Genomic DNA, 56577 nt, shown 5'->3' on the forward strand with positions numbered 1-56577 from the left:
TCTGGCGCTGTTGGCAGCGCTGTTTTCGGCGGCCTATTCTTTTCGCTTTGTCGGCCACGTCTTCCTGGGTCCGCAGCGCAGTGATTACCCCGCGCATCCGCATGACCCACCTGTCGGTTTGTGGCTTGCCCCCGCGTTCCTTGTGGTTTTGGTGGTGCTGATTGGCCTGTATTCCAATGCGATTGTCGGCCCCTTGGTCGCCGTTGTGTCCAGTGCTGTGATTGGCGGGGAAAAGCTGCCTTACTATTCCCTCAAGCTGTGGCATGGCTTTACGCCTGCGCTTTATATGTCCGCCGTGGCCACGCTGGGCGGCTTGTTCCTGCTGTCAATGCACCGCAAAGGTGAACAGCTGTGGAACGCCCTGCCCCGACCCGAGGCCAAGACGATCTTTGACGCGGTGATCGGCGCGCTGACCGCAATCAGCCGCCGGGTAACGGACACGCTGCACAATGGGGTCATCAGCCGCTATGCGATCATCATGATCACCTTTACTGTCGGGCTGGGCTATTACGCCTATTCCACCGGCACCATCGGACCGCAGACGCGCGACCCCCTGCCACCCCAGATTATTCCGGTCATCGGCTGGATTTGCCTGATTGGCGCGACGCTGGCGATCATGTGGTTCCACCGCAATCGCCTGCTGTCACTGGTTCTGATTGGCGTTGTCGGGCTGATCGTGTCGATGGCGTTCAACTATCTCTCGGCCCCAGACCTTGCGCTAACGCAGATCTCGGTCGAGGTGGTGACGATGATCCTGTTGCTGCTGTCGCTGAATTTCCTGCCCACGGATACGCCGTGGGACAGCAGCGCGGTACGACGTTGGCGCGATGCGGCGATCTCGGTCGTGGCGGGTATCGGCTCGGGCGCGCTGGTCTATGCGCTGATGTTGCGGGATTTTGCCTTTCCGACAATCTCGGATTTCCATCTGGCGAATTCGTACAAAGGCGGCGGCGGCACCAATGTGGTCAACGTGATCCTGGTGGACTTCCGGGGGTTTGATACTTTCGGTGAAATTATCGTGCTGGGTATCGCCGCGCTGATCATCTTTGCCCTGACGGAATCGGTTCTGGCCACAAACGTGCGCGGCTATCTGCTGAACCGTAAACCGCACTGGCCGCAATCGGGGGACTCGCACCCACTGATGATGGTCGTCGTGACGCGCATGATGATGCCGATTGCGCTGATGGTGGGTGCCTATATCTTTTTCCGCGGACACAACCAGCCGGGCGGTGGTTTCATCGCCGGTCTGATCGTCGCCATCGCCTATCTGATGCAGTACATGGCCAGCGGCTATACCTGGGCGATTGAACGTCAGCGGTTCTATTACCACGGCACCATCGGCTGGGGTGTCCTGATCGCCGCCGCAACCGGCCTGGGCGCGTGGTTCAATGAACGCCCGTTCCTGACCAGCGACTTTGGCTATATCAACTGGCCACCGCTGGAGGAGTTCGAGTGGGCCACCGCGATGTTGTTCGATACCGGTGTGTTCCTGGCGGTTCTGGGGGCGGTGATGCTGGCGCTGGACAGCCTGTCGCGGTTCGCCTGGCAGCCGGGAATGGCGCAGGAATTCCCGATGGACATCAATCCGCTGCGGGATGATCCGCCGGAAGACGAAGAACCACAGAAGGAGCAGGTCTGATGGAAGTGCTTGTCGCCTCTGCCGTCGGCGTATTGACCGCCGCCGGGATCTTTCTGATCCTGCGCCGCCGGACATTTCCGGTCATTCTGGGGCTGTCCCTGCTGACCTATGCAGTCAACGTGTTCCTGTTCGCAACCGGACGGCTGGCGCTGAACGCACCGGCTGTTCTGAACAAATACAAGGATGTGCCATACACCGATCCGCTGCCGCAGGCACTGGTGCTGACGGCCATCGTGATTTCCTTCGGGATGACGGCGGTGATCGTGATGATCGCGCTAAGCGCTTATCTGTCATCCAAGGATGATCATATCGACATGACCGCGCAGGACAGCGTGGACGCGCCGGGAGAAGACGCATGAACCACTGGATCGTTGCGCCGATCGTCCTGCCCGCGATTTTGGCCCCCTTCATCATCATGGTCCTGCGATATCATCTGGACCTGCAGCGTATCTTCTCGGTCGCGGGTGTGGTGGCACTGTTGGGCATTGCGCTGACAATCACCGCACAGGCCGCCGGAGGGGACATTCTGGTCTATGAACTGGGCGACTGGCCCGCGCCCTTTGGCATCGTACTGGTGCTGGACCGGATGTCGGCCATGATGGTGCTGCTGACCGCGCTTTTGGCCTTGCCCATTGTGCTATACGCCATCGCGTCCGGTTGGGATGACCGGGGCAAGCATTTCCACGCCCTGTTCCATTTCCAGCTTATGGGCGTGTGCGGGGCCTTCCTGACCGGCGACGCCTTTAACCTGTTCGTGTTCTTCGAGGTCCTTCTGATCGCCTCATACGGTCTGATGACCCATGGCGGCGGCTCTGTAAGACTGAAAGCCGGTGTTCAATATGTGGCCTATAACCTGCTGGGGTCGACCCTGTTCCTGTTTGCACTGGGTACGCTTTATGCGGTGACCGGTACGCTGAACATGGCGGATATGGCGGTGCGCGTGGCGGAATTGCCGGCCGAGGATACCGCATTGCTGCGCGTCGGCGCGGTACTGCTGTTGCTGGTGTTCTGCATCAAGGCCGCGGTGCTGCCGTTGCATTTCTGGCTGCCCGCCAGCTATGCCAACGCGCCCCTGCCCGTGGCGGCGCTGTTTGCGATCATGACCAAGGTCGGGGCCTATTCGATCCTGCGGATGTACACTCTTGGCTTCGGCCCCGAGGTTGAGGCGACGCAAGGTCTTGTTGGCGCATGGCTGCAACCCGCCGCGCTGTTGACATTGGCCGTTGGCGCGATCGGTATTCTTGGGGCACAGCACATCGCGCGGATGGTGGCCTTTTGCGCCATCGCCTCGATGGGCACATTGTTGATTGCGATTTCCCTGTTCACCGAGACCGCCACCGCCGCCGCGCTGTACTATATCTATCATTCGACACTTGCGACGGCCTTGCTGTTCCTGGTGGCCGACCTGGTGATGCAGCGACGCGGAGGGGCCATCACCCCGATGCCACCGATACCCCAAGGCGGGCTGATTGCCGCCCTGTTCTTTGTCGGTGCCATCGGGCTGGCGGGAATGCCGCCGCTGTCGGGGTTCATCGGCAAGCTGCTGGTTCTGGATACCGCACGGGATGCGCCCGATGCCAACGTGATCTGGGCGGTTATTCTGATCGGGTCCTTCGTGACCATCGTGGCGCTGGCGCGTGCAGGTTCCCTGATCTTCTGGAAAAGCCACGACGCCCAGCACAATACGGAAATGGACCCGGAGAATGACGAGGATATCATCCGGGCCCCTGCCCCGGAACCATGGCCGGGTCTTGCCTTCACTGCGGTATTCGGCATCGTTCTGGGCCTTGTCATGCTGACGTTGTTTGCCGGACCGGCGCTGGAATACGCCAACAAAACGGCTGAACAGCTGTTCACGCCCGAAGACTACATCACAGCGGTATTGGGAGGCGAAGAATGATACGACTTCTGCACCGGATTTTCCCGCACCCCCATTTGACTTTCCTGCTGACGATCGTCTGGATCTTGCTGGCAAATAAACCATCCCTGAATTCAGTCGTGTTCGGCCTGATCCTTGGGATCATTATCCCCTTCATCACCCAACCCTATTGGCCCGACCGCCCCAAACTGCGCAATTGGCCGATGGTGGTGGAATACATCCTGGTTGTGCTGTGGGACATCGTCATAGCCAACATCACGGTCGCCCGGATCATCCTGTTCAAACGTGACGCCGACCGGCAACCCAACTGGGTCTGCATCCCTTTGGAACTGCGCACGCCCGAGGCAATCACGGTCCTGGCTGGAACCATCACCATGACACCCGGAACGGTCAGCTGCGATCTGTCCGCTCAGGGTCACAACCTTTTGGTCCACTGCCTTGATGCGCCCGACCCCGGCGCGGTGCGTGACCAGATCAAACATCGTTATGAGCGTCGCCTGAAGGAGATTTTCGAATGATATACTATGCGATCTGGTTTGCATTCGCCTGTTTCGGAGCCGCCATCATGATGTGCCTGTGGCGGATCATTACAGCTGATGGCGTCGGCACCCGTGTTCTGGCGCTGGATACTATGGTCATCAACACGATTGCTCTGTTGATTCTTTATGGTCTGAATCTGGGGACCGAGGTCTTCTTTGAATCCGCGATGATCATCGCCATGCTGGGTTTTGTCTCAACCGTTGCCTACGCGCGCTTCATGCTGCGCGGCAATATTATCGAGTGAGGGCGACATGGGTTTCATCTTCGAATTTCTGATCGCCTTTTTCCTGGTCATCTCGGGCATATTCGGCCTTGTCGGCTCTTACGGGATGATCAAGCTGAAAGACCCCATGTCCCGCTTGCACGCCCCGACAAAGGCGACAACGCTGGGCGTTGGCGGCGTTCTGCTGGCGTCTATCTGCCATTCGGTTCTGATCGAACATCACCTTTCGCTGCATGAACTGTTGATCACCCTGTTCCTGTTCCTGACCGCCCCGATCACGGCGCTGTTCATTGCCAAATGGCACATTCACCGTCATGAAAAGCCCGAAGACCTGCCGGATGCGGGCGAGGATGAGCTTTGGGCCACCCACGCCGTCGAACAGGTCGAAGACGTCCCTGACCACAGCAAGACCTGAGTTCCATGCACACACCTCTGCTGCCCCTGACCCGCGATCTGGTTCTGATTGGCGGGGGACACACACATGCACTGGTGTTGCGCAAGTGGGGCATGAACCCCTTGCCCGGTGCCAGGCTGACCGTGATCAGCCCCGGCCCCACCGCGCCTTATTCCGGGATGTTGCCCGGGTTTGTCGCCGGTCATTATCAACGCGCAGAACTGGATATTGATCTGGTGCGGCTGGCCCGTTTTGCCGACGCACGCATTATCATTGGTTCGGTCCAGGGGATCGACGCAGACCGGCACGAGGTGCATGTGCCGGATCGCCCGCCGATTGCATTCGATGTTGCCTCGGTCAATGTGGGAATTACCTCGGATATGCCCGCCCTGTCGGGGTTTGCCGAACATGCGATCCCCGCCAAACCGCTGGGCGCTTTTGCGGCGCGGTGGGCCGAATATCTGGATGGCAGCGGGCCCGCGTCAGTTGCCGTGATCGGCGCCGGTGTCGCCGGGGCCGAGCTGGCCATGGCCATGGCTCATGCCCTGCGCGCCAAGGCGCGGGCGGCGCAGGTTACACTGATCGACAGCGCCGCCGCCCTGTCGGCGACGGGGGACAAGGCGGCAGCCACCATTCGCCGGGCGATGGGGGATCTGGGCGTCGATGTGATCGAACACGCCGCTATTTCGTACATCGCAAGCGATCATGTCGCGCTTGAGGATGGCCGCCAGATACCGGCGGAATTCGTCACCGGTGCCGCCGGGGCCCGCCCTTATGGCTGGATGGCCCAGACCGGGCTGGACCTGCATCAGGGCTACATCCGCGTGAACGGGCACTTGCAATCCAGCGACCCGGCGATCTTTGCTGCCGGGGATTGCGCCCATTTGACGGAAGACCCAAGGCCCAAGGCCGGGGTCTATGCCGTGCGCGAAGCTCCGGTTCTGTTTGACAACCTGCAGGCCGCTTTGGGGGCAGGAACAATGCGTCGCTATGTGCCGCAAAAGGATTACCTCAAGCTGATCTCGCTGGGTGGTAAATCCGCGTTGGCCGAACGTTTCGGAACCTCGTTCAGCGGCGCGTTGATGTGGAGTTGGAAAAACCACATTGACCAAACGTTCATGAACAAATTCCGCGACTTGCCTCAGATGCCGCCTCCTGCGTTGCCCCGTCATCATGCGGCGGGTCTGGATGAGGCGCTTGGCGATAAACCGATGTGTGGCGGGTGTGGCGCAAAGATAGGGCGCGGCGCGTTGCAAAGCGTCCTGAACGGCCTGCCCGCACCACTGCGCGCCGACGTGACGCCCCTGCCCGGAGACGACGCCGCCCTGCTGACAACCGGCGGCGTGCGGCAGGTTCTGACCTCGGACCATCTGCGCGGGTTCACCAACGATCCCCTGTTGATGGCCCGTGTCGCCGCCGTTCATGCCCTGGGCGATATCTGGGCGATGGGGGCTAGCCCCCAGGCTGCGACCGCCACGGTCATCCTGCCCCGCATGACACCGGAATTGCAGCATCGCACCATGGCTGAGATCATGACCACCGCCAGCAACGTGATCCGCGATGCAGGTGCTGAAATCGTCGGTGGCCACAGTTCGATGGGTGATGAATTGACCATCGGATTTACCCTGACCGGCCTGTGCCCGAACGCCCCGATCACCCTGTCCGGCGCGCAGGCTGGCGACGCGCTGATCCTGACCAAACCCTTGGGCAGCGGCATCTTGATGGCGGCTGAGATGGCGGGTCAGGCCAATGGTGCATGGGTTATGGATGCCTTTCGACAGATGGTGCAGCCGCAAGGAGAGGCCGCGCGCCTTTTGACAAACGCCCACGCGATGACTGACGTAACTGGCTTTGGTCTGGCGGGGCACCTGCTGGGGATGTGCACAGCTTCAAAATGCGGAGCGACCCTGGATCTGGACGCCGTGCCCGTAATGGCTGGCGCGCAGGAGTTGAGCGCGATGGGCGTGCGATCCACAATCTTCGACGACAATCGCGCGCTCGTGCCCGAACTGCCCTTGGGGGGCAAGGCCGATCTGTTATTCGATCCGCAAACCGCCGGAGGGTTACTGGCCGCAGTGTCCCCGGATCAGGCAATGGACCTGTGCAATGACCTAAGGACGGCGGGCTATCCGGCCGTCATTATCGGCCGCTTGTCCGACGCCCCGGGGCTGCGCCTTCAAAGCTGATCCAGAACCTGTTGAATGCGTGTGGCAGTGGCGTGCAGACCTGCCCCATCCAGTGCCGTCGCATCAATCCGGGCGATGATTTCAGCGGTCCGTACGCGGCTGGATTTGGCATAGGCCGGATCATAATGCTGTTCCATCAAGGCCCGGGTCATCCCCTGTTTGTCGCCTGCTTCAATAAGGGTCAGCCAGCCATCCACCACCTCATGCCCCCGGTGTGCCCTCAGCGGAGACAGGCGTTCGCGCAGCCGATCTGCGTTGGATAAGATGTCGTCATAGGCTGTCACCAGATAATCTGTACGCGCCTCAATCGGGGCGCTGACCTGAATGCGCGGCGCAGCCCGCAGCGCGGCCCAAAGGCTCGGCGGCAGGATCAACGCGCCAATCTTGGACGATTCCGCCTCGACCACCACCGGGCGCGCGGGGTCCAGTCTGCACAGGTCAGCGGCCAGATCCGATTCGAACGCTTTCTGACTGGGTTGACCGCCGGGCATTTCACCCAACAAAGATCCGCGATGATTGGCCAGCCCTTCAAGATCCAGAACCTGCACGCCGCGCTGTTTCAGATGCTCCAGAAGATCGGTTTTGGCCGTGCCTGTATAGCCATCCAACGCAATCAGCCGGTGCGGCAAGGGATCGTTATACAGAAATCGGTTCACCAGACGACGATAGGTGCGATAGCCGCCTTCGATCACCTCGGCCCGCCATCCGATCTGTTGCAGCATCCAGGTGAATGACCCAGACCGCTGCCCCCCGCGCCAGCAATAGACCAGCGGCTTCCACCCGCCTTCGTGATGCGACAGGCTGTGTTCTATGTGGTTTGCAGCGTTGCGAAACACCAGTGCCGCGCCCAGCTTGCGCGCCAGAAACGGACTTTGCTGCACATAGATCGTCCCGACCCGCGCGCGTTCGTCATTGTCCAGAACCGGAAGACTGATGGCGCCGGGTAGATGATCTTCTGCGTATTCGGCAGGGCTGCGCACGTCGATCACAGTGTCGAAGTCGTGCGCGTATAGCTGTGGCAGGTCAGAAAATTTCAACACCATATCAGTGGTCTATCTTGAGGAGCCGGGAATGAAAAGGCGGGCGTTCAGATTGCGACACGTTCGATCAGATCAGACCCGCTGGCCCGGTTTGAATTCACCGCCGTATCCACCCGAAAGTAATCCAGCATACCTTCGGGGCCGGGTCGCATCAGACGCGCCGCCCCTTTCCCCGCCTCACCCAGCCAGAGCGGCCAGTCACCGGCATCCAGGATCAACGGCATACGGTGGTGGATCGCGCTCAGGTGGCGGTTGGCAGGTGTTGTCACGATGGCGCAGGTGCCCTGCCGGACGTCTTCGGCACCCCAATTCTGCCAGACCCCAGCAAAGGCAATCGGCGCGTTGTCCCTGCGATGAATGTACCAGGGCAGCCTGTCGCCTGTTTCCGTCTTGGTCCATTCGTAGAACCCCGTTGCCACGATCAGGCATCGCCGCTCGCGGCAGGCGGTGCGAAAAGCGGGCTTTTCAGCCAGCGTCTCGGCGCGTGCGTTGATCAACAGCGGCCCGGCGGTTTCGGATTTGTACCAATGCGGCAGGAACCCCCAGCGCAGCGGGTCCAGACTGCGGCCGTCGTTGGTGGCGCGGACCACATGCACCTGATTTGTCGGGCAAACATTAAAGTTCGGCACAAACGGTAAAGAATTCGACGGTCGAGCGGCAAACAGCTGCGCCATCGCATCATTGGGAAGAGTTACTGCAAACCGTCCGCACATGGGAAATAAACCATCAATATTTGTGTCACCCAGGCGCAGTACCTCACCGGATCAGAATTCAAATCAAACAGCTAAACCCCTCAAAAGCAAGGTCGTGGATATCTGTGGCGGTGCGTGGAATGAAAAGGTGATGCGGCCAGAGGAAAACATCAAGCCTTTGGCCAGAATACGACTTTGATTGAAACAGCACAAAAAAAGACCGCATCCAAGAATGCGGTCTTTTACGTCATGACGCAGGTTTACTTTTGCTTGATACGACCGTCCAGATAGGGCTGGTATGGTGCGTTCTTGGCCAGGAACTCTGCCGTCACATCCGCCAGATCAGGGCCAAAGTCATAGGCGTTCTTGTCGTCACCTTCGAACATGTTGTACCCGTCGCCGCCATTGCGAACATAGTTGTTCGTGACAACAAGGTAGGTGGCTGATGGGTCAATTGGCACAAATCCATCTCCGTCCGCGACCATAACCTCTGCGACACGCCCTTCGTTCGGGGCAACCGCCGGATCCCAGGTAAAGATCATGCCTGCCACTTGCGGGAACCGTCCTTTGGCCTCTTCCACCTGACTGACACCGTTTTCCAATGCGTCGATGACGCCCTGGCCGCTGATCTCAAAGGTCGAAAGGGTGTTCTGGAACGGCAGCACCGTCAGCACCTCGCCCATGGTCACTTCGCCGGGATCAATCGAGGCCCGCAGACCGCCCGAGTTTGCAATCGCAATCTGTACACCCTGATCCGCCACACGTTCCAGCATGGCATCGGCCACCAGATTGCCCATCTCGCATTCCTGCACACGACAGACCGAGCGGTCGCCTTCGATGGCGTCAGCGGCGTTCGCAACAACTTTGTTGCGGATTTCCTCCAACGGTTCGGCCAGTTCCGCGATGCGATCCAGGGCTGCCTGATCCTCGGTCACGGTGTTGTCCATGATCAGTGGCTCGCCCGCTGCCTGAACCACATTGCCGTCATCGTCAAAGGTTACGTTCAACTCACCCAGGAACTTGCCATAGGCATAGGCCTGCACGATCTGAACACCGTTGACCACGGTCGGATAAGGACCAGCCGCCTTGTCGGATACGTTCGACAAATAGGTGTTCGAATGGCCGCCCACGATGACATCCACGCCGGTTGTTTCCTGCGCCACGCGCTGATCGACACCATACCCTGAGTGACTGAGCACGACGATCTTGTTCACGCCCTCACCGGTCAGCCTGTCGACCTCGGCCTGCACCGCCGGAACCGGATCGGAAAAGGTGACATTCGGACCGGGCGAGGCCAGATCATGCGTATCTTCGGGTGTCAGACCGATCAGGCCGATCTTCTCTCCTCCGACCTCGATCACGGTTGATTTCTTGATCTTGTCCGCCAGCAGCTCTTCGTCCGCGACATCCGCGTTCGACATCAGCACCGGAAAATCCACCGTGTCGATGAAGCCGCGCAAAACTTCGGGGCCATCGTCGAATTCGTGGTTGCCCACGGTCATCGCGTCATAGCCCAGCTTGTTCATGAACTCGGCCGCGACCTTACCCTTGTAGTAAGTATAAAACAGTGTGCCCTGGAACTGGTCACCACCGTCCACCAGAATCGAGTTTTCGACCCGCCCGCGGGCCTCTTCAACCGCTGTGACCAACCGGGCAGAGCCGCCAAAACACTTGCCTTCAGCGTTGTCCTCGGCATCGCAGCCGCTGTCGTATTTGTTGATCGGTTCGAAACGCGCATGGAAATCGTTGGTGTGCAAAATCGTCAGCTTGTACTCGGCGGCAGCCATGCCGGCGGTCAGGCCCAGAACGGCCGCTGAAGCTAGAAACCGGGTGAACATATTCAAACTCCCTGTTGATATTTGCAGGGATCGTGCGTCGTCCGGGACAAAGAGTCAAAGGGGGAAATCCGCCTTGATTCTACCCGCCGCGCGGGGCATCACCACCACATGCTGATTTACAAGATTTTCCGGGCCGACGAATGGGCCACGTTGCAGGATCAGGGTGCCACGGATGGTGCGCCGATTGATGTATCGGACGGCTATGTCCATTTCTCGACCGCCGGACAGGCCACTGAAACCGCCGCGAAACATTTTGCCGGGGCCGAGGGGCTGACCCTGCTGGCCTGCGACGCCGACGCCATGGGCGACGATCTGAAATGGGAAGTTTCGCGCGGGGGTGCCCTGTTCCCGCATCTCTATCGTCAGATTCACATGGCGGATGTCGTGTGGGCGCGGCCCCTGCCCTTTGATGGCCAATCACATCAATTCCCCAAGGAGATGAAATGACCACCTTCATCGACCCTGACCGCACGCAGTTTGAGGCGTTCAAAGCGTTGAACCGCGACCATCCGATCGAAATGCTCAATCTGGTAAAGTTTCGCGCAAAGGCTGCCTATCCCACCGGGCACGACATGGCGGATGCCGGACTGACCGGCGCGCAGGCCTATCGCAATTACGGGGCCGAAACCGGCCCGATTCTGGCGCGTCTGGGGGCGTCGATCCTGTGGCGCGGCGCGTATCAGACTACGCTGATCGGCCCGCAGGATGAGGCATGGGATGAGATCTTCATCGCCCGATATCCAACCGCCCACGCGTTTCTTGAGATGGTGACAGACCCGGATTATCAGGCAGCCGTCATTCACCGGCAGGCCGCCGTCGAAACCTCGCGGCTGATCCGCTGCGCACCAGCCAATGGCGGAGAGGCATTCGGATGAAACTGACCGAAAAACTGGGGCTTGCCGTCCTACACAAGATGGATCCCGAGGCCGCCCATGGGATGTCGATCAAGGCGCTTAAGGCCGGGCTGGCCCCGATGCCGGGGCCGGTGACGTCGCCCCGTCTGAAAACCCGCGTTGCGAGTCTGGACCTGCCGAACCCTGTGGGTCTGGCGGCAGGTTTCGACAAGAACGGAGAGGTCCTGACACCCCTGTCACGCACTGGGTTTGGCTTTATCGAAGTTGGGGCCGTCACCCCGCGCCCGCAACCCGGCAACGCCCAGCCCCGTTTGTTTCGTCTGACCGAGGACAAGGCGGCGATCAACCGGTTTGGCTTTAACAACGAAGGTATGGAGGTCATGGCCCGCCGTCTGGCCAAGCGGCCCACAGATGCGGTGATCGGGCTGAATCTGGGCGCAAACAAGGACAGCGACGACCGGCCCGGTGATTTTGCCAAAGTGCTTGCCCATTGCGCCGCGCATCTGGATTTCGCCACGGTCAACGTGTCGTCACCCAACACCGAAAAACTGCGGGATTTGCAGGGTAAGGCCGCGCTTGGTGCCTTGTTGGGCGGAGTGATCGAAACCCGCAATGCGCTGCCCCGCCCCCTGCCGATTTTCCTGAAAATCGCCCCCGACCTGACCGAGGCTGAATTGCACGACATCGCCGAAGTGGCCACCGAGACCGGCGTCGATGCGGTGATCGCCACCAACACCACCCTGTCCCGCGACGGGCTGCGCAGCGCCCATAAAGGCGAAACCGGCGGACTGTCCGGCGCGCCCCTGTTTGACAAATCAACGCGCGTTCTGGCCCGCCTTAGCCAGTTGACCGAAGGTAAAATCCCCTTGATCGGTGTCGGTGGCATCAGCAACGCCGAACAGGCCTATGCCAAAATCTGTGCCGGTGCTTCGGCTGTGCAACTGTATACGGCGCTGGTTTATGGCGGGATTTCACTGGCGGCTGACGTCGCCCGGGGATTGGATGATTTGCTGGCGCGGGACGGGTTCAACTCGGTCGCGCAAGCCGTTGGAAGCAAACGAGAGGACTGGCTGTGATCGAATATTGGCACAACCCGCGTTGTTCGAAATCCCGTGCAGGGTTGGCTCTCTTGCAGGAAAGCGGCGCACAGGTTGAAACGCGTAAGTATCTTGAGGACAGCCCTTCGGCAGAAGAACTGCGCTCTGTGCTGGAACGGCTGGGCGTCAATGCCATCGACATAATGCGCAGCGGCGAGGCACGGTTCAAGGAACTGGGCCTGACCAAAATCACTGACGACGACACGTTGATCAGCGCCATGGCAGAAAACCCGATCCTGATCGAGCGCCCCCTGGCCATTGCAGGCGACAAGGCCGCGATCGGGCGACCGCCGGAAAACCTGTTGACGCTGGTCTAAGCCACCTGCGCCTCAAGCCTGGAGTAACGCCAGCCCATGGTAACGCCGCGCGCGGTGTTCAGCACCATCAGCGCGGCCCACAACCCGTGATTACCCAGCAGCGGCACCAGAATGAACAGCGCAGCCACATAGATGGCCACCGACTGGATCATTGCCTGCCGCATCGCGCGGGTCCACGTGGCCCCGATATAAATGCCGTCGAACATCCAGCTGGCCACACCGATAATCGGTGCCAGTGCGGCCCAGAACAGGAACTCCCGCGCGGCCACACGGACCTCGGGCGAGGTTGCCATCAGGTCAATCAGGGCTGGACCGGAAAGATAGAAAACGGCCGCCAGGACAAATGCGCCGCCCACACCCCATTGTGAGGCCATGATCGACGCGCGCCGCACCTGATACCGGTCGCGCGCGCCAACGGCGCTGCCGACAAGCGCCTCGGCGGAAAAGGCGAAACCATCCAGGGCAAAGGCGGTGATCTCAAGGAATTGCAGCAGCACCTGATTGGCGGCCAGGTTCACATCGCCCAGATCCGAGCCGATGAACAGGAATGTGGTGAAAGACCCGGTCAGCAGGACAGACCGAACCATGATGTCCCCGTTCACCTGCGTCATTCTGCGCAGTCGGGCCACGTCGAATATCCGCGGCCAGTCGCGCCACTGGTTCCCGGAAAAAGCATCCCGGCACAACCAAAGGCCCAGCGCCAACCCGGTCCATTCTGCGATCAGCGTCGCAATGGCCACCCCTTCGACACCCCAGTCAAGTCCCAGAACAAACCACAGGTCCAACAGGATGTTCAGCCCGTTCATCCAGACCTGTAAAAGAAACACCCCGCGCGTCCGTTCTACAGCGATCAGCCAGCCCGTCACCGCAAACAGCGCAATCGTCGCCGGAGCCCCCCAGATGCGAATTTGCAGGTAATCGCGCGTCAGCGCCTCGACCTCGGGGGTGGCGGGCGACAGGGCAAAGGCCCCCAAAAACAGCCAGACCTGGATCAGGACAAAGAACAGCCCCGCCGCACTGCCCAGCAATAGACCGCGCATCAGCAAAGCACCGGTTTCCGCCGTATCCCCCGCCCCGCGCGCCTGCGCGACAAGGCCTGTGGTGCCCATGCGCAGGAACCCGAATATCCAATAGATCGACGCCAGAATGACCGCGCCCATCCCCACGGCCCCGATCGGCGCGGCCAGCCCCATTTGCCCCACAACGCCAGTGTCCACGGCCCCCAAAATGGGTACCGTGGCATTGGACAGCACGATGGGCGTCGCAATTTTCAGCACCCTTTTATGCGTGATGGGCACTGATCCTTGTTGCATCGTAGGTTACTCGTTTTCCGACTTGGGCTGCGGCATCAGGAAATGCCCCGACGCCTGGGCAAATAGGCGCGCGTGATTGTCTTGCCAGGCCTCGACCCGAACCGAGGCATAGCGCCGCCCGGCCCGGCTGATAAAGGCGCGCGCATACGCGTCGCGCGGCAGGCCCGAGCGCAGATAATCAACCGTAAAATCAACCGTCTTCGGAAACCGCACGGATTCATCACCGAAAATATCATCAGCATCCAATTCACCAGCTTCGATTCTGGGAAAGAAGTACTCCCAACTCAGGGTGATGACGGCCGTGACCTCAAGAAACGCGGCGGTCACACCACCGTGCAACGCAGGCAACAGCGGGTTGCCGATCAACTTGTCATCAAAGTTCAGCACGCCGGTCAGCTCATCGCCGCGCCGGTCGAACCCGATGTTGAGGAACCGGATATAAGGCACGCCGTCGACAATTGCGTTCAACGCCGCATCGCGGCGCTGCTTGACCACCTGCATGGGTTCGGGACGGGGGCGCGCCATCACAGACTCTCCACCGTGAATGATCCTGATGCGGTGGCCACGGGCCGATCTTTGTCTTCGTCCATCGCAGTCGCCCGGACAAAGGCCACATTGCGGGTCATGTGATAGCAGGTCGCATGCGTCGTGATGCTCTGCCCTGGCGTGGCGGCGCGCATATAGTCAATTCTCAGGTCGATTGTGGCCGTGCCGCCGGGGGCGGATGGGTGGCTCATGACTGCCGCGCCGCAGCAGGTATCCAATACGGCGGAAACCGCGCCTCCGTGGATTACCCCCGTCCGGGGGTCCCCGGCCAGATCCTTGTTGTAAGGCATAGTGATTCCAGCTTCACCATTGCCAATTGTGGTCAGTTTCATACCCAGTGCGTTGGCGTGCGGAATCGCCTCGATGAACTGGCGCGCAATTGCTGCTTTATCGACCATGTACTTGTGTCCCTTCGATTTATCCCTTTATGAGCGTGGGGCCAGCAAAAGAGCAAGCCCGCCTGTTGCGCTTGCTGCTGACAAACCATAGGCTATTTCAGAGGAGATCAGGAATGTCCGACGACCGTTTGTCATTCAAAGAGATGTGCGCTGAGTATGACGTGACTCCGCGCACCCTGCGCTACTACGAATATATCGAACTGCTGCAACCCGAACGGGAAGGCAGATCACGGTATTATGGCCCTCGGGAATGCGCGCGTATGACCTTGATAATGCGGGGCCGCAAATACGGCTTCCCCCTGGAAGACATTCGCCAGTGGCTGCTGATTTACGAAGATCGGGGCAATCAGGCACAGATGACCACATTTGTGGAAATGGCCGACCTGCAGATGATTGAACTGAACAAGCAAAAACAGCAACTGGATGAGGCGATTGACGCGCTGAAGCAGATGCGGGATCAAACAGCCAAATCCCTGGGCTGATCCTCAGACGGGTGTCAGCGTCGGCTTTTTATGTAAATTGAGTAAGCCCTGTAGGGCACGAAATAGCCGCTGCGGCCCGGTCATGATGTTTCGCATAAGGGCGTCAAAAAGTTCATATCCGAAAATTCCGTTACGTTACGTCCGCAATTGCCTGCGTGCTGAACCTTGACGCAAACGGAAGTTACGTCAACTTATTTGTGACGTGGCGTTCACATTACGTGAACGTCATCCCCGTGTTGTATGTGGCGCATCGACTGCGCACCTGACCTAGATAGACGCCAGTGACAAGAGTACCGAAACCATGACCGAAGATCTGATAACCATACGTGAAATGTGCGAGACATATGATGTCACGCCGCGCACATTGCGTTTTTACGAGGCCAAGGAACTTTTGTTTCCGATCCGTGAGGGGCAAAAACGCCTGTTCACCAAACGAGATCGGGCACGCCTGAAGTTGATCCTGCGCGGCAAGCGCTTTGGATTCAGCCTCGAAGAAATACGGCAATTGCTGGATCTGTACCACGTGGGCGATCAGCAGATGACCCAGATGACCCGCACGTTCGAAATCGCGCGGGAACGTTTGGCGGATATGGAATCCCGTCGCGAAGAGCTGACACAAGCCATTGACGATCTGAAAGAACAGCTGCGATGGGGTGAAAAAGTCATCGCCTCAATGAATCATGAGAAAAAGGCCGCTGAATAACTCTGGCGGTCCTTCTCCGGACATCTGAATTTAAGGGAGCTTCAAATGCCCGTTTACAACGCGCCGACCAATGACACGCAGTTCATTCTGCACGAAGTACTTAACGTTTCCGGGTCGGACATCCCCGGCTACAACGAGCTTGAGCCGGATTTCACCGGAGCAATTCTGGAAGAAGCCGGCAAGATCGCAACAAATGTTCTGCATCCGCTGAACGTGGTTGGCGACACCGAAGGCTGCCGTTTGGAAAATGGCGTGGTCTACACCCCCACCGGGTTCAAAGACGCCTTCGAGCAGGTCAAAGAAGGCGGCTGGACCGGCCTGGATATGCCCGAAGCATATGGCGGTCAGAACATGCCCGCCGTTGTCGGTACCGCTGTTGGCGAGATGTTCTCGGCGGCCAATATTGCGTTCACCATGTATCAGGGCCTGACCCACGGTGCGGCTTCGGCCATTCTGGCGCATGGCTCTGACGAGCAGAAAGAAAAATACCTGCCGAACATGGTCAGCTGCGAATGGACCGGCACCATGAACCTGACGGAACCGCATTGCGGCACCGATCTGGGCCTGATGCGCACCAAGGCGGAACCGCAGGGCGACGGCAGCTACAAGATTTCCGGCCAGAAGATTTTCATCTCGGCTGGCGAACATGACATGGCCGACAACATCATCCATCTGGTGCTGGCCAAGATCCCCGGCGGCCCCGAAGGCATCAAGGGTGTGTCGCTGTTCATCGTGCCCAAGTTCATCGTGAACGAAGACGGCAGCCTGGGTGAACGCAACGGCGCCACCGTCGGCAACATCGAAGAGAAAATGGGCATCCACGGCAATTCGACCTGTGTGATGAACTATGACGAAGCCACCGGCTGGCTGCTGGGTGACGAGCATAAAGGCATGCGCGCCATGTTCACCATGATGAACGAAGCGCGTCTGGGTGTTGGTATGCAGGGCCTGTGTCAGGCGGACGCGGCCTATCAGAACGCGTTGGAGTACGCCAAGGACCGCCTGCAGGGCCGCGCCGTTACCGGTGCCGAGAACCCCGATGGCCCGGCCGATCCGCTGATCGTGCATCCCGATATCCGCCGCAGCCTGATGGACCAGAAAAGCTTTGTCGAAGGTGCGCGCGCGTTCATCCTGTGGGGCGCGACCCTGCTGGATCAATCGCACCGCTCGGGCGACAAGGACGCCGACGGCCTGATCTCGCTGCTGACGCCGGTCATCAAAGGGTTCCTGACCGACGAAGGCTATGACATGACCGTGAAGGCCCAGCAGGTCTATGGCGGCCATGGCTACATCGAAGAATGGGGTATGTCGCAATATACCCGCGACGCCCGCATCGCGATGATCTACGAAGGTGCTAACGGCGTGCAGGCGCTGGATCTGGTCGGCCGCAAGCTGGCCGTTGATGGCGGCAAGCACGTCATGGCGTTCTTTGAAATCGTCAAGAATTTCTGCAAGGATAATAGCGGCAAGAACGAAGCCTATGACAAGGCCTTTATCGAACCGCTCAAGGCGGCGTCCAAGGACCTGCAGGCGGCGGGCATGTACTTTATGCAGCAAGGCATGAAGAACCCCAACAACGCTTTGGCCGGATCGAATGACTTCATGCACATGTTCGGACATGTCTGCCTGGGTCTGATGTGGGCGCAGATGGCCAAGGCGGCCTATGGCGCTCTTGAAGGTGGCACCTCGAATACCGAATTTTACGAGACCAAGATTGCCACCGGCCAGTTCTATATGGCGCGTCGACTGCCTGCGACTGGTTTGCACCTTGCCCGCATCCAAACCGGCGCGGATACGGTCATGGCGCTGGAGGCGGCAAACTTCTGAACTCAGTCTGGTTCCGGGCGATGGTGCCCGGAGCCAGAACTTCCGGAGGGAAAGACATGCCGAAACGATTTCGCCTGACCCGCCGCTTTCCGGTCGCCATGACCGAAGACGGGTATCGCAAGCTACGGGGGTTCGCCCGCGAGGCTGGCTTGGATGAAGGTGAGGCATTGTCTTTTTTGTTCGAAAACTTCAACAGCGTCATCGACGAGGAAAATCTGACTCACCGGCTTCGAATCTTCAATTCCGAACTTGAAGCGCGTAAGCGCTGAGTACAAAACACAAGCTTTAACAAAGACGTAAAACCGGACACCCCGGCCGGAGTATTTTCGAAAAGATGACGCAGTGAGACGCCCCTGCCCCTTCGTCTTTTCCGAACTACTCAGTTTCGACCGAACTACGCACGCCTTGGGAGGGGCAGTTGCATGACCATCAGACTTCATTGCTTTGGAGAAAGCGGGAACTCTTACAAAGCCGCCCTGGCGTTGGAACTGTCAGGGCTGGAGTGGGAGCCGGTATTCGTTGATTTCTTTAACGGTGCAACCCGGACCCCCGACTATCGCGCCCAGGTCAACGAAATGGGCGAGGCGCCTGTATTGATCGACGGTGATTTCCGCACCAGCCAGTCCGGGGCCATTCAGGCCTATGTGACCGAAAAATCCGGCAAGTTCGGCGGCAAAACCCGGGAAGAGAACTATGACATCCTCCGCTGGGTCCTGTGGGACAACCACAAGCTCAGCTCAATGGCGGGCATGACCCGGTTCCTGATGAACTTTCTGCCCGAAGAACACCGCAACGCGGATGTGATCGCCTTTAATCAAGGGCGTTTGAAAGCCGCGTATCAGGTGTTGAACGACCACCTGAAAGGCCGCAACTGGATTGTTGGCGACGGCGTGACCAACGCCGACCTCAGCTGCTGCGGCTATTTGTATTACCCGGAACCATTCGGCTTTGACCGCGCCGACTGGCCCCATATCGACGCCTGGATGACTCGGCTATCCGAGCAGCCCGGCTGGAAAGCCCCATACGACCTGATGCCCGGCACAGCGCCGGATCGAGCTTAAGGAGAAGACCCATGACCGAAGCTTATATCTATGACGCCCTGCGCACCCCGCGCGGTAAGGGCCGCAAGGATGGCAGCCTGCACGAGGTAACCTCGGTGCGGCTGTCAGCCCAAACCCTGAACGCGATGAAAGAGCGTAATAATCTGGAAGGCCACGCCGTCGAAGACGTGATCTGGGGCAACGTCACGCAAGTGATGGAACAGGGCGGCTGTCTGGCACGCTCGGCGGTTCTGGCCTCGGATCTGGATCAGTCGATCCCGGGCCTGGCAATCAACCGTTTCTGCGCGTCGGGGATGGAGGCCGTGAACCTGGCAGCAAACCAGGTCAAGGGCGGCGCAGGCGACGCCTATATCGCGGGCGGCGTTGAAATGATGGGCCGCGTGGCCATGGGCAGCGACGGCGCGGCGATTGCCGTTGACCCCACGCTGGCGATGGAGACGTATTTTGTACCGCAGGGTATCTCGGCCGATATCATCGCAACCGAGTACGGGTTCGACCGTGATCAGGCCGACGCGCTGGCGATGGAATCGCAAAGACGCGCGGCAAAAGCGTGGGAAGAGAACCGTTTTGACAAGTCGGTGATCACCGTCAAGGACCAGAACGGCCTGACCATCCTGGACCGCGACGAATACATGCGCCCCGGCACCGACATGCAAAGCCTTGGCGCGCTGAACCCCGCATTCCAGATGATGGGTGAGCAGATGCCCGGCTTCGACAAGGTGGCAATGCTGAAATACCCGCATCTTGAGCGGATCAACCACATCCACCACGCGGGCAACAGCTCGGGCATCGTGGACGGTGCAGCTGCGGTTCTGATCGGCAACAAGGAATTCGGCGAGAAATACGGCCTGAAGCCACGTGCCCGCATCAAGGCAACCGCCAAGATCGGTACCGACCCGACCATCATGCTGACCGGCCCGGTTCCGGTGACCGAAAAGATTCTGGCGGACAACGGCATGAAGATCGGCGATCTGGACTTGTTCGAAGTGAACGAAGCCTTTGCCTCGGTCGTGCTGCGGTTCCAGCAAGCGTTTGACGTCGATCCGGCACTGGTGAACGTGAACGGCGGCTCGATCGCGATGGGTCACCCGCTGGGCGCGACCGGCGCCATCATCATCGGCACCCTGCTGGACGAGCTTGAGCGTCAGGATAAAGAAACCGGTCTGGCGACGTTGTGCATTGCATCCGGTATGGGAGCGGCAACAATCATCGAGCGGGTCTGATGCCCAAGCTGAATCTCTCTCAGATCCCGTTTCAGGGTGGCTCGGACTATCCCGGTAAGCTGGCCAGGGCGGGCGATGGCCGCTTTGTTCAGCGCGTTGGCGATGCGGGCGGGCTGACCCAATACGGCGTCAACATCGTGCGGCTGGAACCGCAGGGGCTGTCCTCATTGCGGCACTACCATATGCAGCAGGATGAGTTTGCCATTGTTCTCAGTGGCACCTGCACCCTGATCGACGACGATGGCGAGCATGAGATGCAGCCCGGCGACTGCGCCGCCTTCCCGGCAGGTGAGGCCAACGGCCATCACCTGATGAACAAGACCGATGCGCCCGCAACCTTTTTGGTAGTGGGCACACGGACCCCGACCGAGACCGGCTTTTACAGCGATATAGACATGATGGTGAAGGATGATGAGAACGGATTCTCCTTCACCCGCAAGGATGGCAGCCCGCTGACGGCTGACCAGATTGGAGACGACGGATGACCGAGTTTACCCTGACCAAAGACGCAGATGGCGTCGGAACCATCACCTGGGATGTTCCCGGCAAGTCAATGAACGTGATGTCCTTTGACGGGCTGAAGCAGTTGAGCGAGTGCATTGATCAGGCGCTGGCCGACGATGAGATCAAAGGCGTCATCCTGACCAGCGGCAAAGAGGGCTCCTTTGCCGGCGGCATGGACCTGAACCTGCTGGCCGCGATGAAAGACGAGGCCGGAGACAACCCCGCCAAAGGTCTGTTTGACGGCACGATGGATATCCACGCCCTGCTGCGCAAGATCGAACTGGCAGGCATGGATGCCAAGACCAAAAAGGGCGGCAAACCCATCGCCGCCGTTCTGCCCGGCACCGCCGCCGGTATCGGCATGGAACTGCCGCTGTCGACGCATCGCATCTTTGCGGGCGAAAACCCCAAGGCCAAGTATGGCCTGCCTGAAATTCTGGTGGGTATCTTCCCCGGCGCAGGTGGCACCACGCGTATGGTCCGCAAGGTCGGCGCAATTGCAGCCGCACCGCTGTTGCTGGAAGGCAAGATGCTGGACGTCAACAAAGCCAAGGCAGCAGGTTACATCGACGAGGTTGCCGCTGACCCGATGGCCGCAGCCAAAGAATGGGTTCTGAACGCCAAGGACACTGATATTGTCAAACCCTGGGACGCCAAGGGGTACAAGATGCCCGGCGGTGCGCCCTATCACCCTGCCGGTTTCATGAACTTTGTCGGCGCATCCGCCATGGTGCACGGCAAGACCCAAGGTGCCTTCCCCGCCGCCAAAGCCCTGCTGAGCGCGGTCTACGAAGGCGCGCTGGTTGATTTCGACACCGCCCTGCGGATCGAGGCCCGCTGGTTCACCACCGTTCTGATGAACCCGTCCTCGGGCGCGATGATCCAGTCGCTGTTCCTGAACAAGGAAGCGCTGGACAAAGGGGCTGTGCGCCCTGCTGGTATCTCCGATCAGTCGGTCAAGAAAATCGGCGTTCTGGGTGCGGGCATGATGGGCGCGGGTATCGCGCTGGTTTCAGCTCAGGCCGGAATGGAAGTGGTTCTGATCGACCGTGATCAAGTCGCCGCCGACAAAGGCAAGGCCTATACCGAGACGTATCTGGACAAAGGTATGAAACGCGGCAAGGTCACGGCCGAAAAGAAAGAGGCCATGCTGGGCCGCATCACCGCGACCCCGGATCTGGATCAGCTGAAAGGTTGCGACCTGATCATCGAAGCGGTGTTCGAGGACCCCTCTGTCAAGGCCGAGATGACCAAAAAGGTCGAGGCGATCATCCCCGAGGATTGCATCTTTGCGTCCAACACTTCGACCCTGCCGATCACCGATCTGGCCCAGGCAAGCGTGCGCCCCGAGCAGTTTATCGGCATCCACTTCTTCTCGCCGGTCGAGAAGATGCTTTTGGTCGAAATCATCAAGGGCAAGGAAACCGGTGATCGCGCGGTCGCCAAGGCGCTGGATTATGTGCGTCAGATCCGCAAGACGCCGATCGTGGTCAACGATGCACGCTTCTTCTACTGCAACCGCTGCATCATCCCGTACCTGAACGAAGGCGCGCGGATGGTGACCGAGGGCATCAGCCCCGTGTTGATCGACAACGCCGCGCGTCAGCTGGGCTTCCCGGTTGGACCGATCACCCTGACCGACGAAACCTCGATTGATCTGGCCGCCAAGATTGCCCGCGCGACCAAAGCCGCGATGGGCGATGCCTATCCCGAAAGCGGCGCGGACGATCTGATCTTCTGGATGGAGGAACAGGGGCGTCTGGGACGCAAATCCAAGGCTGGGTTCTTTGACTACGACGAAAAGGGCAAGCGTCAGGGTTATTGGAAGGGGATGCAGGACAAGTATCCGCTGGCCGCAGAACAACCCGACCTGATCGAAGTGCAGGAACGTCTGATGTTCTCGCAGGTTCTGGAAGCGGTCCGCGCGCTGGAAGAGGGCGTTGTGGAAGACATCCGCGAGGCCGACGTGGGCGCGATCCTGGCGTGGGGTTTTGCCCCATGGTCGGGCGGACCGCTAAGCTGGCTGGATATCATCGGCGCACCCTACGCGGCCGAGCGTTGTGACCAACTGTCAGAAAAATACGGCGACCGCTTTACCTGCCCGCCGCTGTTGCGTGAGATGGCCGAGAAAGGCCAGACGTTCTATGGGCGTTTCGACCCCGAGGCAAAAGCAGCCTGAAAAAACAACGCTGGCGCAGAAACACTGCGCCAGCGTTTTCCCACCGTCCAAGGTTCGGGCCGCTGTTTAGACCATTGAGGCCGGACGACCCGGGCGACCGGGGCGACGTGCGCCCAGGACCGGTCTTATCGGCATAATGGAATCTTGCAGGATCGGTGCCGGAAGCGCCCCCAGCGAACTTGCAATGACAGATATGTCACCCCGGTCACCGATCCGTCTAGCCCAGTTTGCCGCAGCATCAGAATCTGCGACATTGTAAGAGGCGCCGCCCGAAGATCCAAAGCGGCCCGATGGACAAAAGGCGCGCAATCCGCCTTCGATATAGATCACCTCGTCGTCGCCAAAGAACAGTGTGGTGACATCAAAATACGAGGCCGGCGTATCCGACTTGATGCGGAACAACCCACTTAGAACCCGGGCAGGAACAACATGAAAGCTGACCGGCAGGGTGATCGGATCACTCTCTAATCTGGTGCTGCCCAACGCCACGCCCTGTTCTGGCATAAGCCACACCGGACGTCCGTTATACGCCACGTTCGATGGTAGCCGGACTGGCAGGTTTTCAATATTGGCCTCATCCGTGGGAACCGATATGCAATCCGAAGACACCCGTGACACCGTTTTGAACCCGTTTTCCAACGTCCGCACATGATCCCCTGCCCGGATCAGTTCAACCGGCTTCCAACCACGGGATGTGGCGACCTTAGTTCCGTGAACAAGTCCCCCCCTGCGCGCATTCAACGAAAGGCGCGGCTCATTCTGGTCCAGACTTTCTGGACAGTTTGCAATACCCATAACACTCATTACTTTCTGCACTTGCCCCACCACTTTTAGGCACACTCAAACAACGTATTAAAACTAGCATGGGATAGCAGGATGCGTCTTATTTCTGACATACTTGGGCCAGATTTGCGCCCCGAACGCTGAATTTTACGCCCAATCAGTTAACAGAATACCCGTTAGATTTAGTATTGAGCGTTTTTTGGAAACGATTTTACCCTAAGTGTCAAAGTCATACCCGAATCTGGCAATATCCTCGGCACAGGCCTTTGCAACGGCATCAGATGCCTGGGGCGTACAGTAGGCCCGGTAATCTTCCGAACGGTCCGACCGGTTGATCCGGGGTAAGGAAAACCTGAAACCCAAATGTTCAAACAAGGGGGCCGCATCCTGTTCGAAATGTTCCAGCCGGATAAAAAACTGGCACTGTTCAACACCATCCGCGCGGGTCATGTAACGCCGGGCCGGGTTGTCAGTGAGTGAGCGCAACATGGCCGGATGCAGGACGAAATCTTCGAAAGAATGTGTTTTGGCCAATGGAACAGCTGGGTGGTCAAAGCTTTGCGCCCTGAGCCAGTGGTAATAGCTGACGACCCTGTCCCACGGGTTTCGGACCAGCGTAAACGCCGTCAACTGGTCCAATTCTTCGACCGACAGCACCCCGTCGATATCCGCAAGGGTCGAATGCTTCCACAACCGCCCCCTTGCCGTCAGTGATTTCGCACGACGTCGGCGTTTGATGGCTTTGGGCGTGTCGCCCAGCAAAATGTCATCCTTCATCGCGCGCTGTTCCAGCGCCAGCGACAGCGAGGTTCCCCCTGTCTTTGGGATGTGGACAAAGACATAAGACCGCCCGCGGGAAATAATCACGCGACCCCCTGCTGCGCAGTTGCGCGTCTGGATCGCCAGCCAAGCAAAACTCCGGCCGAGGCGATCAGAACGATCCCCGAGATTTGCATCACGCCGATCTCTTGCCCAAAGGCGACCCAGGCGAACAACGGGCCAAAGATCATGACCGCATATTCAAACACGGCCACATATGATGGCTCTCCGACCTGATAAGCTTTGATCAGCATGAATACGGCAACCGTCGAGCCGATCGCCTGTATCGCGATCCAAGGCAAGGCGGATTGCATCTGCCAGACCCAGCCTCGGGTCACGAACCCCTCGGGTCCGTCAGGCACGGCAAATGGAAACACAGAGACCACCACCAGACCAAGCGCACCCGCCAATCCCAGAATGGTGATCATGGCCGCCAGCAAGGCCACCGTACTTTCCTGGGAACAATGGGTGCGCGTGATGATCGCGCTGAGCGCATAGAACAACCCCCCGGCCACCGGCAGCAGGCTGCGCGCGTCAAACTCATACGGGTTGGGCTGCAACACGCACAAGATACCCGCGAACCCAATCAACACGGCCAAAACGCGCCATGGCCCGATCCGTTGATTCAATGCAAAAGCCGAGATCAAAAGAACAAATATCGGTGAGGTGAAAAGACCCGCCAGCGCCTGCGCAATGGGCATCAAGGCCAGCGAGGCAAAGTAGAACAACATCGCCAGCGTAATCAGAACGCTGCGCAAGATCACCGGCCCAATGCGTTGCGGGCGCAAGCTGCCCAGCCCCAGCAGCGACAGCCCGACAATCAACGGCAACATCAAGACAGCACGGCTTAGGTGGAACTGCCACAGGCCGATCGTATCGGCCAACAGGATCACCACGTTGTCGATCACGCCGATGATCGCCATCGCGCTGACCATCAGCACCGAGGCCAATACCGGTGAGGTGTGATTGTCCGCCTGCATCATTTACCCCGGAATTGATGAAACACGCGGTACATGGATTTCCGCACGTCATGATATCCAGCACATTTTTAGATAACGGCGCAACAGGTTTGCGCCCGGCGAAATTGCCATGCTAAGCTGAGGCAAAATAATTACGAGCAAACCTCATTCAGATGACGGCACTGAAACAGTACCAACGGATCGAAGCCACCGGTCTGTGGCGCCCCTCGCCCGACGTACAACGGCGCGAGGTCGTGGTATCCATCGGAGAGGCCACCCTGACAATCTCGGATTTCAATGACCGGGCACTGACCCATTGGTCTCTGGCCGCGCTTGAGCGTCACAATCCGGGCGTTTTTCCGGCCATTTTCCATCCCGACGGCGACCCGGAGGAAACGCTGGAACTGGCTGAAACTGAAACCACAATGATCGAGGCCATAGACCGCCTGCAACGCGCCATCGACCGGGCGCGGCCCCATCCCGGCAGATTGCGTTGGCTCAGCGTGGCCGGTGTGGTTGCCGCTGTTGCCGCATTGCTGTTGCTGTGGATGCCTGCGGCCTTGCAGAACCACGTCGTATCGGTCTTTCCCGAAATCAAGCGTCACGATATAGGCGACGCGATCCTGCAGCGCATTGAACGGGTATCGGGCAAAGCCTGCACATCAGAGGACGCGCAGGACACTCTGGACAAGCTGGCAGAGCGGACCGGGGTGCGCAAAATCATTATCCTGCCTGCCGGGGTGCAAACCAGCCTTGGGCTGCCGGGCGGGATCGTTCTGCTGAACCGGGCGCTGGTCGAAGATCACGAGGATCCCTCGGTCGCGGCAGGGTACATCATTGCCGAGCGCGCGTGGACACAGGCGCAGGACCCGCTGGACGATCTGATGGATCGCACCGGGGTCACAACGGCATTTCGTCTGTTGACCACCGGGGAACTGACACCCCAAATTGTCGACAATTATACCGAACAGGTGCTGTCCGAGCCGCGCCCTTCGATACCGGATCAGGAATTGCTGGCTGTATTCGCCCAGGCTGCGTTACCTTCGACACCCTATGCCTATGCGGTCGACGTCACGGGCGAGGCAGTCATAGGCCTGATCGAGGCCGACCCGATGGCGGGTCGCCCCCTGCAACAGGTTCTGCCGGACCGCGATTGGGTCCGGCTGCAGAATATCTGCGGCGAATAGGCCGGGTTACTTGGTGCCGAACATCCGGTCACCAGCATCGCCGAGGCCGGGCATGATATAGCCCTTTGAATTCAATTCTCGGTCCAGCGCAGCCGTTACGATATGGACGTCCGGATGCGCCTCTTTCATGCGCGCCACCCCTTCGGGTGAGGCGAGAAGACACAGAAAACGGATATCGGTGGCACCCGCCTCTTTCAGCAGATCAATCGCTGCGGCCGAACTGTTGCCGGTGGCCAGCATCGGATCAACGGCGATGACCAGACGATCCTTCAGCCCTTCGGGGGCCTTGAAGTAATATTGTACCGGCTTCAGCGTCTCTTCATCCCGGTACAACCCGACGAACCCCACACGGGCCGACGGGATCAGTTCCAGTACCCCGTCCAGCATCCCGTTCCCGGCACGCAGGATCGACACCAGCGCCAGCTTCTTGCCGGCCAGAATGGGGGCGTCCATCTCCTCCATCGGGGTTTCGATATGGCGGGTGGTCAGCTTCAGCTCACGCGTGACCTCATAGGCCAGCAACAAGGTGATCTCGCGCAGCAACTGACGGAAAACGGCGGTGGATGTGCCCTTGTCCCGCATGAGCGTCAGTTTGTGCTGAACCAGCGGGTGATCAACAACAGTCAGGTGTTCGCTCATGTTCTCTCCAGTCTTTTCTTGACCCGCGCGCGGGTGTCATCATCGCAAAAGGCAGCCGCAAGGGCCGTTTCATTGAGGGCGGCGAAATCCTCGGCCTCCCAGCCGAAGGCTTTGTTCAGCATCTCATATTCACGCCGCATGGTGGTATGGAAAAACGGCGGGTCATCGGTGGACACCGTGACCTTGACGCCTGCATCCCTAAGCTTTGCAATCGGATGGGCGTCGAAATCGGGAAACAGGCCCAGAACCACGTTCGAGCCCGGGCAGACCTCAAGCGTGATATCACGGTCGACCAGTTCGTGGATCAGATCAGGGTCTTCCTGGGCACGAACACCGTGGCCTATCCGTTCAACCCCCAGATCACGGATCGCATCCCGTACACTTTCGGGGCCGCCGAACTCACCTGCATGGGTGGTCAGGCGCAATCCAGCTTCGCGCGCGCAATCAAAGGCCCATTTGAAATCGCCCTGCGCACCGATGGATTCGTTGCCGCCCATGCCAAACCCAGTGATCCAGTCACCGGCGGTTTCGGCGGCACAGCGGGCGCTGATCTTTGCTTGTTCTGGTCCGAAATGCCGGACACAGGTGACGACACCACGCAGGGTGATGCCGAACTTTTGTTCAGCCTCATCAGCGGCATCCTGAATGGCGCTCAGATAATCCTTCCACGCCTGCACATCCCCGCCACCGCAGAAATCAGGGCTGAGGAAGGTCTCGGAATAAACCACTCCATTCGCCGCGCTTTCTTCGAAGATGGCCAGCGTCAGACGGCGAAAGTCCTCGGGCGATTTCAGCACCTCACAGGCGGCTTCGTAAACGCTGAGGAAATGCGCGAAATCACGGAAGTCATAGCCACCATCCGGTGAGAAGATACCGCTCAGGTCAACGCGCTTTTCATGCGCCAGCTGGCGGATGAATGCGGGCGGGGCTGCGCCTTCGTGGTGCAGGTGCAATTCAATTTTGGGCAGGTCTGCGACGGTCATAGAAAACTCTTCCCCGGCCCTTGTGCCGGAATGTTCAGGTGATGGGCGATGCTGGCGGCCACATCTGCAAAGTTGACCGCACCGATCTGCCTGGCGCCCTGCCCGGCGATCAGCACGGGAACCTGTTCGCGCGTGTGATCGGTGCCGATCCAGCTGGGATCGTTGCCATGATCGGCGGTCAGCAGCATCAGGTCGCCGGGGCGCAATTTTTGCAGGATCACGCCGATCTCATGGTCAAACCGCTCCAAGGCGCGGGCATAGCCACTGATGTCGCGGCGGTGGCCGTAAAGGCTGTCGAACTCGACGAAATTGGCAAAGGCCAGGCTGCCGTCTTCGGCCTCGTCAACCAGATCGGACAGATGGCCCATCAGTTCGGCATCAGACCCCTTGCGCAGCGTGTCGATCCCCTGCATCGAGAAGATGTCGCCGATCTTTCCCACCGCATGAACGCGCCGTCCGGCATCCTGCACCCAGTTGGTCAAAACCGGTGCAGGCGGCAGGATGGCAAAATCCTTGCGATTTGTGGTGCGGGTGAAGCCATCCTCGGGCGTGCCGACAAAGGGCCGCGCGATGACGCGCCCCACCTTCATCTCATGCAGGCGCGGGGCCAATGCCCGGCACATATCCAACAGACGGTCGAGGCCAAAGCTCTCCTCATGCGCGGCGATCTGAAACACGCTGTCGGCCGAGGTATAGCAGATCGGCCAGCCGGTCCGCATGTGCCCGGCCCCCAATTCGGCAATGATGGCAGTGCCCGAGGCGTGGCAATCGCCCAGAATACCATCCGCTCCGGCGGCCTCGGCGGCGGCGCGGGTTAGATCGGCAGGGAAAGACGGCGTCGTGTCCGGGAAATAGCGCCAATCCCATGGCACCGGTAGCCCAGCCAATTCCCAATGGCCCGAAGGCGTATCCTTGCCCGGTGAATGTTCGCGCGCGCAGCCCCAAAGCCCCGCAGGCGTGGCCTTCAACCCCGGCGTTTCCGCGCCCGAGGCCAAACGCGTCGCAGCCCCCAGCCCCAACCCGTCCAGATTGGGCAGGTGCAGCGGGCCTGATCGCCCATCCTCGGCACGCCCTTCGGCACAGGCCTGCGCGATATGAGCCAGCGTGTTTGCGCCGGTATCGGGGATCGCACCATTAAAGAACCGATCCGCATCCGGCGCACCGCCGATGCCGACCGAATCCATCACCACCACAAACGCGCGGGTCACGGTAAAATCCTTTCATGGACCAGAGTGGGAACCATCGGCGCATCTTCCCCGACCGTAATGGCGCGCAGGACATTTTCCGCTGCCTGTTGCGCGGCGTCTTCGCGGGCGGCGTGAACCACGGCCAGGGGGGCACCCTTGTCGACCTTGTCGCCCAGACGCACAATGCCAGACAGGCCAACCGCCGGGTCGATCACATCGTTTTCAACTTGCCGCCCGCCGCCCAGCGCAACCACCGCAAGGCCCAGCGCCTCACCATTGATTGACGAGATATATCCGGCGGTTGGGCTTGGAACTTCAAGGATCACGCTCGCCTCGGGCAAATAGCGCGACCAATCCTCGACAAAGTGTAACGGTCCGCCGACGGCCGCCATCATACGGCCAAAGCGTTCGGCGGCGCGGCCCGTGCGAATAACATCCGTGATCCTGTCGCGCCCTTCGTCGGCGGTGGCGAACATCCCGGCATCGGCCAGCAAGACGCCGCCCAGCTCAGCCGAGATTTCGGCCAGCGGCGCATAATGCGACCGGGTCAGCACATTCATCACTTCGGCCACTTCCAGCGCGTTGCCCAGCGCCGGGGCCAGCGGTTGATGCATGTCGGTGATCACCGCCGATGTTCGGCAACCTGCGGCATTTGCCGTCTCGGTCAGCGCCTGCGCCAGTTTGCGCGCATCCTCGATTGTCTTCATGAAAGCGCCAGAGCCGACCTTGACGTCCAGCACCAACGCCTCGGGGCTGGCGGCCAGCTTTTTGGACAGGATCGACGCGGTGATCAGGTCCAGGCTTTCCACCGTCGCCGTCACATCGCGGATCGCATAAAGCCGCTTGTCTGCTGGCGCAATCTGGCCCGTTGCGCCAACGATGGCCGCACCGGTATCGCGCAGAATCTGGGTCAGGCGCTCATGCCCGATCTGGGTGTTGACGCCCGGAATGGCCTCAAGCTTGTCCAGCGTTCCGCCGGTATGTCCAAGCCCACGCCCCGAGATCATCGGGACATAGGCCCCCAGTTCTGCCAGTGCGGGTGCCAGCACCAGGCTGACACTGTCGCCCACCCCGCCGGTGGAATGCTTGTCGATCACCGGGCCGTCCAGATCCCAGTTCAGAACATCCCCGCTGTCGCGCATGGCAACGGTCAGGTCGGCGCGCCCCTGCGCACCCAACCCGCCCATACAGACGGCCATGGCAAAAGCCCCGGCCTGCGCGTCACTGACGCCGCCATCGGCCAGACCCTGGGCGAACCACGATAACTCCTGACTGGTCGGGACCGCGTTCCGGCGCAGCTTTGCGATGATCGAACGGGCATCCATAGGCTCAGGCGTCCTCCATGTGCGAGGCATCAAATGCGCCCGGCAAAAGGTCTCCGATGGTGGTCTCAACCTCGGCTCCGTCGACCGAGGCCAAGGTCACCTTAACATCGGGCGTGCCGAACTCGGCCAGTTTCTGGCGGCACCCGCCACAGGGCGGCACCGGTTGCGGGGATGAGGCGACGACGTAGACCTCGCTGAGGGATTGCTCACCAGCGGCGACCATTGCCGCGATGGCCCCGGCCTCGGCGCAGGTGCCTTCGGGGTACGCTACGTTTTCCACGTTGCACCCTGCATAAACCACGCCAGACGCAGACCGGATTGCCGCGCCGACCTTGAAATTGGAATAGGGTGCATAGGCTTTTTCCCGGACGGACAGCGCTGCGTCTTTCAAAGTCATGGCGATTCCCCAATTTTTGATCATCTGGTCAGAAAGACATACCCTAAATGAAAGCACACGGGGAGTTGAAGCCCCGGCATCAAGATTCCTGCGCCAAAATCCTCTTATCCCAGCGCTGTGTTGAACGTACCGGGCAGCGTAATCTCAAGCAGTTCGACATCGTCCGAGGGATCGGCCAGCCGGGTGCGCATTCCGGGTGGGATGACGAAGGCATCGCCCTGCTCAAGCCGGAAGGGATCACGACCCTCGCCCTCAAGCGTGACCGCACCATTCATCACGAAGGTAAAGTGGATATCCGTATCATGCGCGGCCCAGACAGGATCCCCCTGCCCCTTGCGCACGACCTGCACCCCGGCGACACCTTTGGTGTTTTTGGCAATTGTTGTATCTCGGCAGATAAAGCCCGGCAGGCGGAATGGGCCCCATTCAGCCCCTTCGGCCTGATTGAAGACGAAACGCTGGCCCTGCCATTCCCGATCCGGGCGGTGGTGGGGGGTGGGCAGCTCCATCTCGTGATCAATCTCGGTGACATGTTCGGCTGGAACGCCGATCTCGATCACCTGAACGTTGTCCGACGCCTCCAGCACGCGGTGGCGGATTTCCGGCGGCTGGATAAAGCAATCGCCCGCCGTCAGGCACATCTTGTCGCCCTGATCCTCGTAAACCACATCGACCCAGCCGTGGATGCAGAAGATCAGCTGAAACCCGACCTTGTGGAAATGCACCATATCCGGCACCGGGCCACCGTCGGGAATGCGAATATGGCTGGCGATGATCGACCCGCCCAGCCGGTCCGGCACCAGATCGCGGTAATGCATTCCGGCCCGTCCGATGATCCATGGTGCCTGATCCTTGAGCCTGCGCACGACAAAGGAATGCACAGTATCCGGCATGACCAGTGGCGGGTTCAGTTCGTCAATCTCAACCCGTGTGCCATTGGGGGCCACAAGGCTGCGTTGACCATCCGCAAACCCATCCGGGTTTTCCGTCAGGATGCGCAGCGTTCCGGGGGCTTCGGGTGCATCCTTTTCGATCCGCAACCGCAGGCCATGGCCGGAAAAGACGGCCACACGCGGGTCATCGGCGGGATAGATCATATCCATCCGCATCCCCAGAACCTTGGTGTAAAACGGGATATCGCCGCGCAGTTCCTGCGTCGGCAGACGGATTTCAGCGCAGGTCCGCGTTTGCGATTTGCTCATTTGATGTCTCATCAGCCTTGGATTTTGGCCATCCGATCAGAACGGCGGCCAAAATGCCAATTGAAAAGAACATCTCAAGCGTTTCTTCCAGCACGAACAAACGCGTTATCATAACTTGTGTCATCCCGTCGCCAAAGGCGCTGCTGACCTCTTCGAGGCCCTGCGCGACAACAGCCGACATACCGGCCAGGAAGAACACCAAAAGAAACAGCGCGCGTTCCTTTAGCGCCCGCCATGCGTTAGGAACCCCGTGCCAGACAACCCCGCCCAGCACGATGACCGCCAGCGCAACACGCACAAGTGTCATGTCCAGCGCCACATCCAGACCGTTCAGAATAAAGTACGGGACACTGTCCGTGGCATAAACATCGGCCTCAAGCTCTCGCTCAGCCAGCAACAGCAAGACCACGCCGATATACAACCGGCTGATCCCGCGATACCGGTACAACGCTGCCGCAGCAGCAACCAGCAATGCCGCAGCCGAACCAGTTTCGATCAACCCGCCTTCCTGATTAAAGGCCGAGGCCTGAACCGGCCAGATCGAAATGACACACAAAACCAAAGCTGCCAGCACCAACGCCGCGCGGAACGCAAAACGATCCGTGCCAAAGGACACGTTGGTTGCCGGGAACGCAGTCCCTGCCTGAAATCCGTCTTTATAGCTCATGCCTGTATTCCGCGCTTGTGTCGCCTGCCAGTTATCCGAAGTTTCCGGAAGGTAAATGTTTTGCGACAGAATTCAACCAACACTTGGGTGAGGGTCATGATCTGTTGCAAAATGACGCGACGTAGCCAAGCTGCCAGAAATGGTTTAACCCTAAATCAAAATTCGGAAGGGAGCTGAATCGCCGATGTCTGACACACCCAGCTTGCGGCAGGCCGCGCTTGACTATCACGCCCACCCCAAACCAGGAAAGCTTGAGATCAAGGCCACAAAGCCAATGGCCAACGGTCGCGATCTGGCGCGGGCCTACTCACCCGGCGTGGCCGAGGCCAGTCTGGAAATCAAGGCCGACGCATCCAACGCCGAGCTTTATACGGCGCGTGGGAACCTTGTTGGTGTTGTCTCGAACGGGACGGCGGTTCTGGGGCTGGGCAATATTGGCGCGCTGGCCTCGAAACCGGTGATGGAGGGAAAGGCGGTCCTGTTCAAGAAATTTGCCGGAATTGATTGTTTCGACATCGAAGTGGATCAACCCGATCCCAAAAAGCTGGCGGATATTGTGTGCGCTCTGGAGCCCACCTTTGGTGCGATCAATCTGGAAGACATCAAAGCCCCTGATTGTTTTATCGTCGAAAAACTGTGCCGCGAACGGATGAACATTCCGGTGTTTCATGACGATCAGCACGGCACGGCCATCGTTGTCGGCGCGGCCGCCAAGAACGCGTTGCATGTCGCCGGGAAAAATTTCGGGGACATCAAGGTTGTGTCCACCGGCGGGGGGGCCGCTGGGATCGCCTGCCTCAGCATGTTGGTAAAGCTGGGCGTCAAACGCGAAAATATCTGGCTGTGCGATATTCATGGGCTGGTCTATGAAGGCCGCGCCGAGGATATGAACCCGCACAAGGATCAGTTTGCGCAGAAAACGGACCTGCGTACGCTGGACGATGTGATCGGCGATGCCGATCTGTTCCTTGGCCTGAGCGGTCCCAATGTTCTGAAACCCGAAATGGTCGAGAAGATGGCCAAGCGCCCGATCATCTTTGCGCTGGCCAACCCGAGCCCGGAAATCATGCCGCAAGCCGCGCGCGAGGTTGCACCCGATGCGATCATCGCAACCGGACGCAGCGATTTCCCCAATCAGGTCAACAACGTTCTTTGCTTCCCCTTCATCTTCCGGGGTGCGCTGGATGTGGGCGCGACCCAGATCAATGACGAAATGCAGATCGCCTGCGTGGACGGCATTGCCGACATGGCCCGCGCCACCACCAGCGCCGAGGCCGCCGCTGCCTATAAGGGAGAGCAGCTGACATTTGGCCCGGACTACCTGATCCCGAAACCATTTGATCCGCGCCTTGTGGGCGTTGTGTCCTCGGCTGTTGCCAAGGCGGCAATGAACAGCGGCGTAGCCAAGCGCCCGATCGACGACATCGAGGCCTATAAGGAACGTCTGAACCAGACCGTGTTCAAATCCGCCCTGATCATGCGCCCCGTGTTCGAGGCCGCCGCCGTCGCCTCGCGCAGGATCGTGTTTGCCGAGGGCGAGGACGAGCGGGTTTTGCGCGCGGCACAGGCCATTCTTGAGGAAACCACCGAAACACCCATTCTGATCGGACGCCCGGATGTGATCGGGTCGCGCTGTGAACGGTTGGGTCTGACCGTGCGCCCCGGCGAGGATTTCCAGATCGTGAACCCCGAAAACGACCCCCGGTATTATGACTACTGGAACTCGTACCATGACCTTATGCAGCGCCGGGGTGTCACCCCCGATCTGGCCAAGGCGATCATGCGTACGAACAGCACGGCGATTGGCGCGATCATGGTGCAACGCGGCGAGGCTGACAGCATGATCTGCGGTACATTCGGCGAATATCGCTGGCACCTGAACTATATTGAACAGGTGCTGGGCGATAGCGAATTGCATCCGCATGGCGCGCTGTCGTTGATGGTTCTGGAAGACGGGCCATTGTTCATTGCCGACACCCATGTACGGCAATTGCCGACGCCAGAAGAGTTGGCCGAGATTACGATCGGGGCTGCCCGGCACGTACGCCGGTTCGGGCTGAAGCCCAAGATCGCCTTCTGTTCGCAGTCTCAGTTCGGCAATCAGGCCGAAGGATCAGGGAAACGGTTGCGGGCGGCCATAGATATTCTCGATTCCGAGCCGCGCGATTTCACCTATGAGGGTGAAATGAATCTGGATCTGGCGCTTGATCCTGAATTGCGGTCGCGGATTTTCCCGAATTCGCGATTGGAAGGGGCTGCAAACGTGCTGATCTTTGCGCACGCGGATGCAGCCAGCGGTGTGCGCAATATCCTGAAGATGAAAGCCGACGGGCTAGAGGTCGGGCCGATCCTGATGGGTATGGGCAACAAGGCCCATATCGTGACGCCGTCGATCACGGCGCGCGGGCTGCTGAACATGGCAGCAATCGCAGGTACGCCGGTGGCGCACTACGGATAAGTCATCCCGCCCCGATTCCCGGGGTACACGCGCATATTTGCACGGGCCGGTTTGCACATTTGCAAACCGGCTTTCGCTTGCACCCTAACGTCACCCACAAAAAGCGTTTTGCAAAAATTTGCAGGGGAAAGTCGCCCGCTCTGCAAATAATTTGCGATAAAGTGACGCCCCGTCATTTCTGTTGCTTGTGCGTTCCCCTACGGCCACCTAACAAATTGTCCAGGGAATTCGAGGAGGAGACAGCCATGGCTTATCAGGACGTATACGAAAGCTGGAAAACAGACCCAGAGGCTTTCTGGATGGAGGCTGCGAAGGGGATTGATTGGGTTCAGGCACCCTCCAAGGCCCTGTTTGACGGCAACGCCCCGCTTTACGAATGGTTCTGTGATGCCAAGGTCAACACCTGCTGGAACGCGGTGGATCGCCATGTCGAGAACGGCCGGGGCGAACAGACGGCCATCATCTACGACAGCCCGATCACCCACACCAAGCGCGAAATCTCATATGTCGAACTGCGCAACCGGGTGGCCACACTGGCCGGAGCGCTGCGGGCCAAAGGCGTTGAAAAAGGCGACCGCGTCATCATCTACATGCCGATGATCCCCGAAGCGCTTGAGGCGATGCTGGCCTGCGCCCGCCTTGGCGCGGTGCATTCGGTGGTTTTCGGCGGCTTTGCCAGCAACGAACTGGCGGTTCGGATCGACGATGCCAAACCCAAGGCGATCATCGCCGCCTCATGCGGGATGGAGCCGGGCCGTGTGGTGCATTACAAACCCCTGCTGGACGGGGCCATCGACATGGCCAGCCACAAACCCAACTTCTGCGTGATCTTTCAGCGCGAGCAGGAAGTGGCGCAATTGGTTGAAGAGCGCGATTTCAACTGGCATGGTTTCCAATACGGCGTTGAACCAGCGGAATGTGTCCCGGTGGACGGCAATGATCCGGCTTATATCCTGTATACCTCGGGCACCACCGGTGCCCCCAAGGGCGTGGTGCGTCCGACGGCGGGTCATCTGGTGGCACTGAACTGGACGATGAAAAACATCTATGACGTCGATCCGGGTGATGTGTTCTGGGCGGCTTCGGATGTGGGGTGGGTCGTGGGACATTCTTACATCTGCTATGCGCCGCTGATCCACGGCAACACCACCATCGTGTTCGAGGGTAAACCGGTAGGCACCCCGGATGCGGGCACCTTCTGGCGGGTGATTTCCGAGCATAAGGTCAAAAGCTTTTTCACCGCCCCCACCGCCATCCGCGCCGTCAAACGCGAGGACCCCAAGGGTGAGATGTTGGCGAAATACGACCTGTCCAGCCTGCGTGCGCTATTTCTGGCGGGTGAACGCGCCGACCCCGACACGATCGAATGGGCGCAAGACGCGCTGAAGGTGCCGGTGATCGACCACTGGTGGCAGACCGAAACCGGCTGGACCATCGCGGGCAACCCCATGGGGATTGAGGCACTGCCGGTCAAGCTCGGCTCGCCCGCCAAACCGATGCCGGGCTATGACGTTCAAATTCTGGACGAAGGCGGTCACCCGATGAAACCCGGCGAACTGGGCGCGATTGCGGTCAAGCTGCCGCTGCCGCCCGGTACGTTGCCGACGCTTTGGAACGCTGAAGAGCGGTTCAAAAGCTCTTACCTGAACCAGTTCCCCGGATATTACGAAACCGGCGACGCGGGCATGATTGATGAGGACGGATACCTTTACATCATGGCGCGCACCGATGACGTGATCAACGTCGCGGGCCACCGCCTGTCCACCGGCGGGATGGAGGAGGTTCTGGCCGCCCACCCCGACGTGGCCGAATGCGCCGTGATCGGTGTGACGGATCAGCTAAAGGGTCAGACGCCGGTGGGCTTTCTGTGCTTGAACGCAGGCTGCGACCGCGATCATGGCGAGGTCGTGCAGGATGTCGTCAAGCTGGTGCGCGACAAGATTGGCCCCGTGGCCGCGTTCAAACAGGCCGTTGTGGTGGATCGCCTGCCCAAAACCCGGTCGGGTAAAATCCTGCGCGGGACGATGGTGTCGATTGCGGACAGCAAAGACTACAAGATGCCTGCGACCATCGACGATCCTGTCATTCTGGACGAAATCACCGTGGCGCTGAAATCCATCGGGTACGCGCAATAAACATGCGGCGGGCGGCCATAGGTCGCCCGACCATCTGCTTTCTCTTGCAACCGTAAGCAAGGCTCCTACTGTCACATCAAGACAGCGAGGCCCCATGACACAATCCGACATCTGGCGTCTGAGCGCCACCGAACTGACTGCCCTTACTCGCAAAGGTGAGCTGAGCGCCGAAGACGCAGTACAAAGCGCCATCGACCGGATGCATCAGGTCAACCCGGACCTGAATGCCGTGGTCGAAGATCTGGGGGCAAAGGCGTTGGATCAGGCGCGTAGCCTTGATCAGGCCCGGGCGCAGGGTGCGCCTGTCGGGCCATTGCATGGCGTGCCGGTCACCATAAAGATCAATGTCGATCAAAAGGGGCACGCCACCTCGAACGGTGTGGTGGCGTTGAAGGATATGATCGCCCCGGATGACGCGCCCGTTGTTCGCAACCTGCAAAACGCGGGTGCCGTGGTGATCGGACGAACCAACACGCCCGAGTTTTCCTTTCGCGCCGATACCGACAATCCCTTGCATGGGCGCACGCATAACCCGTGGGGGCGGCATATCTCGCCTGGTGGGTCTTCGGGTGGCGCGGGCGCTGCGGTGATGGCCGGGATCGGGGCGCTGGCACATGGCAATGACATTGGCGGCAGCCTGCGGTTTCCGGCTGCGGCCAACGGTGCGGTCACGGTCAAGCCGGGTCTGGGCCGTGTCCCCGCCTGGAACCCCAGCCAAAAGGCCGAGCGCGGAATTCTGGCGCAATCCATGTCAGTGCAGGGGCTGATCACGCGAACCGCCGCTGATCTTCATCTGTCGATGCCCAGCTTGATCGCCGCAGACCCACGCGACCCGTTCCACGTGGCAATGCCCTGGCGCGGTGAAACCCAGGACGGTCCCATCAAAGTCGCCTTTACCAAAGAAACCTTTGGCTATGCCCTGCACCCCGAGGTCGAAAAGGCGCTGGACACTGCACGCGACGCGCTGGTCGACGCGGGCTATCTGGTCGAAGAAATCGCCCCACCCGACGTCTTTGAATGCGGGCGAATGGGATATCGCACGCTGATGGGCGAAGTTTTGACCTTGATGAAAAGCGATATCGAGGCAGCGGGCTCGCAAACCATCCGTGACATTTTCGATGTCTACTTTCAGGAGTTTCCGCCCATTCTGGGCACCGATCTGGTCGGTATGCTGGCCAAACGCAGCCACTATGCACGCGAATGGTCGTTGTTTATGGAGGAATACCCACTGGTCCTGTCGCCCTTTCTGCCGCAACCGTTCTTTAGACCGGACCGCGATACCGAAGGGGCGGAAGGCGTGCATGAGGTTCTGGGCTGCGCCGTCTATTCCTATGCGATGAATTATTTGGGGCTGCCCGCCGCCTGCATTCCGGCACGGTTGGCCCATTTGCCGCAGGGGCCCCAACCGATCAACATCCAAATTGCCGCCCGCCGCTGGCGCGAGGACATGGCCGTGGACGCCGCCGCCGTGATCGAGATGCGCGTGGGTCAAATGTGCCTGCCGCTATGGGAAAAAATGGGCGCGACCATCTAAATCAGCGCGTCGCCAAAAAATAGACCCCGGGTTATTGTGCCCGGGGTCCGCCTTCTAAAATAAGCCCGGAAATCTGATAACGAGCGTAGCACCACCTACCCTCGCCAGCGCGAAAACTGCGCATTCATTCGAAAACACCGCCTAGTGGCCACTCACACCCACCTTGACGTGTTCTCCGGGCAAGATCAGCTTAGCGGAAGGTTAATAAAACTCCTGTGAACTGGTTCACATAAGATCAAAAAACAGTCACGCGCAGTGAATTATGTGAACTGCTCAGAGATCAGCCGTTCCTCAAGGCCATGCCCGGGATCGAACAGGATACGATGTTGAATGTTGGGATCAGAACGGATTTCGACCCAATCAATATCAGGAAATGAAACCGAATCCGCATCCGCCATCACGGGGCGTTTGTCTGCATCCAGCACGTCAAACCGAACCTTGGCCACTTTGGGTAACAGCGCCCCGCGCCACCTGCGGGGCCTAAAGGCGGCAATTGCCGTCAAAGCCAGCACATCAGATCCGATCGGCAGAATAGGCCCGTGCGCGGAATAGTTATAGGCCGTCGATCCCGCCGGCGTAGACAGCAACGCGCCATCGCACATCAACTCGTCCATCCGCACCCTGCCATCAACACTGATCCTGAGCCGCGCCGCCTGCGGCCCGGCACGCAGCAACGAGACCTCGTTGATGGCCAGTGCCTTGTGCACCTTGCCGGACTGATCCGTCGCCTGCATCGCCAAGGGGTTGATCACCTCTTCCTCGGCTGCGGCTAGTCGTTCCAGCAGATCATCCTCATGAAACTCGTTCATCAGAAATCCGATGGTGCCCCGGTTCATGCCGTACACAGGCGTATCAAGATGCTGCATGTTGTGCAGCGTATGCAGCATGAACCCGTCGCCGCCCAAGGCAACCACAACATCCGCGTCCCGCGGCGCCGCATTGCCGTATCGGGCGACCAAGGTGTCCCGTGCTGTTTGCGCCACTTTGGCGTCACTTGCGAGAAAGGCGATTCTCTGGATCATCTTTTCCGGTTTCCGGTGTTGCACATTTGGTTCCGAAACAAACATACCTTTCCCCGATAGGCCAGAGTTGACGCCACAGCAGGCCAAATCGTCGCTTTACAGCTTTTGCATATGTACCGTTTCCGATAGGAAATCTGCAAGATAATCCCCAGCCAACTGGAGCCCCCATGAACGCCAATCTTCGTGATACCGGTTTTTTCACCCAGTCCCTGTCCGACCGCGACCCCGAGCTGTTCGGCTCGATCACATCTGAGCTGGGCCGCCAACGCGACGAGATCGAACTGATCGCCTCAGAGAACATCGTCTCTGCCGCCGTGATGGAGGCACAGGGTTCGGTGATGACCAACAAATATGCCGAAGGCTATCCGGGTCGTCGCTATTACGGTGGTTGCCAGTACGTCGACATCGCCGAAAATCTGGCGATCGACCGCGCCAAGCAACTGTTTGGGTGCGACTTCGCCAATGTGCAGCCGAACTCGGGCTCTCAGGCCAACCAGGGTGTATTTCAAGCGCTGATCAAACCCGGTGACACCATTCTGGGCATGAGCCTGGATGCTGGCGGTCACCTGACCCACGGCGCGCGCCCGAACCAATCGGGAAAATGGTTCAACGCGGTGCAATACGGCGTCCGCGAAGAAGACAACATGCTGGACTATGATCAGGTCGAGGCGCTGGCGAAAGAGCACCAGCCAAAGCTGATCATCGCCGGTGGTTCTGCCATCCCGCGCCAGATCGACTTTGTCCGCATGCGTCAGATCGCCGACATGGTCGGTGCCTATCTGCACGTGGACATGGCGCATTTCGCCGGTCTGGTGGCGGCGGGCGAACATCCCTCACCTTTCCCGCATGCGCATGTGGCGACGACCACCACGCATAAGACCCTGCGCGGCCCGCGTGGTGGCATGATCCTGACCAATGATGAAGATATCGCCAAGAAAGTGAACTCGGCCATCTTCCCCGGCATTCAGGGCGGCCCCCTGATGCATGTGATCGCAGGCAAGGCCGTGGCCTTTGGCGAAGCGCTGCGCCCCGAGTTCAAAAGCTATATCCAACAGGTCGTGACCAATGCGCAGGCGCTGTCAGACCAGTTGATCAAGGGCGGGCTGGACACGGTGACCCACGGTACCGACACGCATGTCGTTCTGGTCGACCTGCGCCCTAAAGGCGTCAAAGGCAACGCGACTGAGAAAGCGCTGGGTCGCGCCAACATCACCTGCAACAAGAACGGTGTGCCCTTCGACCCGGAAAAACCGACAATCACCAGCGGTATCCGTCTGGGGTCGCCTGCGGGCACCACCCGTGGATTTGGCGAGGGCGAGTTCCGTCAGATCGCCGACTGGATCATCGAAGTTGTCGACGGTCTGGCCGCCAATGGCGAGGATGGAAATGGCGCGGTCGAAGCCAAGGTCAAAGCCGAAGTGGCCCAGCTTTGCGCAGGTTTCCCGATCTATCCGAACCTGTAAAGCCAAGCCTTACCAACAGCTTGAACGGCGTCCATCAGGGCGTCGTTCTTTTTTGGGGCAAGGGCCGCTGTGTCAGATCAGGTTTTGCCACCGCAAAAACACCAGCAACAGCACCAAAAGCGCCAACAGGTTAAAGGCCAGCCCACCCAGCATCCCAAGAAACCAGCCCAATCTTCGATCGGCCAGGTTGATACCGCTCAGATGGGTCTGAACCTCTTCGGAGGCCCGGGCCAGGCGCGACGTGTCCAGCACCAGCCTCAGCTTGGGATGGGCGGCCATCTGTTCCGCCTGCGCCAGCACCATCGCCTGTTTGTAAATCCTGCGTGGCAGCCGACGTTTGGCTTTTCGAACGGACTCGGCCAGCGTCTTGTCGCGCGCACCCAACTTGCCGCGCATCAACTGCACCGTTTGCGCGATCTGAGTCTGGATATCTGTGTTTTCCGGCATAAGGTGGCCTCCTGCTGCGGCACTGTATCTGCGGCGCGCAGGGGCGACAATGGGGCTGGTCGTTTCACACCACGGCAGGTATCACCCGGATATGCTGAACACGATCATACATGGCGAACCAACCGCGAACCCTCCTTTGCTGATCGCGCACGGGCTTTATGGCTCGGCCCGGAATTGGGGCGTTATCGCCAAACGCCTTTCTGACGAAAGGCAGGTTGTCGCCGTCGATATGCGCAATCACGCGTACAGCAAGTGGACCGAGCAACACGGTTATGCTGATCTGGCCGATGATCTGGCCGAGGTCGTGGAACATTTCGGTGGCCACGCCGATGTGGTTGGGCATTCGATGGGGGGCAAGGCGGCGATGACGCTGGCGTTGCGCCACGGCGACCTGCTGCGCAAGCTGGTCGTGGCGGATATCGCGCCCGTGGCATATTCTCACAGCCAGATCCAATTCATCGACGCGATGCGCGCCGTGGATCTGTCAGCGGTCGAACGGCGCTCGGACGCGGAACAGCAACTGGCAGAACAAGGGGTTGAGAAGGCGCTGCAAAGCTTTTTTACGCAATCCCTTGATACCAAGGAAAAACGCTGGCTTCTCAACCTGGATACGCTGGCGGCTGAGATGCCTGAAATCATGGGTTTCCCGGACACGGGCGCATCCTGGGATGGGCCAACGCTTTTCCTGTCTGGCGGCACATCCGACTATGTGTTGCCCGAACATCGCAATACGATCCGCGCCCTGTTCCCGGCCGCGCGCTTTGCCAAGATACCCGGCGCAGGCCATTGGCTGCACGCCGAGAAACCCCGCGAGTTCGAAGCTGCCGTCAGAACCTTTCTGAATGCGTGATCAGGCCACGCCCTGATACAGCTTCCTGGCCACCAGCCAGGACACTGGTGCTGCGATAACGGCACCTGCCCCAGCGGCTGCAACAATGGCCGGGGCTGAAACCATTCCGGCCGTCAGAACTGCGATGACGGCTGTCCCGGCCAGGGCCGTGGCAATCAGGGAATACAAGATGGATGCAAGGCGGAACATGGCTGGCTGCCCTCTGTATGGTGACGCTTTGCCGTCACATTAGGGCACCGGGCCACTGCCATCTTTGATCTGTGTCAGATCAAAGGGTTAGCCGTTCGGATTTGCGGATCACGCAACCTCGCCACCGCCATTGACCCAATCGGTAAAACCGCCAAGATTATATACGGCCTCATACCCCATATCCTTAAGCAGCTTACCTGCCAAAGCGGCCCGCCCGCCCGCTGCGCAATACAGCACAATCACCCGATCTTTGCGAAGTTCGGGATCATGGGATTGCAGGGTGTCGTCAGCCCGAAATTCCAACATGCCACGGGAAATGTGATGCGCGCCCGCAGCCCGGCCAACCTGCTGCAATTCGGCAGCATCGCGAACATCCAGCAACAACCCGTCCTGCCCCAGCAGTTCTTGGGCTTTGGCCATGTCGATACGTTCGACAGCGGCATTCGCGGCTTCCATCATTTCTTTTACGGTCACTGGCATGGGTGGCTCTCCCGGTGAAAATCACCGGATGTTAACATGCGAAAAATGGAAGGTGTAGGGCGTTCACCCGTTCATTCCGATCAATGCTCGCGGAAGGCCCGAGACATACTGTCTGTCACCGGCTTTGCGATATAGGCGGCAAAAGTTCTTTCTTCCGTCTGGATCATGATCTCGGCGGGCATACCCGGCGTTGGGATGAACCCGCGGACACGGTTGATTTCCTCGGGTTCCAGCGAAATACGGGCCAGGTAGACCTCTTGCGGGGCGCCTGCAGATTCCTCGACAACAGAGTCAGCTGAAAGATAGAACACCTCACCGCTCAGCACGGGCGTTGTCCTTTGGTTCAACGAAACCAGACGCACCGTTGCTTGTTGCCCGGTTACGACGCTGTCGATCTCGGTGCGCGGAATCTGCGCCTCGATGATCAGCGGCGCGTCGGCCGGCAGGATTTCAACGATGGGTTCACCGGTTTCGATCACGCCACCCGCTGTATGGTAATGCAACCGCACAACCGTGCCCGTGACAGGTGCGCGAACAACGGCGCGGTCCAGAACACTGCGGGCTTGCCGGGCTTTTTCACGGACACTTTCCAGATCAGCAGCGATCACGCTCAACTCATCAAGGGCTGCTTCGCGATAGGCGGCGCGGGTACGCGAAATCTGTTCGTCGTATTTCAAAAGCATCTGGCTGATCTCAGCAGCCTCGGCCGCCAAACGCGCCTGCTGACCTTCGGCCTCGGCCTGAACGCGGCGGATCGTGTTCAATTCACCTTTACGGACCAACCCCTTATCAAACAGCGCTTTTTTGGTATCGAATTCCTCTTGCAGGATTTCTGAACGCCGCACCATACTGTCAAGCTGCGCCTCGAACCCGCTCGACCGGATTTTCAATGCTTCCATGTTCCGCTCCAGCAGGGCGATATCGTTCACCAGCGTTTTTCGGGACAGATCAAAACTGATCTTTTGCCCGTCAAGGATCGTCATCACCTCGACATCATTCGAAGCTTCCACAAGGTTGGTGGAAAAATCCAACCGTTGCAGCTCACCATATTCGGCATTCAGGCGTTCGGACATGGCTTGCAGGCGGATTTTGCGAATGAACAGCTCGCGCTCATTTGACTGGGCCGAGGTCTGGTCCAGCGTCATCAGGACTTGTCCGGCTTCGACAGCTTGGCCTTCGACGACCTTGATGTCCTCGATAATGCCACCTTCCAGGTGCTGCACGATCTTGTTGCGGCCCGTGGCGACAAAGCTACCTTGCGCGATGACAGCAGCGGCCAACGGCGCGCGGAAGGACCAGACGCCAAACCCTCCGAAACACACAATCAGCAGGGTAAAGCCGATAACAATCAGCCGATTGATCGAGCGAGGCACCTCGGCATACCAAACCGTCGGGTCCGTGGGATCGTTGTTTACAGGTACAAGATCGTTCATGCCCAGTTCCCCCTACTGATTTTGAATGCTGGGCGTCTGCTTGCGCGGCCCGTTCAACTGTTCCAATACCTGTTCGCGCTGACCAAACAGTGCCACGCGCCCATCGGTCAGCAGCATGATTTTGTCGACCACGTTCAACAATGTTGGCTTCTGCGTAATCACCACAACGGTGATCTTGCTTTCTTTAGCCTGCGCAATGGCCCGCGCCAGCGCTTGATCACCTGCAACGTCCAGGTTCGAATTCGGCTCATCCAGAACCACCATGCGCGGATTGCCAAAGAAGGCACGCGCAAGCGCGATGCGCTGCTTTTGCCCGCCGGACAAGGGTGTCCCATCCGCGGCCACCACGGTTTCATAGCCTTGGGGCAACGTCGCGATCATATTGTGCACGTCGGCCAGCACCGCCGCATCGTGGATCTGTTCGTCGGTCGCATCAGACCGCATACGGCCGATGTTGTCCTTGATCGTACCCGGAAACAGCTGCACGTCTTGCGGCAGATAACCGATGCTTTCGCCAAACTGACGTGGATCCCAGTTGCGGATATCCATCAGGTCCAGCCGCACGCTGCCCGATGTCGGCAAGATCGACCCAACCAGCGTTTTCCCCAAGGTGGTCTTGCCCGCGCCGGAATTGCCGATGATGGCCAGTGTCTCTCCGGGGTTCATCGAAAAGCTGATCCCGTTCAAAACAACGCGTTTGGTGCCACCCGGCACATAAAGCAGGCGTTCCACGTCCAGCCGACCTTCGGGGCGCGGCAGGCGCAGCTTCTCGAACTGAAGCGCCGATTTGGACAAGAGCTGATTGATCCGCGCATAGGCACCACGCGTCAGCAGGAATGAATTCCAGCCTTCGATGGAACCTTCGATTGGTGCGAAAGCACGACCGGCAATGATCGAGGCAGCGATCACCATACCACCCGTGATTTCGCCATTGAGCGCAAGAAACGCGCCCCAACCCAGAATACAGATCTGCGTCAGCAATCGTATCGCGCGCGAGATGGCGGCGAAGATCACATTCCGGTCCTGCGCACGGACTTGCCATGTCAGCGATTGTGCTGTGTCGCGCCCCCAAATGCGAACGGCCTCTGGGATCATGGCCATGGCATTGATGATCTGGCTGTTTCGCGACATTGAATCCAAATGCATGTTGGCCATGGATTGCGCCTTGTTGGCCTCGGCAAAGGGTTTCGCCGTCATACGCTGGTTGATCAGGGCAATGATCATCAGCAGCAGGGCCGTCACGATCACAATCATCCCAAGCTGTGGGTGCACCAGAAAGATCATCAGGATGAACAAAGGCGCAAATGGAACGTCCAGAAACGAAATCAGGGTGCTGGATACCAGAAATCCGCGCACCTGCTGCAAATCGCCCAACGTCTGATATTCGCGACCCGTTCCGTGCAGCGACGCATGAGCCGCCGCGCTGAGGATCGGTGCCCCAAGCCGGGCGGCGACCTCGACCGCGGTACGCATCAGCATGAACCGGCGCACGGCATCAAAAGCCGATTGGAAAAGAACCGCGCCGGCGACAATGGCCGTCAGCATGATCAACGTATCCAGTGACCGGCTGGTCAAAACGCGGTCGCTGATCTGGAACAGGTAAATCGGAATTGCCAGAATAAGGATATTCGTCGCACAGGTCAGAACCAGCACAAAGGCCAGGTTGCGATAGATCGCGCGCAATGACGTCCGCAGCGTCTTTTGAAAATCTTCGGGCGGGGTACGTTTGTGAAATGTTTGGGGTGGCCCGTTTCCATTACCGCCGCCAGAATTACTGCGTAGCAATGGTTGATTTGCCTTAGCCTCGATAGTGGTGCCCATGCGATCACCGCCATTCGAGCGCGACGCGGGGGGTATACGGTCGCTCGTTTTGTTGACGGTTTCAGGATCGGGGCCTTCGACACCGGCCACCCCAGCACCGCTGCCCTGTTGGTCATTGTCTTCGGCAGGCTGCGGCTGCTTGCGCCGCGGGGGAGTCCCGGCGCGCAGTCGTGGTTCCACTTTTGGATCATGATTTTCGGATTTCGGTTTCACGGGTTGCCCGGCATTCGTGCTATCCTTTGCGATTGTGTCCTGCTGGCCAGTTATTGGCGCACTTACACGCAGGTCTTCACTCAGGCGTAATCCGGGTTTCTTTTTAGCTTCACCCTTGGAACTGTCCGCATCAGGCGGTTTCGAAGCTGCGCCACCATTACGATCCAGCGGGCTGGCGAAACGGATCGGTCGCGTCGGAAATACATTCGACATAATCAAACTTTCAGGTCACTCGTAACAAACAGAGTATTACGTTAGCATAGATTGTAGGCCGTCGTCGACACTCGCCATTTCTGTCGGTGTCAGCTTGATCTGACTGGCGATATTTCCAACCTCGGCGGCAACGTCCGCCTCTTCCATCAGGAACGCGATCGCTTCATTTGCAATCTCTGCGTTTTCTTCCTCTGGCGCGTCAATCAAACTTGCCTGATGCAGCAACACGTCCGAGTATTCGCCCTCTTGCGCCATAATCACTGAATCGACGCCGACTTTGACGACATTGGCCGCGTTAAGGATGGCGTTACCTGCACCAATGGCCGACACCGCTTCTCCGGCCGGGCCCGAGACTGAGATGTCATCCTGATCTTGCAACAGAGTGACCTGTTCAATGACATTGACCTGCAGCAGATCGCCTTCGATCTTCAGGACACGCACCAATTCGGTACCGGCGAATGTCGGGTCATTCATCAACGCATCTTCCAGCGCTTCGGTGTCCAACTCTTGCAAGGGCAGGACACTGGCAAGGTTCTCGCTGAGCACTTCGTGCGTATCTTCGCCCGTGGTTGTCAAAGAGACTTGGTTCATCACCAGGTTTTCGTTCGATTCACTTTCTACGTCACCCGTGATCACGTCGTCATCCAGCAGCACGATAGTCTGCGACACGATATCGACCGAGATCATATCCCCGCCCGTTATGATCACATCGTAGAAACTGCCCAGCTGAAGGATGCTGGTCACGTTGGACATGATGTTGTCGCCCAAGGTGTACAGTGACGACGTCGCCGAGATTTCAGTGTGAATCTGGTCGATGTCAGTGGCGTTGATAACCTGATTGATGAAATTCGCCACAATAAGATCACCATCGATCCAATCGACGGCAACAAACGGGTCTTCGCCTGATTCCGCAACATTGGTTTCAAGCCACGGGGCTTCGTGAGCCTCAACCTCGATCTGCGAGGATTGGACCACATTGGTCGTGCTTTGCACACCCTCGCCGCCTTCGTCGATGTCAGAAACAACTGCGACCTGATTGATCACGGTCAGATTAACGGATTGCCCGCCCACCACGATGTTAGGCGCATCAACCCAACCCACAGTGACGGCCACTTCGTTGACCGCGACATTGCCGCCAGTGACCACTGTATGACCATCATCGAAATCCGGATCTTTGCTCTGATCCCATTCTGCTGGCAACGGATCGGGGGTTTCGGCTGCGGCGACGTCTTCCGCTTCGTCGTCTGTCTGATGATGTTCCGGCAGCAGATCGCTCCAAACCGGCATTTCATCTACCTGCTCACCGTTCACGATCACGCCTGTTGCGTCCTCACCATGGAATTGGTGGACCGTGACCCCTTCGACATCGGGGTTCATTGGAGTCAGCATCTGGTCGGCGATTTCCATGACCGTCTCGGCAGACAGGTAATCGTCAATGTTGATGGACGGCGCCGAGGTCGCATGAAGCGACATAGCGGTGTCCAGCAATTCCTCGCCCTGCTGCATCAGGGATTCAACCTCGCGGAAATCGCCCTGACCGATCGTATCGTTGTCGCTCAGATTCACGGTCTGGAACGTATAGGTCACGGCGGACCCGATAAGTTCGATCGTGAACTCAGGCTCAAGGATGATCACTGTCTGAGTAGAATTCTGCAGGGTATATTCAGGGGTTTCACCTTCCGGGCCAGCAACCGGGCCGCTGAGAATCACCGTTTCCCCAACCGGGCTGTAAGGCGCAGGCGGGAATGGGACGTCTTGGGAAGGGGCAATTGATTTGAAGGGCATCACGTTGCCCTCACCAGGATCAAGTTTCAGGTCTGCCTTCAGCTTGATCTTTGTCGGGTCCTCGAGGCCCTCAAGTTCGGCTTTCCGTCTCAGCGCAACAAATTCCTCGTACTGATCCCGCAACCGGATCTGCTCGGTTGTGATTTCGAAGGCGCCAACAAAATGTGCAATTGTTTCACTAATACTGTCGAGGGACATAACTGTTTCCTTTCCCCGCCCCGGCCTGAAATTTCCGGTTTGGGTTCAGTTGGACCGAGGCCACCTATCGCGGCCTCGGCTTTTTTTAGGGTTGGGTCAGGGCCCTGAATTCGGGTCCTGAAACCTCTTACACGTCGTTGTCGTCGCTGGCGTAGGCCGAGCTCATCGAACCACCAACCATCGTCGTATCGACCGAGTTGCCCAGAACGTTGGCACCCATGACGATCGACTGGTTGAAGGCCGAAGTATCAACGACCGCAGCCGCAGATGCGTAGGATTCGCCGGTCACGATGCCGTCTCCGGCATTGTTCGAACCCCAGGATCCGGCATTTCCGCCAGTCCCGCCTGCACCCGAGTAGGCACCAGCTGCGTCACCGCCGGTGACGGTTGCACCAGTGGTCGCGCCACCAGTTGCGTCACCGTTTGCTGCGCCGCTTGTTCCGCCGGTTGCCTGTGCGGCACCACCGCCGCCACCGATACCCGACTCAGCCGTACCAACGGCGCTTCCCGATCCAGTCGAGGTCGCGTCGTTGTCCGACGATGCAGCGCCACCATAGCCAGAGATGGCTGCAGAGAGGCTTTCCGCTGTTCCGTCGGTGTCAGCCGTCGAGAACACTTCTGATGCGGCACCGTTACCTGCAGTGTTGGTCGCATCGGCAGAACCCGTACCAGAACCATCCGAGGTTGCATCCTGGTCGATTGCACCGCCGCCGCCACCAGCACCTTCAGCTGTCGACGTACCGGTTCCAGTACCGGTTGCCTGGCCATCGGTAGCGTTGCTGCCACCGTCGCCACCTGGGCCTTTGGCGTACTGATCGTTAATGGCTTGACCGTTAACGTCACCAGGCGATTGCGTGATGTTCGGTCCGCTGGCGGACTGATCACCTACACCCTGTGCATCGGAGTCTGCATCAGCGTCGCCGCCGTTGCCCGAAGCGCCTGTACCAGCACCACCAGCTCCGACACCACCGGTTCCGGCACCGCCATTGCCCGACGCGCCGTTTCCGGCACCGCCAGTACCCGGGTTGCCACCGTTGGTGTCACCACCGCCGTTGGCCGCACCAGTTTGACCCAGATTCAGACCTGTAAGGCCATTCTGCTGGTTCATCGCGGCAAGAGCAGCATCAACCTGACCGGAGTTGCCGCCATTTCCAGAAGCACCATTGCCAGCACCACCGGTACCACCAGCGCCATTACCGGCACCACCGTTACCCGACGCACCAGTTCCGCTGCCACCTGTGCCGTCTGCATCGCTGCCGGCAAGGCTGCCAGCCAGACCCAGACCGACATTGCTGCCAGCTGTTGCGTCATCGGCTTCGGTTTCACCCTTGCTGCCGTTCAGTGCAAGACCGCCATTACCCGCGGCACCGCTACCACCATCTGCGCCTTGTGCAGACGAGTCGTTTGCAGCCAGACCGGCACCTTTGGCATCAGAGTCGGTGTAGTTGTGGCCGCCATTCGACTGACCGTTTGCATCGGCATCCGACAGACCCAGACCCAGGCCCAGCCCGATCGATCCGGCGTCACCGCCGTCACCACCATACCCATCAGCATCCGCATCCGAGCTACCGGCGTTGTCAGCATCTGAATAGCTGCCAGCATGACCGCTGTCGCCACCATTGCTGCTGCCGTTGGAAGTTGCGTCAGATTTGCCAACACCCAGACCCAGGGTCGTTGCAGGGCCAGAGTTTCCACCGTTACCGGCATAGGCATCGGCACCCGCGTTACCGCTGTGCCCACCAATACCAGCTGCAATGCTGCCGTTGGTGTCCCCACCGGCATTACCGGCATAGGTTTTGCCACCGTTACCGGAGTCACCACCGTCCGAATGCGACCCGATGCCTTCGTCCGCAGTTGCGGTGCCGCCTTTGGCATCACCCTTCTGCGTGAAGTGGCCATCGTTGTCTACGGACGCCGAACCCAGGTGGTCGTCGTCACTCAGGTTGGCTACCTGGCTGTTGATGGACGACATGTCATTGCCGGGTCCATCCAGCGAAATATCCAGGTTCATGTCGTCGCCCGGATCATAGTCCAAATCACGCCCGGCCGAAATAATATCGCCGACGCTCGAACCATTGTTCACATCAACATCAACAAAGTCGTCGTCGCGTGGAACCCACTCGCCGCCGCCAAAGTCGATCTTAACATAGTTGGAGTTGTCGTTGCTGTCGTCGCCGCCGTTCTTCTGGGCTTGGCCCTGGCCTTGACCCTGATCCTGATCCTGGCCTTGACCCTGATCTTGGTCCTGACCCTGCTTGTTCTCAACATCGGTCTTCTGACCCTGCTGCTGACCTTGAGCATTGGTGTTATCGACGTCGTTGTCGTTATCTTGCTTGTTGAAATCGGCATCGACTTCAGCGTGCTTCACATGAATATCTGCGTCGACAGGTGCATAAACCTTGTCAACGTTCACATCATCAATGACTGTTACATGCGGTTGTTGGCGTTTTGACATATCAATTTCCACTTATTAAGCGCCCGACCGTCATTCATCTACAAAACGGCTACTGGCGCGGTTGAAACAAATTTTACACATTCAGGCGCAAAACACGCTTGGATGCGGTTTCGTTCAGCGAACTAGATTCCCACCCTCCTTTCCCGGCTTAGCCGACGCTGTGACCGCTTGTTGAACTTCGCGTTAATTCGCGATTCGCAGTCACGTCAGGAACAAGAGCTTCTCAAATTGAAGCAGGCTCATGGTTGCAGCAGGAAGAGGTGCTGAATAGCTACCCTAAAGCATTAGAATTGGTAATATCTTGATTTTATTGAAAAACTTTAGGATTCAGATTGCTGGAACCTATACGCCACGTATATTTTCCTGTGAAAAAATGCCGATCGGGTAAATCCCTAGTTTCCCTCTACTTATGCGGGAAGAGCGGCGACACACCTAGCCATAAGTTCTAGTTCAAAATGGCAGGGCGACAGGGAATGTTGAAGAATATTAGTCTTTCAGCTATAGTTACTCGAGAACAGACGTTAATTTACCGTTAAAATAAGTTCCAAGTGTTGTTTACGATTTCGCCGCAGATTTAGTGGCGTGGTTTCATAGGGGGAAATTATGAGCAATCCGTTGCCGGATAGTATTGCCCAAATAAGTGCTTGTCCTGAAGATTTCTCGATCAACTTCATCGGCAAAGAACTATTCTACTCAAACCAGGCGTTGCGCAGCGTTCAAACTGAATTTGGCGTTGCGGCACGCAGATACGAAACTATCGCAGATCTGAAAGGGGCCGGCACGCCGGACTCGATGGCGGACAAGGTTGTCGTCATTGATCAGATCATGCTGGAGGACATTCTGACCCGACCAACTGTATATACAGATGCGGTAGGCTCGGGGTGCCTTGCCTTTGCGTACCGCAAGGAACACGCAGCCCGTTCCTTGTTTGAAAGCTGGGACCGGGGGCGCTTTGGGGATATCGGGTATCTTCCGATGAATGTCGCACCTGATGTGTGGCGATCCATTCTGCGCCTTTTGATGCATGAAGAGCTTTATCTGCCAAGCTTCCTTGCCGATTGCCTGTTGCAGGCGCAACCCGGCAAGACCTCTCGCATGGTCAGAGAAAGCCCGTTGGAAACAAAAGACCCGCATCCTGTGTATTCCCGTCTTACGCGGCGCGAAAAACAAGTTCTGCATCTGGTTTCAAAAGGGCAAAGCAACAAGATCATCGCTTCGAATCTTGGGATTACCGAACACACGGTAAAGCTGCACATGCACAATGTCGCGGGCAAGATCGGGGTCAGCAACAGGACGGCCGCAGCACAGTTCTATTTTGAAGTGGCACCAGAAGACGTGCGCAGCCATGCCGTTGATTGAGGCCTCAGAAACCCGCTTTGACCGTCTGATCCTGTTGGTCGGCAGGCTGAACTACATGTGGACGAACACCGAAAGCCTGTTGATTCACCTGATTGCCGGCCTGAGCGGCACCAAAAAAGACGTGGCGGTCATCACCTTTTTAACGCTGAATACGACCCGCGCCAGGATCGATCTTGTTGAGAGGTTGGCCAAAATGGATGGCCGCCCTGTTGAGGTTCGAGATCCCATCCTGGAGCATACCCAACGCCTGAGTAAGCTGTCCGGAATTCGAAACAGGTACAATCACTGTATTTATTCGTTCGACGCCGAAAGCGGGAACCCCAAGACCATCCTCATGCGAATTGCGGATCGAAAGACCGACATCAAGCTGGGACGAGAAGACACCGTCGATGAAAAGGCCCTGCAGGAAATCGAGAATGTCGTCGCGCAGTTGTCGGATGCGAATCGCGACATCTGGCGCCTGATCGGGCAGTTGGGTTTCCCTGTCTGATGATCCAAGTGGTGCGGATGGCGGGGATCGAACCCGCAAGTCCTAGGACGAGGGATTTTAAGTCCCTTGCGTTTACCAATTTCGCCACATCCGCATATCACAAGGCCGGGTCAGCCGACGTCAGGAAGTCATAAAGCCAACCAAACTGATTGAAAAGGCAGTAAGTTGGCCTTTGACCCAATAACGGATCAGCAGCCTCACACGCGGCAATTGTGCCGCCATCAAATTACCGCGGCGCATGGTTCAAAACCGATCTATCGCCTACCTAAATGTGGACCAGACGGTACAACGACAGCGCTCCGGACCACTGGTGCGGTCTTACCCCGGCTTGTAAAAAGAAACTTCTTTTGAGGTAAATGGTGCCCCCACACGGACTCGAACCGCGGACCTACTGATTACAAATCAGTTGCTCTACCAGCTGAGCTATAGGGGCACTTGGTGTCGATTACTGTCTCTTGTTCAGGACTTCAAGCCTCAATTTTTATCTTAACTTAGGGAATATCGGTTTTTCTTGGCCCACAAGAAAAAGGCCACCGCCGTGGGTGCGGGTTTGACTGTCACGGGCGCAGGCTGTAACCCCGCAGGCAGGGCTAAAAATGCAAGGGCAAGAACCGAATATGCAGGTTGCTATCCACGCGGGGGCGGCTTTTACCGACGAAGGAAGCCTTCTGAAGTCGCTGCAAAAGAATTCGGAGGTCTTAACGCAAGAAGGCATCGCGGTAATTGGCCCACGCCGATACAGACAGGTGTTTAAACCGGCCTTTGATACGCTCGGCGTTGAACCTGCTGATCGCGGCTTGCTTCATCAGATGCAGAACATGTTGCCAGTGAATCCGGATGTGCGTCGGACAATATTTTCAAGCGACAATTTTGTTGGTGAGAGAGCCCTGGCTTTGCAGGAAGGTCAGCTTTATCCGCAAGCAGGTCGCAGAATGGCGTTGCTGGACACGGCTTATTCCGACCATCAGATCACGCTGTTTCTGGGCCTTAGCAACCCGGGCAGCTTTATTCCCAAACTTCTGATGACACTGCCCCAGGCGGATCGTGAAAGCATCATCCGAAGCACCGATCTGAGTTGCCTGAGTTGGATTGGCATGATCGAAGATATCCGGGATCTGGCACCCGATGTGCAGATCACCTTGTGGAGCAACGAGGACACCCCTTTGATTTGGGGCGACATAGTGCGCGCGATGGGTGATCTGAATGATGACGTTGCCCTGAATGACGAATACGATCTGCTGCTGTCTTTGCTGGACGATACGGGGAAAAGCAAAGTTCTGGGGCAGATGGACAGTGTCGATGGTCAGGACAAAGCCACCGTGCGAGAATCGCTGGCGCAAATTTTTGAAGATCACGCCAAATTGGATACTGTCGAGGAAGAACTGGAACTACCCGGTTGGAGCGCCGAGATTATCGACGCGTTTTCCGAGTTGTATGAACAGGATCTCACCAAGCTGGAAACCATGCCGGGCGTCCGGATTCTAAAGCCCTGAAACATGAGAGAATCCGGTAGTGGGTGGCCGCCCGCGTCGCCATGGCTGACGTTTGGCGTTCAGACGTCAGCCTGCCCTGGCTAAACACGTGTTGCATGGCAATATCGGGGAAATCGGCACGGTTTCAGGCATTTGGATGCGTTGTCGATGAACATGGCTTTCCCGGCACCTCGGGCTGTGACCCACAAGCATGCCAACCAGGTCGCGATCTATGCGATGCGGGCCCTAGCTGGCTACTATTTGATGCAATTCCAAGTTGGCACTTTGCCTCAGCGCAACCAAAGAAGCGGCTTCAGGTCATACCCAATGCTTCTTTGTACATCTCCAGCACGGCTTCTTCTTCGGCGATGTCGTCTTTATCGCGCTTTCTCAAAGCGACCAACTTACGCATGACCTTGGTGTCGTAGCCACGCGCCTTGGCCTCGGCCATTACCTCTTTTTGCTGTTCCGCCAAGTCCTTTTTCTCGGCATCCAGGCGTTCGATCCGTTCGACAAACTGGCGCAGCTCACCCGCGGTCACGCGGTAGTTTGCGGCGGCCTGGTCTTCGGTCATGTCTTCCATTTTCGTCTCTCCCAGAGGCTGATTTCAGATGCTGCGGCAGCGGGCAATATGCCGGATACATCGCCGCCGCCCGGGCCGCAAGCGCCCAATCCCCGCCGGGCTTGTGTGCATTGGTTTGATCCGCTAAGCGCACAAGGTATTCATAGGCATATGTGGGGAACCATGTTCGAATTCATCACCTGGGGCGGTGCCGCCCTTTCACTTGCCGGGCTAATGGGCCTGGTCTGGTGCATTCTTCGTGTGATGAAGGCGCGCAAGTCCGGCCTTACGGACGACGAACTGCGCGCCGTTGTTCAAAGCGTTCTGCCATGGAATCTGGCGTCGCTTTTCCTTTCGGTGATTGGCTTGATGCTGGTCATCGTCGGGATTTCATTTTCCTGACGGCCTGATTCAGATCGGCAAGTTGTCGAAACGCGCTTCCATCGCATCCTCACAAAGCGCCGCATCAAGTCGGCGCAGGCGCGACGGCACATGCACACCCTGCTGACGCATACGCGCAATCACTTTGGTGACACTCGGCTGAAGGGCCAAACGGGTTTCTAGACAGGCGTTCTGAAGCTTTTTTTCAAGCTGTTCCGCCTCGGAATACAAGTTGATATCAGTCATCTCCATCCTCCCAGATGCTGGTAGTTTTCCAGATATAGGTAACCGTTTTAAGACTCGTCCAAGCTGCCCCTTTGATCACGCGGAAACCCGCTTGTTCCCTGCCCGATTTCGGCGGGTGAATGCGGATTGGTTAAATTTTACTCTGTTCCCGATTAAGCTGCCTTGACAGGCATCAAATCACGAAATGTTCATTGTGTCACATTCCATAATTGATATATGAATAGAGTCGCACCGGCGGAGGGCCACATGACACCGAAAGTGAAAGCGTTTTTCGACCCGGATACCTTT

56 protein-coding genes and 2 tRNA genes (2 of these 58 only partly in view) are annotated in these 56577 nt (G+C 58.7%); 30 read left to right on the forward strand and 28 right to left on the reverse strand.

Going from position 1 to position 56577, the window contains the following annotated elements; all coding sequences use genetic code 11:
- The 7 genes in view from JT51_RS07715 to selD are tightly spaced (at most 7 nt apart) and all read left to right on the forward strand, a layout consistent with a single transcriptional unit that may run on beyond the window.
- Positions 1-1639 carry the 3' portion of a monovalent cation/H+ antiporter subunit A gene (locus JT51_RS07715; RefSeq protein ID WP_037311908.1) on the forward strand. The gene continues 1235 nt to the left of window position 1, outside the view, so only the last 1639 of its 2874 coding nucleotides appear in the window; the start codon falls outside the window, past its left edge; the stop codon is at positions 1637-1639.
- Complete coding sequence (locus tag JT51_RS07720; RefSeq protein WP_037310359.1) at positions 1639-1998, forward strand: Na+/H+ antiporter subunit C; 360 nt, start codon at positions 1639-1641, stop codon at positions 1996-1998. The genes JT51_RS07715 and JT51_RS07720 overlap by 1 nt, the downstream gene beginning before the upstream one ends.
- A complete protein-coding gene (locus JT51_RS07725; RefSeq protein ID WP_037310360.1) occupies positions 1995-3539 on the forward strand; it encodes a monovalent cation/H+ antiporter subunit D in 1545 nt (514 codons plus the stop codon). Before JT51_RS07720 ends, JT51_RS07725 begins: the two co-directional genes overlap by 4 nt.
- Positions 3536-4036: a Na+/H+ antiporter subunit E gene (locus tag JT51_RS07730; RefSeq protein WP_419177301.1), complete on the forward strand. Its 501-nt coding sequence runs from the start codon at positions 3536-3538 to the stop codon at positions 4034-4036. The genes JT51_RS07725 and JT51_RS07730 overlap by 4 nt, the downstream gene beginning before the upstream one ends.
- Positions 4033-4302 (forward strand): K+/H+ antiporter subunit F, encoded by a 270-nt coding sequence (locus JT51_RS07735; RefSeq protein ID WP_037310363.1) that lies wholly within the window; start codon positions 4033-4035, stop codon positions 4300-4302. Before JT51_RS07730 ends, JT51_RS07735 begins: the two co-directional genes overlap by 4 nt.
- 7 nt (positions 4303-4309) lie before the next feature.
- Entirely contained in the window at positions 4310-4696 is a 387-nt protein-coding gene (locus JT51_RS07740) for a Na+/H+ antiporter subunit G (protein WP_037310365.1), read from the forward strand.
- A 5-nt stretch (positions 4697-4701) separates the two neighbouring features.
- Complete coding sequence (gene selD, locus JT51_RS07745; protein ID WP_037310368.1) at positions 4702-6861, forward strand: selenide, water dikinase SelD; 2160 nt, start codon at positions 4702-4704, stop codon at positions 6859-6861.
- Here selD and mnmH read toward each other — a convergent pair.
- The 3 genes from mnmH to JT51_RS07760 all read right to left on the reverse strand — a co-directional run bounded on the left by mnmH (position 6852) and on the right by JT51_RS07760 (position 10431).
- Positions 6852-7904, reverse strand: coding sequence for a tRNA 2-selenouridine(34) synthase MnmH (mnmH, locus tag JT51_RS07750; RefSeq protein ID WP_037310371.1), 1053 nt, complete (start codon positions 7902-7904; stop codon positions 6852-6854). The genes selD and mnmH overlap by 10 nt on opposite strands.
- A 44-nt stretch (positions 7905-7948) precedes the next feature.
- On the reverse strand, positions 7949-8614 hold the full coding sequence (locus tag JT51_RS07755) for an SOS response-associated peptidase (protein WP_037310373.1): 666 nt from the start codon (positions 8612-8614) through the stop codon (positions 7949-7951).
- A gap of 239 nt (positions 8615-8853) precedes the next feature.
- Positions 8854-10431, reverse strand: a complete 1578-nt coding sequence (locus tag JT51_RS07760) for a bifunctional metallophosphatase/5'-nucleotidase (RefSeq protein ID WP_037310377.1) — start codon at positions 10429-10431, stop codon at positions 8854-8856.
- 108 nt (positions 10432-10539) lie between these two features.
- On the opposite strand from JT51_RS07760, the gene JT51_RS07765 reads away from it, so the two are divergent.
- From JT51_RS07765 to arsC, 4 genes are read left to right on the forward strand one after another with little or no spacing between them, the layout of a single operon-like run.
- On the forward strand, positions 10540-10878 hold the full coding sequence (locus tag JT51_RS07765; RefSeq protein WP_037310379.1) for a DUF952 domain-containing protein: 339 nt from the start codon (positions 10540-10542) through the stop codon (positions 10876-10878).
- Complete coding sequence (locus JT51_RS07770; RefSeq protein WP_037310381.1) at positions 10875-11306, forward strand: DUF1330 domain-containing protein; 432 nt, start codon at positions 10875-10877, stop codon at positions 11304-11306. Before JT51_RS07765 ends, JT51_RS07770 begins: the two co-directional genes overlap by 4 nt.
- Positions 11303-12361 (forward strand): quinone-dependent dihydroorotate dehydrogenase, encoded by a 1059-nt coding sequence (locus tag JT51_RS07775; RefSeq protein ID WP_037310384.1) that lies wholly within the window; start codon positions 11303-11305, stop codon positions 12359-12361. The genes JT51_RS07770 and JT51_RS07775 overlap by 4 nt, the downstream gene beginning before the upstream one ends.
- Entirely contained in the window at positions 12358-12699 is a 342-nt protein-coding gene (gene arsC / locus JT51_RS07780) for an arsenate reductase (glutaredoxin) (RefSeq protein ID WP_037310387.1), read from the forward strand. The genes JT51_RS07775 and arsC overlap by 4 nt, the downstream gene beginning before the upstream one ends.
- Here the strand turns inward: arsC and JT51_RS07785 are convergent.
- Genes JT51_RS07785 through JT51_RS07795 form a run of 3 tightly spaced genes read right to left on the reverse strand, consistent with a single transcriptional unit; the run spans position 12696 to position 14956 of the window.
- Positions 12696-14012: an MATE family efflux transporter gene (locus tag JT51_RS07785; protein WP_037310390.1), complete on the reverse strand. Its 1317-nt coding sequence runs from the start codon at positions 14010-14012 to the stop codon at positions 12696-12698. The genes arsC and JT51_RS07785 overlap by 4 nt on opposite strands.
- Before the next feature lie 6 nt (positions 14013-14018).
- Positions 14019-14537, reverse strand: coding sequence for a PaaI family thioesterase (locus JT51_RS07790; RefSeq protein WP_037310393.1), 519 nt, complete (start codon positions 14535-14537; stop codon positions 14019-14021).
- On the reverse strand, positions 14537-14956 hold the full coding sequence (locus tag JT51_RS07795; protein ID WP_037310396.1) for a PaaI family thioesterase: 420 nt from the start codon (positions 14954-14956) through the stop codon (positions 14537-14539). Before JT51_RS07795 ends, JT51_RS07790 begins: the two co-directional genes overlap by 1 nt.
- Positions 14957-15069: 113 nt before the next feature.
- Here JT51_RS07795 and JT51_RS07800 point away from each other — a divergent pair, with 113 nt between their 5' ends.
- The 8 genes from JT51_RS07800 to JT51_RS07835 all read left to right on the forward strand — a co-directional run bounded on the left by JT51_RS07800 (position 15070) and on the right by JT51_RS07835 (position 22935).
- A complete protein-coding gene (locus JT51_RS07800) occupies positions 15070-15438 on the forward strand; it encodes a MerR family transcriptional regulator (RefSeq protein ID WP_037310399.1) in 369 nt (122 codons plus the stop codon).
- 301 nt (positions 15439-15739) lie between these two features.
- Complete coding sequence (locus JT51_RS07805; RefSeq protein WP_037310401.1) at positions 15740-16141, forward strand: MerR family transcriptional regulator; 402 nt, start codon at positions 15740-15742, stop codon at positions 16139-16141.
- A gap of 45 nt (positions 16142-16186) precedes the next feature.
- Positions 16187-17968, forward strand: a complete 1782-nt coding sequence (locus tag JT51_RS07810; protein WP_037310404.1) for an acyl-CoA dehydrogenase C-terminal domain-containing protein — start codon at positions 16187-16189, stop codon at positions 17966-17968.
- 56 nt (positions 17969-18024) lie between these two features.
- Entirely contained in the window at positions 18025-18237 is a 213-nt protein-coding gene (locus JT51_RS07815; RefSeq protein WP_037310407.1) for a hypothetical protein, read from the forward strand.
- Positions 18238-18390: 153 nt separating this feature from the next.
- Positions 18391-19029, forward strand: coding sequence for a glutathione S-transferase family protein (locus JT51_RS07820; protein WP_037310410.1), 639 nt, complete (start codon positions 18391-18393; stop codon positions 19027-19029).
- An 11-nt stretch (positions 19030-19040) separates the two neighbouring features.
- Positions 19041-20252, forward strand: coding sequence for an acetyl-CoA C-acetyltransferase (locus tag JT51_RS07825; protein ID WP_037310413.1), 1212 nt, complete (start codon positions 19041-19043; stop codon positions 20250-20252).
- The gene (locus JT51_RS07830) at positions 20252-20737 is read left to right on the forward strand and encodes a cupin domain-containing protein (RefSeq protein WP_037310415.1); all 486 of its coding nucleotides are present in this window, start codon (positions 20252-20254) and stop codon (positions 20735-20737) included. The genes JT51_RS07825 and JT51_RS07830 overlap by 1 nt, the downstream gene beginning before the upstream one ends.
- Positions 20734-22935: a 3-hydroxyacyl-CoA dehydrogenase NAD-binding domain-containing protein gene (locus JT51_RS07835; protein WP_037310419.1), complete on the forward strand. Its 2202-nt coding sequence runs from the start codon at positions 20734-20736 to the stop codon at positions 22933-22935. Before JT51_RS07830 ends, JT51_RS07835 begins: the two co-directional genes overlap by 4 nt.
- Positions 22936-23001: 66 nt before the next feature.
- Here the strand turns inward: JT51_RS07835 and JT51_RS07840 are convergent, their stop codons facing one another.
- The 3 genes from JT51_RS07840 to JT51_RS07850 form a co-directional block, all read right to left on the reverse strand.
- Positions 23002-23676, reverse strand: a complete 675-nt coding sequence (locus JT51_RS07840; RefSeq protein WP_235216157.1) for a Hint domain-containing protein — start codon at positions 23674-23676, stop codon at positions 23002-23004.
- Between the two features lie 258 nt (positions 23677-23934).
- Positions 23935-24585 carry a sulfotransferase family 2 domain-containing protein gene (locus JT51_RS07845; protein ID WP_037310425.1) on the reverse strand — a complete coding sequence of 217 codons (651 nt, stop codon included), beginning with the start codon at positions 24583-24585 and terminating at the stop codon, positions 23935-23937.
- Complete coding sequence (locus JT51_RS07850; RefSeq protein WP_037311912.1) at positions 24582-25517, reverse strand: DMT family transporter; 936 nt, start codon at positions 25515-25517, stop codon at positions 24582-24584. Before JT51_RS07850 ends, JT51_RS07845 begins: the two co-directional genes overlap by 4 nt.
- A 152-nt stretch (positions 25518-25669) precedes the next feature.
- On the opposite strand from JT51_RS07850, the gene JT51_RS07855 reads away from it, so the two are divergent.
- Positions 25670-26683, forward strand: a complete 1014-nt coding sequence (locus tag JT51_RS07855) for a hypothetical protein (protein ID WP_037310428.1) — start codon at positions 25670-25672, stop codon at positions 26681-26683.
- 6 nt (positions 26684-26689) lie between these two features.
- Here the strand turns inward: JT51_RS07855 and upp are convergent, their stop codons facing one another.
- From upp to JT51_RS07890, 7 genes are all read right to left on the reverse strand, one after another.
- The gene (upp, locus tag JT51_RS07860; RefSeq protein WP_037310432.1) at positions 26690-27322 is read right to left on the reverse strand and encodes a uracil phosphoribosyltransferase; all 633 of its coding nucleotides are present in this window, start codon (positions 27320-27322) and stop codon (positions 26690-26692) included.
- Positions 27319-28305: an adenosine deaminase gene (locus JT51_RS07865; protein ID WP_037310435.1), complete on the reverse strand. Its 987-nt coding sequence runs from the start codon at positions 28303-28305 to the stop codon at positions 27319-27321. The genes upp and JT51_RS07865 overlap by 4 nt, the downstream gene beginning before the upstream one ends.
- Positions 28302-29513, reverse strand: coding sequence for a phosphopentomutase (locus JT51_RS07870; protein WP_037310438.1), 1212 nt, complete (start codon positions 29511-29513; stop codon positions 28302-28304). Before JT51_RS07870 ends, JT51_RS07865 begins: the two co-directional genes overlap by 4 nt.
- Positions 29510-30817 (reverse strand): thymidine phosphorylase, encoded by a 1308-nt coding sequence (locus tag JT51_RS07875; RefSeq protein WP_037310441.1) that lies wholly within the window; start codon positions 30815-30817, stop codon positions 29510-29512. Before JT51_RS07875 ends, JT51_RS07870 begins: the two co-directional genes overlap by 4 nt.
- Positions 30818-30821: 4 nt before the next feature.
- Positions 30822-31214, reverse strand: a complete 393-nt coding sequence (locus tag JT51_RS07880; RefSeq protein ID WP_037311914.1) for a cytidine deaminase — start codon at positions 31212-31214, stop codon at positions 30822-30824.
- 104 nt (positions 31215-31318) lie between these two features.
- Entirely contained in the window at positions 31319-32416 is a 1098-nt protein-coding gene (locus JT51_RS07885) for a cupin domain-containing protein (protein ID WP_037310444.1), read from the reverse strand.
- Positions 32385-33083, reverse strand: coding sequence for a hypothetical protein (locus tag JT51_RS07890; RefSeq protein ID WP_037310447.1), 699 nt, complete (start codon positions 33081-33083; stop codon positions 32385-32387). Before JT51_RS07890 ends, JT51_RS07885 begins: the two co-directional genes overlap by 32 nt.
- Before the next feature lie 184 nt (positions 33084-33267).
- Here JT51_RS07890 and JT51_RS07895 point away from each other — a divergent pair, with 184 nt between their 5' ends.
- The 3 genes from JT51_RS07895 to JT51_RS07905 all read left to right on the forward strand — a co-directional run bounded on the left by JT51_RS07895 (position 33268) and on the right by JT51_RS07905 (position 39210).
- Positions 33268-35541, forward strand: coding sequence for an NADP-dependent malic enzyme (locus tag JT51_RS07895; RefSeq protein ID WP_037310450.1), 2274 nt, complete (start codon positions 33268-33270; stop codon positions 35539-35541).
- Between the two features lie 245 nt (positions 35542-35786).
- Positions 35787-37676: a propionate-CoA ligase PrpE gene (gene prpE / locus JT51_RS07900; RefSeq protein ID WP_037310453.1), complete on the forward strand. Its 1890-nt coding sequence runs from the start codon at positions 35787-35789 to the stop codon at positions 37674-37676.
- Positions 37677-37770: 94 nt separating this feature from the next.
- The gene (locus tag JT51_RS07905; protein ID WP_037310456.1) at positions 37771-39210 is read left to right on the forward strand and encodes an amidase family protein; all 1440 of its coding nucleotides are present in this window, start codon (positions 37771-37773) and stop codon (positions 39208-39210) included.
- A 260-nt stretch (positions 39211-39470) separates the two neighbouring features.
- Here the strand turns inward: JT51_RS07905 and JT51_RS07910 are convergent, their stop codons facing one another.
- Positions 39471-40232 carry an NAD kinase gene (locus tag JT51_RS07910; protein WP_037311920.1) on the reverse strand — a complete coding sequence of 254 codons (762 nt, stop codon included), beginning with the start codon at positions 40230-40232 and terminating at the stop codon, positions 39471-39473.
- Positions 40233-40399: 167 nt separating this feature from the next.
- Here JT51_RS07910 and glyA point away from each other — a divergent pair, with 167 nt between their 5' ends.
- The gene (gene glyA / locus JT51_RS07915; protein WP_037310459.1) at positions 40400-41695 is read left to right on the forward strand and encodes a serine hydroxymethyltransferase; all 1296 of its coding nucleotides are present in this window, start codon (positions 40400-40402) and stop codon (positions 41693-41695) included.
- A gap of 72 nt (positions 41696-41767) precedes the next feature.
- Here the strand turns inward: glyA and JT51_RS07920 are convergent, their stop codons facing one another.
- Positions 41768-42142: a hypothetical protein gene (locus JT51_RS07920; protein ID WP_051927456.1), complete on the reverse strand. Its 375-nt coding sequence runs from the start codon at positions 42140-42142 to the stop codon at positions 41768-41770.
- Between the two features lie 49 nt (positions 42143-42191).
- Between JT51_RS07920 and JT51_RS07925 the strand changes: the two genes are divergently transcribed.
- Positions 42192-42992, forward strand: coding sequence for an alpha/beta fold hydrolase (locus tag JT51_RS07925; RefSeq protein ID WP_037310462.1), 801 nt, complete (start codon positions 42192-42194; stop codon positions 42990-42992).
- Here JT51_RS07925 and JT51_RS07930 read toward each other — a convergent pair whose 3' ends face one another.
- The 6 genes from JT51_RS07930 to JT51_RS21210 all read right to left on the reverse strand — a co-directional run bounded on the left by JT51_RS07930 (position 42993) and on the right by JT51_RS21210 (position 51779).
- Positions 42993-43181 (reverse strand): hypothetical protein, encoded by a 189-nt coding sequence (locus tag JT51_RS07930; protein ID WP_037310465.1) that lies wholly within the window; start codon positions 43179-43181, stop codon positions 42993-42995.
- 108 nt (positions 43182-43289) lie between these two features.
- Entirely contained in the window at positions 43290-43661 is a 372-nt protein-coding gene (locus JT51_RS07935; protein WP_037310468.1) for a rhodanese-like domain-containing protein, read from the reverse strand.
- An 80-nt stretch (positions 43662-43741) separates the two neighbouring features.
- On the reverse strand, positions 43742-45094 hold the full coding sequence (locus JT51_RS07940) for an HlyD family type I secretion periplasmic adaptor subunit (RefSeq protein WP_037310470.1): 1353 nt from the start codon (positions 45092-45094) through the stop codon (positions 43742-43744).
- Between the two features lie 12 nt (positions 45095-45106).
- A complete protein-coding gene (locus JT51_RS07945) occupies positions 45107-47341 on the reverse strand; it encodes a type I secretion system permease/ATPase (protein ID WP_037310473.1) in 2235 nt (744 codons plus the stop codon).
- A gap of 36 nt (positions 47342-47377) precedes the next feature.
- A complete protein-coding gene (locus JT51_RS07950) occupies positions 47378-49324 on the reverse strand; it encodes a type I secretion protein (RefSeq protein WP_037310476.1) in 1947 nt (648 codons plus the stop codon).
- A gap of 127 nt (positions 49325-49451) precedes the next feature.
- Complete coding sequence (locus JT51_RS21210; RefSeq protein WP_051927496.1) at positions 49452-51779, reverse strand: hypothetical protein; 2328 nt, start codon at positions 51777-51779, stop codon at positions 49452-49454.
- A 603-nt stretch (positions 51780-52382) separates the two neighbouring features.
- On the opposite strand from JT51_RS21210, the gene JT51_RS21215 reads away from it, so the two are divergent.
- Both JT51_RS21215 and JT51_RS07975 read left to right on the forward strand, forming a co-directional pair.
- Positions 52383-53138, forward strand: coding sequence for a helix-turn-helix transcriptional regulator (locus tag JT51_RS21215; RefSeq protein WP_051927457.1), 756 nt, complete (start codon positions 52383-52385; stop codon positions 53136-53138).
- Positions 53125-53628, forward strand: a complete 504-nt coding sequence (locus JT51_RS07975; protein WP_037310482.1) for a hypothetical protein — start codon at positions 53125-53127, stop codon at positions 53626-53628. The genes JT51_RS21215 and JT51_RS07975 overlap by 14 nt, the downstream gene beginning before the upstream one ends.
- Before the next feature lie 9 nt (positions 53629-53637).
- Here JT51_RS07975 and JT51_RS07980 read toward each other — a convergent pair.
- Positions 53638-53722, reverse strand: a tRNA-Leu gene (locus JT51_RS07980).
- A gap of 263 nt (positions 53723-53985) precedes the next feature.
- Positions 53986-54061, reverse strand: a tRNA-Thr gene (locus JT51_RS07985).
- Positions 54062-54245: 184 nt separating this feature from the next.
- On the opposite strand from JT51_RS07985, the gene JT51_RS07990 reads away from it, so the two are divergent.
- On the forward strand, positions 54246-55121 hold the full coding sequence (locus tag JT51_RS07990) for a hypothetical protein (RefSeq protein WP_037310485.1): 876 nt from the start codon (positions 54246-54248) through the stop codon (positions 55119-55121).
- A 292-nt stretch (positions 55122-55413) separates the two neighbouring features.
- Here JT51_RS07990 and JT51_RS07995 read toward each other — a convergent pair whose 3' ends face one another.
- Positions 55414-55683 (reverse strand): DUF2312 domain-containing protein, encoded by a 270-nt coding sequence (locus JT51_RS07995; RefSeq protein WP_037310488.1) that lies wholly within the window; start codon positions 55681-55683, stop codon positions 55414-55416.
- A gap of 162 nt (positions 55684-55845) precedes the next feature.
- Between JT51_RS07995 and JT51_RS08000 the strand changes: the two genes are divergently transcribed.
- Complete coding sequence (locus JT51_RS08000; protein WP_037311926.1) at positions 55846-56064, forward strand: hypothetical protein; 219 nt, start codon at positions 55846-55848, stop codon at positions 56062-56064.
- A 9-nt stretch (positions 56065-56073) separates the two neighbouring features.
- Here the strand turns inward: JT51_RS08000 and JT51_RS08005 are convergent, their stop codons facing one another.
- Positions 56074-56289: a hypothetical protein gene (locus JT51_RS08005; protein ID WP_037311928.1), complete on the reverse strand. Its 216-nt coding sequence runs from the start codon at positions 56287-56289 to the stop codon at positions 56074-56076.
- Positions 56290-56535: 246 nt separating this feature from the next.
- Here JT51_RS08005 and JT51_RS08010 point away from each other — a divergent pair, with 246 nt between their 5' ends.
- Positions 56536-56577 carry the 5' end (the start) of an MBL fold metallo-hydrolase gene (locus JT51_RS08010; protein ID WP_037310491.1) on the forward strand. 822 nt of this gene lie beyond the right edge of the window, so only the first 42 of its 864 coding nucleotides appear in the window; its start codon is at positions 56536-56538; its stop codon lies off the right edge, out of view.

The sequence above is a fragment of the Ruegeria halocynthiae genome, assembly GCF_000743705.1.
Taxonomy (GTDB): Bacteria; Pseudomonadota; Alphaproteobacteria; order Rhodobacterales; family Rhodobacteraceae; genus Ruegeria; species Ruegeria halocynthiae_B.

Excerpts from the sequence above, each read along its gene's own strand:
- JT51_RS07720 (WP_037310359.1), top strand. The coding sequence starts at position 1,639 with ATGGAAGTGCTTGTCGCCTCTGCCGTCGGCGTATTGACCGCCGCCGGG.
- JT51_RS07725 (WP_037310360.1), top strand. The coding sequence starts at position 1,995 with ATGAACCACTGGATCGTTGCGCCGATCGTCCTGCCCGCGATTTTGGCC.
- JT51_RS07730 (WP_419177301.1), top strand. The coding sequence starts at position 3,536 with ATGATACGACTTCTGCACCGGATTTTCCCGCACCCCCATTTGACTTTC.
- JT51_RS07735 (WP_037310363.1), top strand. The coding sequence starts at position 4,033 with ATGATATACTATGCGATCTGGTTTGCATTCGCCTGTTTCGGAGCCGCC.
- JT51_RS07740 (WP_037310365.1), top strand. The coding sequence starts at position 4,310 with ATGGGTTTCATCTTCGAATTTCTGATCGCCTTTTTCCTGGTCATCTCG.
- selD (WP_037310368.1), top strand. The coding sequence starts at position 4,702 with ATGCACACACCTCTGCTGCCCCTGACCCGCGATCTGGTTCTGATTGGC.
- mnmH (WP_037310371.1), bottom strand. The coding sequence starts at position 7,904 with ATGGTGTTGAAATTTTCTGACCTGCCACAGCTATACGCGCACGACTTC.
- JT51_RS07755 (WP_037310373.1), bottom strand. The coding sequence starts at position 8,614 with ATGTGCGGACGGTTTGCAGTAACTCTTCCCAATGATGCGATGGCGCAG.
- JT51_RS07760 (WP_037310377.1), bottom strand. The coding sequence starts at position 10,431 with ATGTTCACCCGGTTTCTAGCTTCAGCGGCCGTTCTGGGCCTGACCGCC.
- JT51_RS07765 (WP_037310379.1), top strand. The coding sequence starts at position 10,540 with ATGCTGATTTACAAGATTTTCCGGGCCGACGAATGGGCCACGTTGCAG.
- JT51_RS07770 (WP_037310381.1), top strand. The coding sequence starts at position 10,875 with ATGACCACCTTCATCGACCCTGACCGCACGCAGTTTGAGGCGTTCAAA.
- JT51_RS07775 (WP_037310384.1), top strand. The coding sequence starts at position 11,303 with ATGAAACTGACCGAAAAACTGGGGCTTGCCGTCCTACACAAGATGGAT.
- JT51_RS07785 (WP_037310390.1), bottom strand. The coding sequence starts at position 14,012 with ATGCAACAAGGATCAGTGCCCATCACGCATAAAAGGGTGCTGAAAATT.
- JT51_RS07790 (WP_037310393.1), bottom strand. The coding sequence starts at position 14,537 with ATGGCGCGCCCCCGTCCCGAACCCATGCAGGTGGTCAAGCAGCGCCGC.
- JT51_RS07795 (WP_037310396.1), bottom strand. The coding sequence starts at position 14,956 with ATGGTCGATAAAGCAGCAATTGCGCGCCAGTTCATCGAGGCGATTCCG.
- JT51_RS07800 (WP_037310399.1), top strand. The coding sequence starts at position 15,070 with ATGTCCGACGACCGTTTGTCATTCAAAGAGATGTGCGCTGAGTATGAC.
- JT51_RS07805 (WP_037310401.1), top strand. The coding sequence starts at position 15,740 with ATGACCGAAGATCTGATAACCATACGTGAAATGTGCGAGACATATGAT.
- JT51_RS07810 (WP_037310404.1), top strand. The coding sequence starts at position 16,187 with ATGCCCGTTTACAACGCGCCGACCAATGACACGCAGTTCATTCTGCAC.
- JT51_RS07815 (WP_037310407.1), top strand. The coding sequence starts at position 18,025 with ATGCCGAAACGATTTCGCCTGACCCGCCGCTTTCCGGTCGCCATGACC.
- JT51_RS07820 (WP_037310410.1), top strand. The coding sequence starts at position 18,391 with ATGACCATCAGACTTCATTGCTTTGGAGAAAGCGGGAACTCTTACAAA.
- JT51_RS07825 (WP_037310413.1), top strand. The coding sequence starts at position 19,041 with ATGACCGAAGCTTATATCTATGACGCCCTGCGCACCCCGCGCGGTAAG.
- JT51_RS07830 (WP_037310415.1), top strand. The coding sequence starts at position 20,252 with ATGCCCAAGCTGAATCTCTCTCAGATCCCGTTTCAGGGTGGCTCGGAC.
- JT51_RS07835 (WP_037310419.1), top strand. The coding sequence starts at position 20,734 with ATGACCGAGTTTACCCTGACCAAAGACGCAGATGGCGTCGGAACCATC.
- JT51_RS07850 (WP_037311912.1), bottom strand. The coding sequence starts at position 25,517 with ATGCAGGCGGACAATCACACCTCACCGGTATTGGCCTCGGTGCTGATG.
- JT51_RS07855 (WP_037310428.1), top strand. The coding sequence starts at position 25,670 with ATGACGGCACTGAAACAGTACCAACGGATCGAAGCCACCGGTCTGTGG.
- upp (WP_037310432.1), bottom strand. The coding sequence starts at position 27,322 with ATGAGCGAACACCTGACTGTTGTTGATCACCCGCTGGTTCAGCACAAA.
- JT51_RS07865 (WP_037310435.1), bottom strand. The coding sequence starts at position 28,305 with ATGACCGTCGCAGACCTGCCCAAAATTGAATTGCACCTGCACCACGAA.
- JT51_RS07875 (WP_037310441.1), bottom strand. The coding sequence starts at position 30,817 with ATGGATGCCCGTTCGATCATCGCAAAGCTGCGCCGGAACGCGGTCCCG.
- JT51_RS07880 (WP_037311914.1), bottom strand. The coding sequence starts at position 31,214 with ATGACTTTGAAAGACGCAGCGCTGTCCGTCCGGGAAAAAGCCTATGCA.
- JT51_RS07885 (WP_037310444.1), bottom strand. The coding sequence starts at position 32,416 with ATGAGCAAATCGCAAACGCGGACCTGCGCTGAAATCCGTCTGCCGACG.
- JT51_RS07890 (WP_037310447.1), bottom strand. The coding sequence starts at position 33,083 with ATGAGCTATAAAGACGGATTTCAGGCAGGGACTGCGTTCCCGGCAACC.
- JT51_RS07895 (WP_037310450.1), top strand. The coding sequence starts at position 33,268 with ATGTCTGACACACCCAGCTTGCGGCAGGCCGCGCTTGACTATCACGCC.
- prpE (WP_037310453.1), top strand. The coding sequence starts at position 35,787 with ATGGCTTATCAGGACGTATACGAAAGCTGGAAAACAGACCCAGAGGCT.
- JT51_RS07905 (WP_037310456.1), top strand. The coding sequence starts at position 37,771 with ATGACACAATCCGACATCTGGCGTCTGAGCGCCACCGAACTGACTGCC.
- JT51_RS07910 (WP_037311920.1), bottom strand. The coding sequence starts at position 40,232 with ATGATCCAGAGAATCGCCTTTCTCGCAAGTGACGCCAAAGTGGCGCAA.
- glyA (WP_037310459.1), top strand. The coding sequence starts at position 40,400 with ATGAACGCCAATCTTCGTGATACCGGTTTTTTCACCCAGTCCCTGTCC.
- JT51_RS07920 (WP_051927456.1), bottom strand. The coding sequence starts at position 42,142 with ATGCCGGAAAACACAGATATCCAGACTCAGATCGCGCAAACGGTGCAG.
- JT51_RS07925 (WP_037310462.1), top strand. The coding sequence starts at position 42,192 with ATGGGGCTGGTCGTTTCACACCACGGCAGGTATCACCCGGATATGCTG.
- JT51_RS07930 (WP_037310465.1), bottom strand. The coding sequence starts at position 43,181 with ATGTTCCGCCTTGCATCCATCTTGTATTCCCTGATTGCCACGGCCCTG.
- JT51_RS07935 (WP_037310468.1), bottom strand. The coding sequence starts at position 43,661 with ATGCCAGTGACCGTAAAAGAAATGATGGAAGCCGCGAATGCCGCTGTC.
- JT51_RS07940 (WP_037310470.1), bottom strand. The coding sequence starts at position 45,094 with ATGAACGATCTTGTACCTGTAAACAACGATCCCACGGACCCGACGGTT.
- JT51_RS07945 (WP_037310473.1), bottom strand. The coding sequence starts at position 47,341 with ATGTCGAATGTATTTCCGACGCGACCGATCCGTTTCGCCAGCCCGCTG.
- JT51_RS07950 (WP_037310476.1), bottom strand. The coding sequence starts at position 49,324 with ATGTCCCTCGACAGTATTAGTGAAACAATTGCACATTTTGTTGGCGCC.
- JT51_RS21210 (WP_051927496.1), bottom strand. The coding sequence starts at position 51,779 with ATGTCAAAACGCCAACAACCGCATGTAACAGTCATTGATGATGTGAAC.
- JT51_RS21215 (WP_051927457.1), top strand. The coding sequence starts at position 52,383 with ATGAGCAATCCGTTGCCGGATAGTATTGCCCAAATAAGTGCTTGTCCT.
- JT51_RS07975 (WP_037310482.1), top strand. The coding sequence starts at position 53,125 with ATGCCGTTGATTGAGGCCTCAGAAACCCGCTTTGACCGTCTGATCCTG.
- JT51_RS07990 (WP_037310485.1), top strand. The coding sequence starts at position 54,246 with ATGCAGGTTGCTATCCACGCGGGGGCGGCTTTTACCGACGAAGGAAGC.
- JT51_RS07995 (WP_037310488.1), bottom strand. The coding sequence starts at position 55,683 with ATGGAAGACATGACCGAAGACCAGGCCGCCGCAAACTACCGCGTGACC.
- JT51_RS08000 (WP_037311926.1), top strand. The coding sequence starts at position 55,846 with ATGTTCGAATTCATCACCTGGGGCGGTGCCGCCCTTTCACTTGCCGGG.
- JT51_RS08005 (WP_037311928.1), bottom strand. The coding sequence starts at position 56,289 with ATGACTGATATCAACTTGTATTCCGAGGCGGAACAGCTTGAAAAAAAG.